Annotated in this window: 47 protein-coding genes (1 of these 47 running past the window's edge); 13 read left to right on the top strand and 34 right to left on the bottom strand. The window is 71.4% G+C overall.

Annotated elements, in window-relative coordinates; genetic code table 11:
• Positions 1-29 precede the first annotated feature (29 nt).
• From ACSQ11_RS00005 to ACSQ11_RS00015, 3 genes are read right to left on the bottom strand one after another with little or no spacing between them, the layout of a single operon-like run.
• Positions 30-1,043, bottom strand: coding sequence for a DMT family transporter (locus ACSQ11_RS00005; RefSeq protein ID WP_436001821.1), 1,014 nt, complete (start codon positions 1,041-1,043; stop codon positions 30-32).
• Positions 1,043-2,044, bottom strand: a complete 1,002-nt coding sequence (locus ACSQ11_RS00010) for a methionine synthase (RefSeq protein ID WP_436001823.1) — start codon at positions 2,042-2,044, stop codon at positions 1,043-1,045. The genes ACSQ11_RS00005 and ACSQ11_RS00010 overlap by 1 nt, the downstream gene beginning before the upstream one ends.
• The gene (locus tag ACSQ11_RS00015; protein ID WP_436001825.1) at positions 2,041-2,682 is read right to left on the bottom strand and encodes a pyridoxamine 5'-phosphate oxidase family protein; all 642 of its coding nucleotides are present in this window, start codon (positions 2,680-2,682) and stop codon (positions 2,041-2,043) included. The genes ACSQ11_RS00010 and ACSQ11_RS00015 overlap by 4 nt, the downstream gene beginning before the upstream one ends.
• Before the next feature lie 77 nt (positions 2,683-2,759).
• Between ACSQ11_RS00015 and ACSQ11_RS00020 the strand changes: the two genes are divergently transcribed.
• Positions 2,760-4,178, top strand: coding sequence for a PLP-dependent aminotransferase family protein (locus ACSQ11_RS00020; protein WP_436001827.1), 1,419 nt, complete (start codon positions 2,760-2,762; stop codon positions 4,176-4,178).
• A 94-nt stretch (positions 4,179-4,272) separates the two neighbouring features.
• On the opposite strand, the gene ACSQ11_RS00025 is transcribed toward ACSQ11_RS00020, so the two are convergent.
• The 5 genes from ACSQ11_RS00025 to ACSQ11_RS00045 all read right to left on the bottom strand — a co-directional run bounded on the left by ACSQ11_RS00025 (position 4,273) and on the right by ACSQ11_RS00045 (position 9,506).
• The gene (locus ACSQ11_RS00025) at positions 4,273-5,247 is read right to left on the bottom strand and encodes a pirin family protein (protein ID WP_436001829.1); all 975 of its coding nucleotides are present in this window, start codon (positions 5,245-5,247) and stop codon (positions 4,273-4,275) included.
• A gap of 35 nt (positions 5,248-5,282) precedes the next feature.
• Positions 5,283-6,440, bottom strand: coding sequence for a tRNA 2-thiouridine(34) synthase MnmA (gene mnmA / locus ACSQ11_RS00030; RefSeq protein ID WP_436001831.1), 1,158 nt, complete (start codon positions 6,438-6,440; stop codon positions 5,283-5,285).
• Positions 6,440-7,624 carry a cysteine desulfurase family protein gene (locus tag ACSQ11_RS00035; RefSeq protein ID WP_436001833.1) on the bottom strand — a complete coding sequence of 395 codons (1,185 nt, stop codon included), beginning with the start codon at positions 7,622-7,624 and terminating at the stop codon, positions 6,440-6,442. The genes mnmA and ACSQ11_RS00035 overlap by 1 nt, the downstream gene beginning before the upstream one ends.
• Before the next feature lie 120 nt (positions 7,625-7,744).
• The gene (locus ACSQ11_RS00040; protein WP_436001835.1) at positions 7,745-8,701 is read right to left on the bottom strand and encodes an electron transfer flavoprotein subunit alpha/FixB family protein; all 957 of its coding nucleotides are present in this window, start codon (positions 8,699-8,701) and stop codon (positions 7,745-7,747) included.
• A gap of 13 nt (positions 8,702-8,714) precedes the next feature.
• Positions 8,715-9,506: an electron transfer flavoprotein subunit beta/FixA family protein gene (locus ACSQ11_RS00045; RefSeq protein ID WP_436001837.1), complete on the bottom strand. Its 792-nt coding sequence runs from the start codon at positions 9,504-9,506 to the stop codon at positions 8,715-8,717.
• A gap of 220 nt (positions 9,507-9,726) precedes the next feature.
• Here ACSQ11_RS00045 and ACSQ11_RS00050 point away from each other — a divergent pair, with 220 nt between their 5' ends.
• Positions 9,727-10,341 carry an HAD family hydrolase gene (locus tag ACSQ11_RS00050; RefSeq protein ID WP_436001839.1) on the top strand — a complete coding sequence of 205 codons (615 nt, stop codon included), beginning with the start codon at positions 9,727-9,729 and terminating at the stop codon, positions 10,339-10,341.
• An 86-nt stretch (positions 10,342-10,427) separates the two neighbouring features.
• Here ACSQ11_RS00050 and ACSQ11_RS00055 read toward each other — a convergent pair whose 3' ends face one another.
• A complete protein-coding gene (locus ACSQ11_RS00055) occupies positions 10,428-11,228 on the bottom strand; it encodes an enoyl-CoA hydratase/isomerase family protein (protein WP_436001842.1) in 801 nt (266 codons plus the stop codon).
• A complete protein-coding gene (locus ACSQ11_RS00060) occupies positions 11,228-11,758 on the bottom strand; it encodes a T3SS (YopN, CesT) and YbjN peptide-binding chaperone 1 (protein ID WP_436001844.1) in 531 nt (176 codons plus the stop codon). Before ACSQ11_RS00060 ends, ACSQ11_RS00055 begins: the two co-directional genes overlap by 1 nt.
• 88 nt (positions 11,759-11,846) lie before the next feature.
• On the opposite strand from ACSQ11_RS00060, the gene glgX reads away from it, so the two are divergent.
• The 3 genes from glgX to ACSQ11_RS00075 all read left to right on the top strand — a co-directional run bounded on the left by glgX (position 11,847) and on the right by ACSQ11_RS00075 (position 18,794).
• Positions 11,847-14,012, top strand: coding sequence for a glycogen debranching protein GlgX (glgX, locus tag ACSQ11_RS00065; RefSeq protein WP_436001846.1), 2,166 nt, complete (start codon positions 11,847-11,849; stop codon positions 14,010-14,012).
• Positions 14,013-14,106: 94 nt separating this feature from the next.
• Positions 14,107-18,342: an FtsK/SpoIIIE domain-containing protein gene (locus tag ACSQ11_RS00070; RefSeq protein ID WP_436001848.1), complete on the top strand. Its 4,236-nt coding sequence runs from the start codon at positions 14,107-14,109 to the stop codon at positions 18,340-18,342.
• A 203-nt stretch (positions 18,343-18,545) separates the two neighbouring features.
• Positions 18,546-18,794: a WhiB family transcriptional regulator gene (locus ACSQ11_RS00075; protein WP_035938865.1), complete on the top strand. Its 249-nt coding sequence runs from the start codon at positions 18,546-18,548 to the stop codon at positions 18,792-18,794.
• Positions 18,795-18,859: 65 nt separating this feature from the next.
• Here ACSQ11_RS00075 and ACSQ11_RS00080 read toward each other — a convergent pair whose 3' ends face one another.
• Positions 18,860-20,341, bottom strand: a complete 1,482-nt coding sequence (locus tag ACSQ11_RS00080) for a sensor histidine kinase (RefSeq protein ID WP_436001850.1) — start codon at positions 20,339-20,341, stop codon at positions 18,860-18,862.
• A 25-nt stretch (positions 20,342-20,366) separates the two neighbouring features.
• Positions 20,367-25,265 carry an NAD-glutamate dehydrogenase gene (locus ACSQ11_RS00085; RefSeq protein ID WP_436001852.1) on the bottom strand — a complete coding sequence of 1,633 codons (4,899 nt, stop codon included), beginning with the start codon at positions 25,263-25,265 and terminating at the stop codon, positions 20,367-20,369.
• Between the two features lie 143 nt (positions 25,266-25,408).
• On the opposite strand from ACSQ11_RS00085, the gene ACSQ11_RS00090 reads away from it, so the two are divergent.
• From ACSQ11_RS00090 to ACSQ11_RS00100, 3 genes are read left to right on the top strand one after another with little or no spacing between them, the layout of a single operon-like run.
• Positions 25,409-25,744 (top strand): hypothetical protein, encoded by a 336-nt coding sequence (locus ACSQ11_RS00090; RefSeq protein WP_436001855.1) that lies wholly within the window; start codon positions 25,409-25,411, stop codon positions 25,742-25,744.
• 8 nt (positions 25,745-25,752) lie between these two features.
• On the top strand, positions 25,753-26,265 hold the full coding sequence (locus ACSQ11_RS00095; protein WP_436001857.1) for a hypothetical protein: 513 nt from the start codon (positions 25,753-25,755) through the stop codon (positions 26,263-26,265).
• A gap of 51 nt (positions 26,266-26,316) precedes the next feature.
• On the top strand, positions 26,317-26,805 hold the full coding sequence (locus tag ACSQ11_RS00100) for a DUF2505 domain-containing protein (protein WP_436001859.1): 489 nt from the start codon (positions 26,317-26,319) through the stop codon (positions 26,803-26,805).
• Positions 26,806-26,889: 84 nt separating this feature from the next.
• Here ACSQ11_RS00100 and pruA read toward each other — a convergent pair whose 3' ends face one another.
• The 5 genes from pruA to ACSQ11_RS00125 all read right to left on the bottom strand — a co-directional run bounded on the left by pruA (position 26,890) and on the right by ACSQ11_RS00125 (position 32,736).
• Positions 26,890-28,521, bottom strand: a complete 1,632-nt coding sequence (pruA, locus tag ACSQ11_RS00105; RefSeq protein ID WP_436001861.1) for an L-glutamate gamma-semialdehyde dehydrogenase — start codon at positions 28,519-28,521, stop codon at positions 26,890-26,892.
• 168 nt (positions 28,522-28,689) lie between these two features.
• Positions 28,690-29,109 carry a DUF6912 family protein gene (locus ACSQ11_RS00110; RefSeq protein ID WP_436001863.1) on the bottom strand — a complete coding sequence of 140 codons (420 nt, stop codon included), beginning with the start codon at positions 29,107-29,109 and terminating at the stop codon, positions 28,690-28,692.
• 11 nt (positions 29,110-29,120) lie between these two features.
• On the bottom strand, positions 29,121-30,560 hold the full coding sequence (locus ACSQ11_RS00115) for a WS/DGAT/MGAT family O-acyltransferase (protein WP_436001865.1): 1,440 nt from the start codon (positions 30,558-30,560) through the stop codon (positions 29,121-29,123).
• Positions 30,561-30,625: 65 nt separating this feature from the next.
• Entirely contained in the window at positions 30,626-32,062 is a 1,437-nt protein-coding gene (locus ACSQ11_RS00120) for an AAA family ATPase (RefSeq protein ID WP_436001867.1), read from the bottom strand.
• Positions 32,059-32,736 (bottom strand): hypothetical protein, encoded by a 678-nt coding sequence (locus ACSQ11_RS00125; protein WP_436001869.1) that lies wholly within the window; start codon positions 32,734-32,736, stop codon positions 32,059-32,061. The genes ACSQ11_RS00120 and ACSQ11_RS00125 overlap by 4 nt, the downstream gene beginning before the upstream one ends.
• 254 nt (positions 32,737-32,990) lie before the next feature.
• Here ACSQ11_RS00125 and ACSQ11_RS00130 point away from each other — a divergent pair, with 254 nt between their 5' ends.
• Positions 32,991-33,203 carry a helix-turn-helix domain-containing protein gene (locus ACSQ11_RS00130; protein ID WP_436001871.1) on the top strand — a complete coding sequence of 71 codons (213 nt, stop codon included), beginning with the start codon at positions 32,991-32,993 and terminating at the stop codon, positions 33,201-33,203.
• A 51-nt stretch (positions 33,204-33,254) separates the two neighbouring features.
• Here the strand turns inward: ACSQ11_RS00130 and ACSQ11_RS00135 are convergent, their stop codons facing one another.
• Positions 33,255-33,797 (bottom strand): hypothetical protein, encoded by a 543-nt coding sequence (locus ACSQ11_RS00135; protein WP_436001873.1) that lies wholly within the window; start codon positions 33,795-33,797, stop codon positions 33,255-33,257.
• 171 nt (positions 33,798-33,968) lie between these two features.
• Here ACSQ11_RS00135 and ACSQ11_RS00140 point away from each other — a divergent pair, with 171 nt between their 5' ends.
• Both ACSQ11_RS00140 and ACSQ11_RS00145 read left to right on the top strand, forming a co-directional pair.
• Positions 33,969-34,790: a LysM peptidoglycan-binding domain-containing protein gene (locus ACSQ11_RS00140; RefSeq protein WP_436001875.1), complete on the top strand. Its 822-nt coding sequence runs from the start codon at positions 33,969-33,971 to the stop codon at positions 34,788-34,790.
• Positions 34,787-35,332 (top strand): Rv3235 family protein, encoded by a 546-nt coding sequence (locus tag ACSQ11_RS00145; protein ID WP_436001877.1) that lies wholly within the window; start codon positions 34,787-34,789, stop codon positions 35,330-35,332. Before ACSQ11_RS00140 ends, ACSQ11_RS00145 begins: the two co-directional genes overlap by 4 nt.
• A 187-nt stretch (positions 35,333-35,519) precedes the next feature.
• Here the strand turns inward: ACSQ11_RS00145 and secA are convergent, their stop codons facing one another.
• Positions 35,520-38,423, bottom strand: coding sequence for a preprotein translocase subunit SecA (gene secA / locus ACSQ11_RS00150; RefSeq protein WP_436001879.1), 2,904 nt, complete (start codon positions 38,421-38,423; stop codon positions 35,520-35,522).
• Positions 38,424-38,606: 183 nt separating this feature from the next.
• On the opposite strand from secA, the gene ACSQ11_RS00155 reads away from it, so the two are divergent.
• On the top strand, positions 38,607-39,728 hold the full coding sequence (locus tag ACSQ11_RS00155; RefSeq protein WP_436001881.1) for a GNAT family N-acetyltransferase: 1,122 nt from the start codon (positions 38,607-38,609) through the stop codon (positions 39,726-39,728).
• 51 nt (positions 39,729-39,779) lie between these two features.
• Here ACSQ11_RS00155 and ACSQ11_RS00160 read toward each other — a convergent pair whose 3' ends face one another.
• The 7 genes from ACSQ11_RS00160 to mtrA form a co-directional block, all read right to left on the bottom strand.
• A complete protein-coding gene (locus ACSQ11_RS00160; protein WP_436001883.1) occupies positions 39,780-40,976 on the bottom strand; it encodes a winged helix-turn-helix domain-containing protein in 1,197 nt (398 codons plus the stop codon).
• A gap of 62 nt (positions 40,977-41,038) precedes the next feature.
• The gene (locus tag ACSQ11_RS00165) at positions 41,039-41,755 is read right to left on the bottom strand and encodes a response regulator (protein ID WP_436001885.1); all 717 of its coding nucleotides are present in this window, start codon (positions 41,753-41,755) and stop codon (positions 41,039-41,041) included.
• Between the two features lie 72 nt (positions 41,756-41,827).
• Positions 41,828-42,493 (bottom strand): ribosome hibernation-promoting factor, HPF/YfiA family, encoded by a 666-nt coding sequence (gene hpf / locus ACSQ11_RS00170; protein ID WP_436001887.1) that lies wholly within the window; start codon positions 42,491-42,493, stop codon positions 41,828-41,830.
• An 84-nt stretch (positions 42,494-42,577) separates the two neighbouring features.
• Positions 42,578-43,345 (bottom strand): ComF family protein, encoded by a 768-nt coding sequence (locus tag ACSQ11_RS00175; RefSeq protein WP_436001889.1) that lies wholly within the window; start codon positions 43,343-43,345, stop codon positions 42,578-42,580.
• 105 nt (positions 43,346-43,450) lie between these two features.
• Positions 43,451-45,229, bottom strand: coding sequence for a GerMN domain-containing protein (locus tag ACSQ11_RS00180; protein ID WP_436001892.1), 1,779 nt, complete (start codon positions 45,227-45,229; stop codon positions 43,451-43,453).
• Complete coding sequence (gene mtrB / locus ACSQ11_RS00185; RefSeq protein WP_436001894.1) at positions 45,226-46,839, bottom strand: MtrAB system histidine kinase MtrB; 1,614 nt, start codon at positions 46,837-46,839, stop codon at positions 45,226-45,228. The genes ACSQ11_RS00180 and mtrB overlap by 4 nt, the downstream gene beginning before the upstream one ends.
• A gap of 164 nt (positions 46,840-47,003) precedes the next feature.
• A complete protein-coding gene (mtrA, locus tag ACSQ11_RS00190) occupies positions 47,004-47,681 on the bottom strand; it encodes an MtrAB system response regulator MtrA (protein ID WP_147061772.1) in 678 nt (225 codons plus the stop codon).
• 234 nt (positions 47,682-47,915) lie between these two features.
• On the opposite strand from mtrA, the gene ACSQ11_RS00195 reads away from it, so the two are divergent.
• Positions 47,916-48,833, top strand: coding sequence for a peptidoglycan-binding protein (locus ACSQ11_RS00195; protein WP_436001896.1), 918 nt, complete (start codon positions 47,916-47,918; stop codon positions 48,831-48,833).
• Between the two features lie 121 nt (positions 48,834-48,954).
• On the opposite strand, the gene ACSQ11_RS00200 is transcribed toward ACSQ11_RS00195, so the two are convergent.
• The 8 genes in view from ACSQ11_RS00200 to ACSQ11_RS00235 are tightly spaced (at most 29 nt apart) and all read right to left on the bottom strand, a layout consistent with a single transcriptional unit that may run on beyond the window.
• Entirely contained in the window at positions 48,955-50,091 is a 1,137-nt protein-coding gene (locus tag ACSQ11_RS00200) for an acyltransferase family protein (RefSeq protein WP_436001898.1), read from the bottom strand.
• 1 nt (position 50,092) lies between these two features.
• Positions 50,093-50,992 carry a type II secretion system F family protein gene (locus ACSQ11_RS00205; RefSeq protein WP_436001900.1) on the bottom strand — a complete coding sequence of 300 codons (900 nt, stop codon included), beginning with the start codon at positions 50,990-50,992 and terminating at the stop codon, positions 50,093-50,095.
• 10 nt (positions 50,993-51,002) lie between these two features.
• Positions 51,003-52,967 (bottom strand): type II secretion system F family protein, encoded by a 1,965-nt coding sequence (locus ACSQ11_RS00210; protein ID WP_436001902.1) that lies wholly within the window; start codon positions 52,965-52,967, stop codon positions 51,003-51,005.
• Positions 52,964-54,340: a CpaF family protein gene (locus ACSQ11_RS00215; protein WP_436001904.1), complete on the bottom strand. Its 1,377-nt coding sequence runs from the start codon at positions 54,338-54,340 to the stop codon at positions 52,964-52,966. The genes ACSQ11_RS00210 and ACSQ11_RS00215 overlap by 4 nt, the downstream gene beginning before the upstream one ends.
• Positions 54,337-55,503, bottom strand: a complete 1,167-nt coding sequence (locus tag ACSQ11_RS00220) for an AAA family ATPase (RefSeq protein ID WP_436006664.1) — start codon at positions 55,501-55,503, stop codon at positions 54,337-54,339. The genes ACSQ11_RS00215 and ACSQ11_RS00220 overlap by 4 nt, the downstream gene beginning before the upstream one ends.
• A complete protein-coding gene (locus ACSQ11_RS00225) occupies positions 55,503-56,333 on the bottom strand; it encodes an RcpC/CpaB family pilus assembly protein (RefSeq protein WP_436001906.1) in 831 nt (276 codons plus the stop codon). The genes ACSQ11_RS00220 and ACSQ11_RS00225 overlap by 1 nt, the downstream gene beginning before the upstream one ends.
• A 29-nt stretch (positions 56,334-56,362) precedes the next feature.
• Positions 56,363-57,628 (bottom strand): pilus assembly protein TadG-related protein, encoded by a 1,266-nt coding sequence (locus ACSQ11_RS00230; protein WP_436001908.1) that lies wholly within the window; start codon positions 57,626-57,628, stop codon positions 56,363-56,365.
• Positions 57,625-57,671: the 3' portion of a TadE/TadG family type IV pilus assembly protein gene (locus tag ACSQ11_RS00235; RefSeq protein WP_436001910.1), read on the bottom strand. It continues 343 nt past the right edge of the window; only the last 47 of its 390 coding nucleotides appear in the window; the start codon falls outside the window, past its right edge — the gene reads right to left on this strand; the stop codon is at positions 57,625-57,627. The genes ACSQ11_RS00230 and ACSQ11_RS00235 overlap by 4 nt, the downstream gene beginning before the upstream one ends.

A 57,671-nucleotide genomic window follows, 5' to 3' on the forward strand; every position in this document is an offset into this window, starting at 1 on the left:
ACGGGCAAGAAGTCGCACCGTTGCGGCAGTCAGGCGCGCGGAGCGGCGCGTGCCACCTCCGCCTCAGGCACCGGCGTCGCCACCTTGCGGGCCGGGGCGTTGATGACCGCGGCGGCGGTGAGGACGATGGCGAACCCGACGAGCTCCCAGATCCCGAGGTTCTCCCCGAGGACGAGCACACCGAGCAGGACCGAGACGATCGGGATGAGGTAGGTGATCGTCGAGCCGACGACCGGTCCGGCGCCGCGCACGACGTCGAACTGGAGGATGTAGGCCGCACCCGTCCCGACGACGCCGAGCGCGAGGATGCAGAGCAGCGGCAGCCAGACCCAGCCCCCGCCGTCGCTCCCGGCCTCGATCGCCGAGGTCCCGAGGCGGGCTTGGTCGTAGGCCCACACCGACGAGATGCCACCGGGCTGGAGCGCACCCCACACGAGCGTCACCGGCACCATGAGCAGGCAGCCCATGAGGAGCGTCGCCGCCGGCTGGCTCAGCCCGCCGAGGTCGGCCCGCGCGAGGAAGCGCCGGTTGTAGGTCCAGCCGAGCCCGTAGCAGACGCCACCGGCCAGGGCCATGCCGAAGCCGACGAGATCGGGTCGGGCCGAGGTCCACGGCTGCATGATCGTCACGACGCCGAGGAAGCCCACGACGACCGCGACGACCTTGGACCGCGTCGCCCGGGCACCCGGCAGGAACGCCATCGTCGCGAGCACGGTGGCGATGGGCGTCGTGGCGTTGCCGATGCCCGCGAGCGCCGAGCTGACGCGCGTCTCGGAGAGCGCGAAGAGCGTGAACGGGATCGTCCCGAGCAGCAGGCCGGTGACGACGAGGTGCCCCCACACCCAGCGCTCACGGGGCAGCGAGCCGCCGCGCATCCACAGCAACGTGAGGATCGTCGCGGCGCCGGTCACGAGGCGCAGTGCAGCGATCTGCACCGCCGACAGCGACTCGAGGCCCACCTTCATGAGGAGGAAGCTCGACCCCCAGATGAGGACGAGCGCGAGGTACTTCGCCTGCCACGGGACCTTGGGCACGGGTGACATCAGTCCTGCTCCTTCTCGGTGAGCTCGCGCGCGGTGGCGATGGCCACCCGTTGAACGTCGGCGGCCCCCCGGGGTGTGAGTGACGGGAGCCCACAGGCCGGGGTCACCGTGACGTCGGCCAGGGCGGAGGCGGGCAGCCCGACGCGGTCGAAGCCCTCGGTGACCCGGCGGGTGGCGGCGCGCACGGCGTCGGCGGTCGAGGCCGGCGCGCTCGTCGGCACGACCCCGGCCCAGAGCCGCGTGCCGGACTCGACGGCTGCGGCGACGGACTCCCAGCGCTGCGGTGACGCGTCGGTGAGGTCGAGGGCCAGCGCCGTGGCACCCGTCGACGCGAGGAGGTCGACGGGGGCGCCGGGGTGGCAGGAGTGGAGGACGACGTCGCCCTCGTGCGCCTCCCGAACCTTCCGTATGCCGTCCGCCACCTCCGCGCGGTCGACCGCGCGGACCCGTCCGTAGCCGGAGGCGGTGGGCAGCTCGCCGCGGAGGACGGACAGTACGGACGGCTCGTCGAGCTGCACCGTGAGGACGGCGCCCGGCACGAGGCGCTGCACCTCGGCGACGTGCTGGCGCACGCCCTCGGCGAGCGAGGCGACGAGGTCGCGCCGGGCACCCTCGTCGGTGACCGAGCGCTCACCCCGGTTGAGCTCGATCGACGCCGCGAGCGTCCACGGCCCGGCGACCTGGATCTTGAGCGGGCCGGCATACCCTTCGTAGGCCTCCGCGAGCTCGTCGAGGTCCTGGCGCCACAGGGACCGTGCGCGGGCGAGGTCGCGCCCGGGACGGTCGGTGAAGCGCCAGCCCGACGGCTGGAGGTCGACGGCGAGGTCCGCGAGCAGGGCTGCGGACCGACCGATGATGTCGGATCCCGGTCCGCGGGAGGGCAGCTCGGGCAGATAGGGCAGGCCCAGCTCGTCGGCGTCGGTGAGGAGGTCGCGGACCGTGACGACGGCCTCGCGTGCGGACTCTCCCGGCCAGGAACCGACTCCGGATACGTGTGTCACGCGAGAACTCTCGCACCCGCGAAGTCGCGCACCGACCGTGGGACCTCGGCGGCGCCCGACGTCGGCGCGGGCTCGGGGTCGAGCGCCACGGTCCGCAGCTCGACGACGCCGTGCCAGGCGTCCGTCTCCTCGTCGGGGGCGCTCGCCGTGCCGGTGCGGGTCTTGGCCATGAACGCGCCCTCGGTGATGGGCAGCGACATGACGAGGGTCTTGGCCATCTCCTGCCGCGTCATCGGGCGGACCTCGGTGGTGCGGCCGGGCAGGATCCGCTCGGACAGGGTGTCCAGGGCGGCCCGGCGCTCGTCGTCGGGCAACGGCGTGAGGGTGCCGTGCACGACGGCCGAGCGGTAGTTGGCCGACGAGTCGAAGGTCGTGTGGCCCACGACGAGCGCATCGACGGCGACGACCGCAAGCGCGGCGGGGGCGCCGGCGGCGACGTGCCTCAGGGCACCCGCGCCCGTGCTGCCGTGGAGCAGGATGCGGTCGCCCTGCCGTGCGAAGAGCATGGGCACGACCCATGGCCGGCTGTCGACGACCGTGCTCAGGGTGCCCGCGAGGACGTCGTCGAGGATGGCGTCGAGGGTGGCGCGCTCGGTGCTGCCACGCTCCTTGTGCCGGTGCAGGGCCAGATCGGTCATGGGTCCATGGTCGCTGCCAACTGGACCTCGATCGAGAACCACTATCGGCGCAATCACAGGACCAGTATTCTGATCGCGTGCCTCGCCCTCCCCGCACGGTCAGCCTGCCGCTCACCCTCGAGGCCGGCGACCGGCCCCTGCGCCACCGGATCGCCGACGCCGTCGTCACCGAGCTGCGCGAGGGACGGCTGCGACCCGGTGACCCACTCCCCTCGACGCGGGCGCTGGCGGCCGAGCTCCAGGTGTCGCGCGGACCCGTGGTCGCGGCGTTCGACGAGCTTGCCTCGGCCGGCTTCATCGAGACCCGAGCCGGGTCAGGGGCGCTCGTCGCACGAGGCGCGGACCGCGCGGCCCGTGCGGGCGCCCTGTCGTCCGTCGAGCCGATGGCGCCGTGCCCCGCGGTGCCGGCGGCACTCAGCCGCCAGGAGGTGCGCCACGACCTGCGGCCCGGGCGCCCCGACATCGGCTTCCTCGACCAGACGGCCTGGCGACGGGCCTGGCGGCACGCGGCCTCCCTCGTGCCCACCAACGACCTCAGCTCCGGGCCGTCGCACACCCGCCTGCGACAGGTCCTCGCCGACCACATCCGGCGCAGCCGCGGCATCGCGCTCGACCCGGACGACCTGCTCATCACCCCCGGCGTGAGTGCCACCGTCCAGGCCCTCCCTGCGGCGCTCGGACTCGCCGGGCGCACCGTCGTCGTCGAGGACCCGGGCTACGTCGAGGCGTGGACCGCGTTCTCGGACAACGGTTCTCGCGTGCGACCCCTCCCGGTCGACGACGACGGGCTCGACCCCGCCCTGCTGCGGCGGACCGACGCCGCCGCCTACGTCACGCCGTCCCACCAGTACCCGCTGGGCGCCCGCATGCCCGTCGTCCGGCGCACGGCGCTGCTCGACTGGGCCCGCCGCGCGGACGCGATCGTCATCGAGGACGACTACGACGGCGAGTTCCGCTACGACGTCTCGCCGCTCCCGGCGCTGCGCTCGCTCGAGGGCGCCGACGACCACGTGCTCTACATGGGGACGGCCTCGAAGATCCTCGTGCCCACCCTGCGCGTCTCGTGGATCGCACCCCCGCGCCACCTGCTCGACCGGATCCGCGCCGAGCTCGAGCGACGCGGACTGCTCGTCAACGAGATGACGGGCGAGGCGGTGGCCGAGTTCATCGCGAACGGCTCGCTCGCGGCCCACCACGCGCGCGCCGCACGGATGTATGCCGGCCGTCGCGCCCGTCTCGTCGCCGCGCTCGCGCGTCACCTCCCCGACCACCGGCTGAGCGGGGTCGACGCCGGCCTCCACCTCGTCCTGCTCCTCGGCGACGACGTCGACGACCACGAGGTCGCGATGAGCCTGCTGCGCCACGGAGTCGCGGTCAACCCGCTCTCGGCCTACGCCGTGGAGTCCGAGCGTCGCGGGCTCGTCATCGGGTATGCCGGCCTGCCCGAGTCGCGTGCCGACGTCGCCGTCCGCGCCCTCGCCCGCGGCCTCACCTGAGGCGCAGGCACCCGGCATACCGCAACGTCCGCAAAGGTGGTCGAGAAGGTGACCACCTTTGCGGACGCAACCAGCCGGAAGCCCGACGGGTGGGTCAGAGGACGTCGTGTCCGGGGTGCGGCTGCGACGGGATGGTGCCGAGGCGTCCGGCCTGGAAGTCCTCGAACGCCTGCATGAGCTCGGCCCGGGTGTTCATGACGAACGGGCCGTAGGCCGCCACGGGCTCGCGGATGGGCCGCCCGCCCATGATGTAGAGGTCCAGGCTCGGGCTGCGACTCTCCTGGCTGTCGTCGGCGCCCACCTCGATGACGTCACCGGCGCCGAGCACGGCGAGCTGGCCCATCCGAAGTGGCCGGCGTTCGGCGCCCACGGTGCCGCGGCCGTTGAGCGCGTAGACGAGGGCGTTGTAGCCCGGGTCCCAGGGCAGCCGCACGCGGGCGCCGGGAGCGACGGTGGCGTGGACGATGCTGATCGGGGTGTGGGTGATTCCGGGGCCAGAGTGGCCATCGAGCTCGCCGGCGATGACGCGCAGGAGTGCGCCGCCGTCCGGGCTCGAGAGGAGCGCGACCTCGCCTCCGCGGATGTCCTGGTAGCGCGGCGGCGACATCTTCATCGTGCTCGGGAGGTTGACCCAGAGCTGGAGCCCGTGGAACAGGCCGCCGCTCATGACGAGCGACTCGGGTGGGGTCTCGATGTGGAGCAGGCCGGACCCGGCGGTCATCCACTGGGTGTCGCCGTCGGTGATCTGCCCGCCACCGCCGTGGGAGTCGTGGTGCACGAAGCTGCCGTCGATGATGTAGGTCACCGTCTCGAACCCGCGGTGCGGGTGCCACGGGGTCCCCTTGGGCTCACCGGGCGCGTACTCGACCTCGCCCATCTGGTCCATGTGGATGAACGGGTCGAGGGCGGCGAGGTCGACGCCGGCGAAGGCGCGGCGGACGGGGAAGCCCTCGCCCTCGAAGCCCTGCGGCGCCGTGGTGATGCCGCGCACGGGTCGGGTCACGGCGGCGGGCGCCGGCTCGTCGACGCGCGGAAGGGTGAGGACGTTCTCGACGGTCACGGCTGGCATGACGGCTCCTTCGCTCGATGACCCCGGGCTCGGGGTCAGGTCCCCCGTGTCAGCGTCATTGAATCCTCAACTATTCCGGACGAGGCTCGATGGACACGTCCGGTCGAGGCGATCGTGGCCGACCCGACGACGCGCGTGCCGTCGTAGAGCACCACCGACTGGCCCGGCGCCACGCCACGCACCCGCGAGTCGAGCCGCACGTGGACGACCTCGGGGTCGGCCTCGTCGACCCGTGCCCACGCCAGAACCTCCTCGCCGTGGGCACGCACCTGCGCACCGACCCGGACCTCGTCGACGGGCGCGGCACCGCACCAGCGGGCGTGGTCGGCGGTGAGCAGGTCCACGCCGAGCAGGTCCGAGGTGCCGATGAGCACGCGGTTGGTGGGTGCGTCGACGCCGACGACATAGCGGGGGTCGCCGTCCTGGGCCGAACGGTCGAGCCCTAGCCCGCGGCGCTGCCCGACCGTGAAGCCGTACGACCCCGAGTGCGACCCGACGACCTCCCCGCTCGCTGCGTCGACGATGTCGCCGGGCTGCTCCCCCAGCCGGGACGTCAGCCAGCCCCGGGTGTCGCCGTCGGGGATGAAGCAGATGTCGTAGGAGTCGGGCTTCTTGGCGATGGAGAACCCCCGCGCGGCGGCCTCCTCGCGGATCCGCGGCTTCGTCGTGTCGCCCAGCGGGAAGAACGCGCGCGACAGCTGCTCGGCGTCGAGGACCCCAAGGACGTACGACTGGTCCTTGTCGGGGTCGACCGCACGGTGCAGCTCACGCACGACCGCGCCGCCCGGCCCCACCCGCTCGACGACCTGCGCGTAGTGCCCCGTGGCGACCGCGTCGAACCCCAGGGCGACCGCCCGGTCGAGCAGCGCCGTGAACTTGATCGACTCGTTGCAGCGCAGGCACGGGTTCGGGGTTCGACCCGCCCGGTACTCCGCCAGGAAGTCGTCCATGACGTCACGCTGGAAGCGCTCGGCCATGTCCCAGACGTAGAACGGGATGCCGAGTCGGTCGGCCACGCGGCGGGCGTCGCCGGCGTCCTCGATCGTGCAGCACCCTCGGGCGGACTCGCGCAGGGTCGCCGCCGAGCGCGACAGCGCGAGGTGCACGCCGACGACCTCGTGGCCCGCATCGAGCATGCGCGCGGCCGCGACGGCGGAGTCCACCCCGCCGCTCATGGCGGCGACGACCCGCATCAGGCAGCCCCGCTCGCGCGCCGGGCTCGCTCGACGACCCCCGGCAGGGCGGACAGGAAGGCCTCGACGTCGGCGTCGGTCGAGGTGTGGCCGAGCGAGAGGCGCAGCGCCCCCCGGGCCTCGGTCTCGGGGTAGCCCATGGCCAACAGCACGTGGCTGGGCCGGGGCACGCCGGCCTGGCAGGCGGACCCGGTCGAGCACTCGACGTCCGCGGCGTCGAGGAGGTAGAGCAGCGAGTCGCCCTCGCAGCCCGGGACGAGGAGGTGGGCGTTGCCCGGGAGCCGGTCGGAGGAGTCCCCCGCGGTCCAGCACCCGCTCACGGTGATGCCGAGGTCGAGCGACAGGGCGCCGGTGACGAGCCGGTCGCGCAACGCCGTGAGGCGCGCAGCCGATGTCTCCCGCTCGGCGACCGCCTCGGTCAGCGCGACCGCGAACGCCCGTATGCCGGCCGCGTCCAGGGTGCCCGAGCGCACCTGCCGCTCCTGGCCGCCCCCATGGACGAGCGGGACGAGCTTGGCGTCGCGACGGGCCAGGAGCGCCCCCACACCGACTGGACCACCGACCTTGTGCGCGCTCACGGTGAGGAGGTCGGCCCCGCTCGCGGCGAAGTCCACCTCGAGCTGGCCGACCGCCTGGACGGCGTCGGTGTGGAACGGCACGCCCGCCTCGCGCGCGACGGCGGCGAGGTCGGCCACGGGCTGCACGGTGCCCACCTCGTTGTTGGCCCACATGATGCTGACGAGCGCGACGTCGGCCGCGCCGTCGGACGACAGGGCGTCACGCAGGTCGTCGACCGAGACGTGCCCGCAGCGGTCCGGCTCGAGCCAGGTGACCTCCGCGCCCTGCCGTCGCACGAGGTGCTGGACCGGGTCGAGGACGGCGTGGTGCTCGATCCCGCTCGCCACGAGACGGGAGGCGCCGACGGAACGCAGGCGGGCGGCATACGTGCCCTTGACCGCGAGGTTGTCGGCCTCGGTACCGCCGGACGTGAAGACGACCTCGGACGGACGGGCGCCCAGCGCATCGGCGATCTGCTCGCGCGACTCCTCGACCACGGCGCGGGCGGCGCGGCCGGAGGTGTGCAGCGACGAGGGGTTGCCGCCGCGACGGGTCTGCTCGGTCCACGCCTCGCGCGCCGACTCCCGCAGGGGGGTCGTCGCGGCATGGTCCAGGTACGCGCTCACCCCGCGAATTCTACGTTCCTGACCCCTGAACGACTTATTGCCCGTTCGGGCGGCTCCCAGCACCGGTTCACGGTGCCGACAACGCGCCCGAACGGGCAATAAGTCGCTGTGACGGCCGGGTCAGCCCTTGGCCTTCTTGACGGCCTCGGTCGCCTGCGGGAGGACGGTGAAGAGGTCACCGACGACACCGAAGTCGACGAGCTCGAAGATCGGGGCCTCCTCGTCCTTGTTGACGGCGACGATCGTCTTGGACGTCTGCATGCCGGCGCGGTGCTGGATGGCACCGGAGATGCCGGCGGCGACGTAGAGCTGCGGCGAGACCTGCTTGCCGGTCTGGCCCACCTGGTTGCTGTGGGGGTACCAGCCGGCGTCGACGGCAGCGCGCGAGGCACCGACGGCGGCACCGAGGCTGTCCGCGAACTGCTCGACGGGACCGAAGTCGCCACCGGTTCCGCGGCCACCGGAGACGACGATCTTGGCCTCGGTGAGCTCCGGGCGACCCGTGGACTCCTTGGGCTTGGAGTCGACGACCTTGGCAGCCTTGGCGGCGTCCGAGAGGGTGATCTCGACCTTCTCGACCTCACCGGCGGCCGGGGCCGGCTCGATCGCGACCGAGTTCGGCTTGACGGCGACGATGGCGGTGCCCTTGGTGACGGTCGACGTCACCGTGTAGGAGCCGGCGAAGACCGACTGGGTGGTCTCGACACCCTCGCCACCGGCGTTGACGTCGACGGCGTCGGTGATGACACCGGACTCGGTGCGGATCGCGAGACGGGCCGCGATCTCCTTGCCACCGGTGTTGCTCGGGATGAGCACGGCGAGCGGCGACGTCTTCTCGACGACCGCGGCGAGGATCTCGGCCTGGGGGGCGACGAGGTACTCGAGGGCGTCGGGGGCGTCGTAGACGTAGACCTTGTGCGCGCCGTACTTGGCGAGCGTGACCTGCGCGGTCTCGGCGTTGGGGCCGATGTAGACGGCGGAGGGCTCGCCGAGGCGGCGGGCGAGGGTCAGGAGCTCGGCGGTCGCCTTGCGGATCTTGCCGCCGGCGTGGTCGACGAGGACGAGAACTTCAGCCATGGGTGCGTACTCCTCAGAGGAACTTCTGGGCGGACAGGAACTCGGCGAGCTTGGTGCCACCGTCGCCCTCGTCGGTGACGAGCTGGCCCTGCTCACGCGGCGGGCGCTTGGCGAACGACGTCACCTTGGTCCACGCGGCGTCGAGGCCGACCTGACCGGCGTCGACACCGAGGTCGGCGAGCGACCACGTCTCGACCGGCTTCTTCTTGGCGGCCATGATCCCCTTGAACGAGGGGTAGCGCGGCTCGTTGATCTGGTCGGTGACCGAGACCAGCGCGGGCAGCGTCGACTCGATGGTCTCGGACGCGGCGTCTCCGTCGCGGCGGATCGAGACCTTGTCGCCGTCGATGGTGAGCTCGGAGGCGTAGGTGACCTGCGGCAGGCCCAGGCGCTCGGCGACCATCGCGGGCACGACACCCATGACGCCGTCCGTCGAGGACATGCCCATGAGGACGAGATCGGGGTTCTCGCCACCGGACGCCTTCTTCACGGCCTCGGCGAGGATGAGCGAGGTCGCCGCGGCGTCGGAGCCGTGGATGGCCTCGTCGCTCACGTGGACGCCCTTGCCCGCACCCATCTGCAGGGCCTTCTTGACGGCGTCGACCGCACGCTCGGGGCCGACCGTGACGACGGTGACCTCGCCGTCGCCGGCCTCGGCCAGCTTGAGCGCCTCCTCGACGGCGTACTCGTCGATCTCCGAGAGCAGACCCTCGACGCCGTCGCGGTCGGTCGTGTTGTCGGCCTCGTTGAAGGAGCGGTCGGACTGTGCGTCGGGCACGTACTTGACGCAGACGACGATGTTCATGCGTGCCTCGTCCTCTTCTCTGGGATGGGTTCCGTGGTGGTCAGGTCTCCGGACGAGCGTATGCCGGGTGCTCGCCTCGTGGAGAATCCTCCGGGCGTGACGGTGGGCACAGATTGCCCCGGACCCTTCGCCCACAGGCAACCCCCGGTGAGAGACGATCATGAGGTCAGGTGCTGTCAGGCACGGCCACCCACCCATCAGATGGTCCGAAGGAGAGCTGGTGATCACCGTCCTACTGCTCGACCTCGACGGTGTGCTGCGCCTCTGGGACCCCTCGCTGACCGGGTCCGTCGAGGCGAGCTACGGGCTGCCCCCGGGAGCGTTGTCCGCGGCCGTGTCCGCGTCGAGCCACCGCGACGGCGCCCTCACCGGCGCCATGGACGACCGGTCGTGGCGCGAGTCGATCGCCGAGGACATCGCCCGGGAGCACGGGGAAGGTTGCCGACCGGCGGTCGAGGACTGGATGACGCCGGCCGGCACCGTCGACACCGACGTCCTCGAGGTCGTGCGCCGGGCCCGCACGACCATGCGCGTCATGCTGCTCACCAACGCGACCAGCCGTCTCCCCGACGACCTCGAGACCCTCGGCCTCACCGACGAGGTCGACGGAGCCGTGAGCAGCTGCGATCTCGGCCTGGCCAAGCCCGACCCCGACGTCTTCAGCCTCGTGGCGCTGCGCCACCGGCTGATGTTCAGTGAGATCGCCTACGTCGACCCGTCGACGACCAACATCGCCGTCGCCGAGATCCTCGGCATCCGGTCGCACCACTACGCGGACGCCGAAGGGCTCGGCGAGTTCGTCGACGGTCTCATGGAGCCCGCCGAGAGGATCTGACCTCGCGGGTCGGTCCGACGCAGGTCGGACCTCACGGGGCGACCGACCTCACCGAGGTCGGCCAACCTCACCGATATCGGATGGGGTCAGGCGCCCTCGAAGGTCGCCTTGCCCGGACCGTTGTCGAGGAACGAGCGCATGCCCGCGTCGCGGTCCTTCGTCGCGAAGACCGACGAGAAGAGCAGCCGCTCGATCTCGAGCCCGCTCTGCAGGTCGACCTCGAGACCCGAGTCGATGGCCTCCTTCGCCGCGCGGATCGCGTAGCTCGGGCCGCCGGCATACCGGCTCATCATCTGCTTGGCAGCGGCGAGGACGCTCTCGGACCCCCGCTCACCGGGGTCGACGACCGCGTCGACGAGCCCGATCGCGAGCGCCTCGTCGGCGTCGACGAACCGGCCCGTGAAGATGAGGTCCTTCGCCTTGGCCGGGCCGATGAGGCGGGCGAGCCGCTGGGTGCCGCCGGCGCCGGGGATCACGCCGAGGAGGACCTCGGGCTGGCCGAGCTTGGCGTTGCTGGCGGCGATCCGGAAGTCGCACGCCAGCGTGACCTCGCACCCGCCGCCGAGGGCGTAGCCGGTGATCGCGGCCACGGTCGGCTTCGGGATGCGGGCCAGGGCCCGGGTGAAGTCCTGGAAGAGGTTCGAGTGGTCGACCATGTCGGTGTAGGACCAGTCAGCCATCTGCTTGATGTCGACCCCGGCGGCGAAGACCTTCTCACCGCCGTAGACGATGACAGCGAAGACGTCCTTGCGCTCGCTCGCCTCCTCGGCCGCCGCGATGATGCCCCGCTGGACGTCCGCATCGAGCGCGTTCATCGGCGGCCGGTCGATCCGGATGACGCCGATGCCGTCCTCGACCTCGAGACGCACGACCGCCGCCGACGACATCAGCTGCCCTGACCGGGCGTGGAGCCGTTGGCGTCGGGGCCGGACTCACCCTGCCCACCCTGCTCACCCTGCTCACCCTGCTGCGTCGAGCCGGGCTCGAGACCGAGGGCGCGCTCGTGCCACAGCTGCACCGCGGACAGGATGATCGACGTGCTCACCTGCACGAGCGTGGCGACGTCGGCGCCCTGGACGACGAGGTGCTCGCTGGTGACGACGAGGGTGTTGTTGGCGACGCCGGTCTTGACGCAGTTGAGCGAGAGGTTGACCTCGTTGCACGTCGCCGACACCTTGTCGGAGTCGCTCGCGACCTCGTCGGGAAGGGTCCACTGGCCGAACACGCGCATGACGGGCAGGTCGCCCTCGGTGGCCCGCACGAAGATCGTCTGCTCGTTGGCCTGGAAGGCCACGTCACCGTCGGTGTCGATGTTGGGCTGGGCGCCCGCGTCGACGAGGACGTCGAGCACGCGACCGCGCAGGGGGTGCTCGTTGGCCGGCGGCGGGAAGTTCGGGAGGGAGGTGGGATCACTCATGAGTCCACCTTGTCATGGCCCGCGGACGGCGCGCACGCGAGGAGGTCGCGGTGTGCCGCGCCCGCGCCGGCTTCTCTAGGCTGCCCGCATGACGCCCGTGACGTCCGCCGCCACCGCCCGCTCGCTCCGCGTCGCGCCGGACCTGCCACCCGCGCCCGGTGTGACCGTCGTGGACGGCGGCATCGAGGTGAGCGTCTACGCCGGGCACGCCAGCTCGGTCGAGCTCTGCCTCTTCGACGCGGGCGACGACGCGGGGACGAGCGAGCGTCGGGTGCCGCTGGTCGACCACGCCTACGGCTGGTGGTTCGGGTTCGTGCCCGACGTCGGGGTGGGTCAGCGCTACGGGTTCCGCGTCGGCGGCGAGTGGGACCCCGAGCAGGGCATGCGGCACAACCCCGCCCAGCTCCTCATGGACCCCTACGCCCGCGCCATCGAGGGCGAGGTCACTTGGGGGGCACCGGTGTTCGGCCACGTCGTCGACGACAGCACCTGGCGTGGCGACGGCCTCACGCCCTCCGGCACCGACTCGGCGCCGTACGTGCCGCGCAGCGTCGTCATCGACCCGGCGTTCGACTGGGGGGACGACGCTCCCCCTGCCGTGACCCGCAGCGAGTCCGTGATCTACGAGACGCACGTCGTCAACCTCACCAAGACCCTGCCGGAGGTGCCGGAGGAGCTGCGAGGCACCTACGCCGGCATGGCGCACCCCGCCACCGTCGAGCACCTCACCGCCCTCGGCGTCACCGCCGTCGAGCTGCTGCCGATCCACTCGTTCGCCTCCGAGCCCTTCCTGATCCAGAAGGGCCTCGCCAACCACTGGGGCTACAACACGCTCGGCTTCTTCGCGCCGCACGCGTCGTACGCCGCGGCGAAGGACCCTCAGGGCGTGGTCGACGAGTTCAAGGGCATGGTCAAGCTGCTCCACGCGGCCGGGCTCGAGGTCCTCCTCGACGTCGTCTACAACCACACGGCCGAGGCCGACGGCACCGGTGCGACCCTGTCGTTCCGCGGCCTGGACAACCGGGCCTACTACCGGCTCGACGAGCGCGGCCGCGACATCGACGTCACCGGGACGGGCAACACCCTCGACCTCCGGCACCCGGTGATGTGCCGGCTGGCGCTGGACTCCCTGCGCTACTGGGTCAACGAGTGCCACGTCGACGGGTTCCGCTTCGACCTCGCGGTGGCTCTGGGCCGTGGCCGCACCGACGAGTTCGACCCCGACCACCCCTTCCTCGTCGGGATGCGCACCGACCCGGTCCTCTCGCGCACCAAGCTCATCGTCGAGCCGTGGGACGTCGGCCTCCACGGGTGGCGCACCGGCCAGTTCCCGCCGCCGTTCTCGGAGTGGAACGACCGTTTCCGCGACTCCGTGAGGGACTTCTGGCTCGGCGACCACCGGCCCTCGGTCCCCGGACACGTCCCCCACGGCGTGCAGGACCTCGCCACCCGGCTCGCCGGCTCGCGCGACCTCTTCGGCACCCGCGACCGGGGCCCGACGGCATCCGTGAACTTCGTCGCGGCGCACGACGGGTTCACGCTCGCCGACCTCACGGCATACGACGAGAAGCACAACGAGGACAACGGCGAGGACAACAACGACGGCTCCAACGGCAACCGGTCGTGGAACCACGGCGTCGAGGGCCCGACCGACGACGGGGAGCTGCTCGCGCTGCGACGGCGCTCGATGCGCAACCTGCTCGGGACGCTGCTGCTCTCGTCGGGCATCCCTATGATCAACGCCGGCGACGAGCTCGGCCGCAGCCAGGGCGGCAACAACAACCCCTACAACCAGGACAACGCCACGACGTGGTTCGACTGGGACCTCGAGCCGTGGCAGGAGGACCTGCTCGCGACGACCCGTCACCTCACCGCGATCCGCCGCGAGCACCCCGCCCTGCGCCAGCGCACCTGGGCCGAGGGCAAGGAGGTCCACGAGGACGGCTCGATCGACCTCGCCTGGTACGCCGCCGACGGGTGCCCCATGCACGACTGGTCGGCACCGGACCAGCGCACGCTCCAGATGCTCGTCAACGGCGCGTGGCTCGGGCACGAGTCGGTGCTCGTCGTCCTGCACGGGGGTCGGTCCGAGCAGCAGGTGACCCTCCCCGACGCGCCGGGGCTGTCGGCCTACCGCCTGCTCTGGGACAGCGTCTGGGAGCGGCCGGAGCACACCGGGGCCACGCGGGCCGGGGAGACGGTCTCCCTGGCACCGCTGAGCATGCGCGCGTATGCCGTGACCGACCCGACCTGAGCCGGCTCGCCTGCCGTTGCGGTTCGGTTCGGTCTGCCTGAGGGCTGTGGACAACCCCACGGGCGGCTGAGCCGTTCTCCCTAGCCTGCTCGGCATGGGGAACTCGACCGTGCTGGACCTCACCGTCCTTCTGCCGTCGCGACGTCACGCGGGTGTGGACGTGCGCGTGACGGCACCCCCGGGCACGACGTTCAAGGACGTTCGGCCCGTCCTCGGCGAGGTGGTCGGGGCGAGGTCGGCCCACGTGTCCTGCCAGGGACGCATCGTCGGCGACGAGGCCGTCGTCGGGGTGCCGCCCCTCGTCCACGGCGCGACGCTCGTGCTCGGCGAGCCCGTCCGGTCCGCCGGTCCGGCCGCGGGACCGATCGACCTCGTCGTCGTGGCGGGACCCGACGCGGGCCGTCGCTGTCCGGTGCCTCCGGAAGGGGTCGTCGTCGGACGGTCCGCGGGCCTCGGGCTGAGCCTCGACGACGAACGGCTGAGCCGGCGGCACGTGCGGATCGCCCCCGACGACAGCGGTTTTCGCGTCACCGACCTGTCGTCGACCAACGGCACCCGGTGCGGCACCACGCTGCTCGCCGGGGACTCGTGCGTCGTGGCCGGCGGTGAGCTCGTCGCCATCGGATCGAGCCTGCTGCGGCTCCAGCGCTCCGGCGACACGGTGACCCCCACCCACGCACCTGGGGACGGCCGGGTCACGGTCAACCGCGCGCCTCGCCCGCTCCCACCGCAGCTCACCGTGACGGTGGTCGCGCCGACGCCTCCCACTCCGCCTCGCCGCACCCGTGTCCCGTGGCTTGCCGCCGCCCTCCCCCTCCCGTTCGCCGCGCTCCTCGCCCTCGTCTTCGGGGTGCAGATGCTCGCGTTCGCCCTGCTCTCACCGCTCATGCTCGTGGGCAACGTGCTCGCCGACCGCGTCGGCGGACGGCGCGAGCACGCCCGCGAGGTCGCCGCCCACGAGGCCGAGCTGGCCGTCCGGCGCGAGGAGCTCGACGCCGTCCGCACCCTCGAGCGCGACCAGCGCTGGCGCGCCCTCCCCGACGCCGCCACCCTCCTCGCGATCGCGACCGGTCCGGGTCCGCGGTTGTGGGAGCGACGGCGCGCCGCCCCGGACTTCGGTCGGGTGCGGGTGGGCGTCGGCGAGCTGCCGTCGCGATCCGGCTGGGCACCGGCGGGCGGTGGCGCCGGCGAGCACCCTCTGCTCGCGGACCTGCCCGTCGAGGTCGACCTGACGTCGGTCGGCGGTCTCGGGGTCGCCGGGCCGAGGGCGGATGTCGCGGGCGTCGTCTGCCACGTGCTCGGGCAGCTCGTGACGCTGCACTCACCGCGCGACCTACGAGTCGTGGTCGACTCCGAGGACGCGGCCGACACCCTGTCGTGGGCGAGATGGCTGCCCCACACGACGGCATACGCAGATCTCCCGACGTGTCTGGACGTGCTCCGCGAGGTCGTCACGAGTCGGGAGGACGAGCGCGAGCGCGGGACGCCGTCGCCGCACCCGTTCGTCGTCGTGGTGCTCACCGAGTGCGACAGCGCCACGGCGGGCGAGCTGCTCGACCTCCTCGACCGTGGTCGTGGTCTGGGTGTCGTCTGCCTCGTCGGCGCTGCGTCCGCGAGCTCGCTGCCGGGGTCCTGCCACGCCGTCGTCGGGCTGGGTCAGGGCGTCGGAGACGGCACCGCCCGGCTGGACGTCGACGGGCGTGAGCCGGTCCCGGCGTTCACCGTCGACCTCGTCGGGTGGTGGTGGGGGGAGCGGATGGGCCGCGCGCTCGCACCGCTGGTCGACGCGACGACAGGCGGCGAGGTGGTGCCCCACTCCGTGGACCTGCTCGACCTCGTGACCTGGCTCGGACCGGCGGCAGCCGACGACGCCTCGTGCCTGACGTCCGTCGTCGAGCACTGGCGGACCGGCGACGGCAGGCCGGTGGCGCGGCTGGGCAGCCTCGCCGGACAGCCGTGGACGGTCGACCTCACCACCGACGGCCCGCACGTGCTCGTCGGTGGCACCACGGGCTCGGGCAAGTCCGAGCTCCTGCGCACGCTCGTGGCGTCGCTGGCCCTCGAGTGCTCGCCGCGGGACGTGTCGTTCGTCCTCGTCGACTACAAGGGCGGCTCGGCCTTCGGCGAATGCGCCGACCTCCCCCACACGGTCGGCCTCGTCACCAACCTCGACGACGGCCTCGCCCGGCGCGCGCTCGTGAGTCTGGGAGCCGAGGTGGACCGTCGTGAATCGCTGCTGGCCGCGTCCGGCGCGCGCGACTTCGAGGACCACCGGAGGCGCGGCGGCTCCTTGCCCCGGCTCGTCATCGTCATCGACGAGTTCCGCATGCTCGCCGAAGAGCTGCCGGACTTCGTCGACGGGATGGTGGCACTCGCGGCGGTCGGTCGTTCGCTCGGACTCCACCTCGTCCTGGCCACGCAGCGTCCGGCTGGCGCGGTCACGACCGACATCGCGGCCAACGTCAACCTCCGCATCGCGATGCGCGTGCGCGACGTCGCCGACTCCACCGACGTCATCGGCGCCCCCGACGCCGCCCGTGTCTCCCCGGACCGTCCGGGACGCGGGTTCGCCCGCGGCGGTGACGGTGACCTCGTCGAGTTCCAGGCCGCACGCGTCGGTGGTCCCGCGACCTCGACCGAGCTGCGCGTCGACGTCCTCGACCCTGCCGGACGGGTGTCCACGTCGACGGGTGCGCTGCGGGCAGTGCGCCCGTCGGCACCGGGCGGCGACGCGCCGGAGGGCCTCGCCGCGCTGGCGTCCCTGCTGCGCGGGGCCGCACTGACCGGCGCCGTAGGCGTTCCCCACCGCCCGTGGCTCGAACCGCTGGCCGAGGAGCTGGGCGTGGCGGAGGTCGGCGTCGGGGGCGTCGGGCTGATCGACCTCCCAGCGGCCCAGCGGCAGGTCGTCCTCGCTCACGAGGGCGACGGGCACTGGTTGGTGGCGGGCGGTCCGCGCTCCGGACGGACCACGGCCGCGCGCTCCATCGTCGCCGCGCACGTCGCCCCACCCGGGTCGGCCACCCACGTCCACGTCATCGACACGAGTGGTCAGCTCGCCGACCTCGAGGCGTTGCCGCATGTGGGCACCGTGGTGGACGCCGGCGACGTGTCCCGCGTACGCCGGCTCCTTCAGCGCCTCCGCGCCGACGTCGACGCCGTCGGCCAGCCGACTCACCCGGTGCTGCTCGTCGTCGACGGCTGGGAGCGGCTCGACACCGAGGGTGACCTCTCCCTGGGCGGTCTGCGCGACGACGTGCTCGCCCTCCTCCAGGCCGGCGACACCTCGTTGCGTGCCGTCGTGACGGGTGACCGCTCCGTCCTGTCGAGCCGGCTGGGGTCGGTCGCCGCCGAGACCTTCGTCCTGCCGCTCGCCGACCCCTCCGACGCGACGTATGCCGGTCTCTCCCGTCGCGACCTCCCATCGAGCACGGCGCCCGGACGTGCCGTGCGGCTGCGTGACCGAGCCGAGGTCCAGCTCGCCCGGCGCGACCCGCTCGCCGAGGCCGCTCCTCGTGATCCAGCCGCCCCGCTCCCCCTCGAGGTGCCCAGGCTGCCCTCACGGGTGGACATCGTGGACGTGCTCGCGGCATCGGGCGCGCAGCTTTCGGGCGAGCGGTTCGCGCTGGGCCTCTCGGCCGAGTCCGGGTCGACGGCGTTCCTCGAGCCGGCACGTCACGGCCGGCGCGTGCTCTTTGCGGGGCACCCCGGCTCCGGCCGCTCCACCGCTCTCGCCGTGGTCGGTGCGTCCGCCGTGCTCGCCGGACGCACGGTCGCCGTCGTCGAGGGACCGGACGGGCCGGTGGCGCGTTCCCTGCGCCGGGCGGTCGCCGACGTCACGGACAGGTGGGCGCCCGGCGAGGTGGTCCGAGTCGGCGAGGCGTTCCGGGTCGACCCATGGGGCGCAGACGTGCTCGTCGACGCCAAGCGGCGTTGCCCCGACCTCGTGGTCCTCGTCGACGACGCCGACCGCCTGGACAGCACACCCGTCGAGGCCGCTGTCGTCGAGCTCACCGCCGTCGCCGAGCGCGATCGGGGCCTCGTCGTCGCGGCCTCGACCGTGGCCGCGGCCACGGCACAGTTCCGTGGCCTCGTGCCCGCGGTCGCCCGGGCCCAGGCGGGACTGCTCCTCTCCCCCCGCGTCCCCGGAGACGGTGAAGGGTTCGGCGTCCGGGTCCCGCGCGGGGTCTTGCCGGTGCCGGGGCGGGCCCTGCTCATCAGCGGCCGGGTCTGCGAGGAGGTCCAGGTGGCGACGGTCCGGGACGCGGCCCACCGGGGGTCGAGGGGACCCGGCCCGTCGGAACGTCTGCGTCCGACCGTTCGTTGCGTGTGATGGACGCCGCGGAAGCGGTGGAGCGATCGAGATTCTCGCCCGTTGGCACTGTTCCGAATTGGGTTGGTGGGTCTAGACTGACACTTCGGACGTCTGCGTGTTGACGTCCTTCAGGTTTGCAAGGGCGCAACCTCATGTTGGCCCCTGCTCCACCCCTGCTAGCGGCCAGCCCCATTGATCTCCACGGACAAGGAGCACCACCCATGGATTGGCGCGACCGCGCTGCCTGCCTCGATGAGGATCCCGAGCTGTTCTTCCCGATCGGGAACACCGGCCCGGCGATCATGCAGATCGAGGAAGCCAAGGCAGTCTGCCGCCGGTGCGACGTCGTCGACACCTGCCTCAAGTGGGCGCTGGAGTCCGGACAGGACGCCGGCGTCTGGGGCGGGCTCTCGGAGGACGAGCGCCGCGCTCTCAAGCGTCGCAACGCCCGCGCCCGCCGCGCCGGCTGACCCACAGACTCGGAATCGACGGCCCCGCCCGACACGGCGGGGCCGTTCTCGTTGTCCGGGGCGCATCAGCGCGTGAGTGGCCGGAGCCGGGCGGTGAACTCGACCCGGGTGCCGTGGGGCGTCGCCGGCTCCCAGCGGATCCGGCCCTGCAGGTCCTGGACGAGCGAGGTCACGATGCGCGTGCCCAGACCGGCGAGCACCGGGCGGAACCCGGCGGGCAGGCCCGTGCCGTCGTCGGTGATGGTCACGGTCAGGCCGTCGACACCGGGCTCCACCTCGGTGCGGTCGACGTGCAGCCGGATGACCCCGCCCCGCGACGCAAGGCCGTGCTCGACAGCATTCTGGACGAGCTCGGAGACGATCATCGCGAGCGAGGTCGCGTCCTCGGCCCGCATCCGGCCGAACGAACCGGTGAGGGTCGACTCCACCCGGTGCTCCGTGACGGCCACGTCGACAACGGCCCGCAAGCCCTGAAGGGCGATCTCGTCGAAGTTCACCGTCTCGTCGATGCCCTGGCTCAGGGTCTCGTGCACGAGGGCGATCGTCCCGACCCGCCGCACGGCCTCGTCGAGGGCGTTGCGCGCGCCCTCGTCGGGGACACGGCGCGACTGCAGCCGCAGCAGGGCCGCGACGGTCTGCAGGTTGTTCTTGACCCGGTGGTGGATCTCGCGGATCGTCGCGTCCTTGGTGATGAGCTCCTGTTCGCGCCGGCGCAGCTCGGAGACGTCACGCAGCAGCAGCATCGCGCTCGTGCGCGTGCCGTGGTCGGTGAGCGGGATGGCCCGCAGGCTCACGCTGGCCGACTGGGTCGACACCTCGGTCCACCACGGGGCACGGCCGGTGATGACCACGGCGAGCGACTCGTCCACCGTCGAGCCCGACGCCTGGAGCAGGTCGGCGACCACGGTGGCGAGCACCTCCCCCACGACGTCACCACGGTGCCCGAGGCGGTGGATCGCACTGATCGCGTTGGGGCTCGCATAGAGGACGCTGCCTTCGACGTCGAGGTGGACCACACCGTCGCCGACGCGGGGCGCTCCGCGACGGGCCCCTGTCGGCGCCGCCGTGCTCGGGAACTCCCCCGCGGCGATCATCGTCGTCATCGACTCGGCCAGCAGCCGGTAGGTCAGCTCGAGCCGGCTCGGTGTGCGCCCGGTGATGACGTTGCTGTGGCGGGTGATGACCGCGAGAGCCCGCCCGTTGCGCACCACCGGGATGGCCTGCTCGCGCACCGCCGTCTCGCCGTGGCCCTCGGGCTCACGGCCGTTGACGATCCGCCGGTGGCGGTAGGCCTCGGACAGGATCGGTTCGCGCCACCGCCCGGACGTGCGCCCGACGACATCGTCGTAGAACACCATGGGGCCGGTGTTGGGCCGCACGTGGGCGACCGCTCTCCACCCGTCGAGACCGGTCGGGACCCAGAGCACGAGGTCGGCGAACGAGAGGTCGGCGATGAGCTGCCAGTCGCCGACGACCAGGTGGACCCATTCGATGTCGTGGTCCTCGAGGGTCGTCGACGCCCTGAGCGATTCGGCGAGTGTGCTCACGCGGCGAGCCTAGGACGTCTCGCCGTCAGCTCCCCTGCCGGACCACGGACCGGAGCGTGCGCAGCGCGACCGAGAGGGCCGCGATGTTCGGCTTCTCGAGCGAACGTATGCCGGCCAGCTGGTTGCCGACCCGCTCCGCGGCGCCGTCGCTGGCCTCGTCCCAGGCGAGGATGCGCTCCTCGGCCGTGACGACGCCGTCGTCATCGAGGTCGTTGTCGAACTCGAAGGCGTTGCGGGTGAACGACTCCAGCACCGAGTAGAGGTCGTCGCGCAGGGCTCCACGGGCGAGAGCGTCCCAGCGGTCGTCGCGCGGCAGGCTTGCGACCCGGGTGAGCATCCCGTCGATCCCGAAACGCTCCGACATCCTGAAGTAGACCTCGGCGACGTCGCCCGCCGTGTGGCCGACGTCCGACGCGATCTCGACCACGTCGAGCAGCGAATAGCTGTCGAGCAGTGACGCGCTGCGCGCGGCGAGCTCGGAGGGCACGCCCTCGTCCTCCCAGTGCTTGGTCTGGGCCAGAACGCGCTCCCTCTCGCCGCCCTGAAGCATGTCGGGGATGCGCGGCACGAGGTCCGCGACGACCGGTGCGAACCGCTCCACCTCGGTGGTGATGTCCAGACCGGAGGGCCGAGCCGCGAGCAGCCATCGCACCGCACGGTCGAGCAGGCGCCGGAACTCGAGATAGAGCTCGGTCTGGACCGTGGTCGGCAGGACGTTGTCGAGCGCCTCGACCGACTCGACGAACCCACGTAGGTCGAAGACCTCGCGGCACACGATGTAGGCGCGGGCCACCTGGTCGGGGGTGCCCGTGACCTCCTCCTGCGCGCGGAACGCGAAGGTGATGCCACCCCGGTTGACCATCGAGTTCACGACGGAGTTCGTGATGATCTCGCGGCGCAGGGGGTGCTCACCCAGCTCTGCGGCATACGGTTCGCGCAGCGCCTTCGGGAAGTAGTGCGAGAGGGTCGCCGCGAAGTACGGGTCGTCGGGCAGGTCGCTCGCGAGGATGTCCTTCTTGAGCGCGAGCTTGGAGTAGGCGACGAGCACCGAGAACTCCGGCGACTTCAGGCCAAGGCCCTCGGAGGCCCGCTTCTCGATCTCGGCGTCGGTCGGGAGGAACTCCAGCGACCGGTCGAGCTCGCCGCGCTCCTCGAGCCAGTTCATGAGCCGCACGTGCACCGGCACCATGGACAAATCCTGGGCGCGGGCGTTGCCGAGGAGGACGTTCTGCTCGTAGTTGTCGCGCAGGACGTGCGCGGCGACGTCGTCGGTCATCGAGGCGAGCAGGGTGTTGCGCTCCTCGGTGGTGAGGTCGCCGCGGCGGACGACGTCGCCGAGGGCGATCTTGATGTTGACCTCGTGGTCGGAGGTGTCGACACCGGCGCTGTTGTCGATCGCGTCGGTGTTGACGCGGACGCCGGACAGCGAGGCCTCGATGCGCCCGAGCTGCGAGAGGCCCAGGTTGCCGCCCTCACCGACGACCTTGACGCGCAGCTCGCTGCCGTTGACGCGGATCGTGTCGTTGGCTCGGTCGCCGATTGCGAGGTGGTCCTCGCTGGTCGCCTTGACGTAGGTGCCGATGCCGCCGTTCCAGAGCAGGTCGACCGGCGCGAGCAGGATGGCGTGGATCAGCTCGGTCGGCGTCAACGTCCGGACGTCGTCGGCGAGGCCGAGCGCGTCGCGCATCTCGGCGGTCACGCTGATCGACTTGAGCGACCGCGGGAAGACGCCGCCGCCGGGCGAGATGAGGGAGCGGTCGTAGTCGTCCCACGACGAGCGCGGCAGGTCGAAGAGCCGCTTGCGCTCGTGGAACGACTGTGCCGCAACGGGGTTCGGGTCGACGAACACATGGCGGTGGTCGAAGGCTGCGACGAGACGGATGTGCTCGGAGAGCAGCATGCCGTTGCCGAACACGTCACCGCTCATGTCGCCGACGCCGACCGCGGTGAAGTCCTCGGTCTGGGTGTCGATCCCCATCTCGCGGAAGTGGCGCTTGACCGACTCCCACGCGCCGCGGGCGGTGATCCCCATCGCCTTGTGGTCGTAGCCGGCCGAGCCGCCGGAGGCGAACGCGTCGTCGAGCCAGAACCCGTAGGACTGGGCGACACCGTTGGCGATGTCGGAGAACGTCGCCGTGCCCTTGTCGGCGGCGACGACGAGGTAGGGGTCGTCGCCGTCGTGGCGCACCACGCGCTCCGGCGGGACGATGTCGGCCCCGACGCGGTTGTCGGTGACGTCGAGCAGGCCCGAGATGAAGGTGCGGTAGGCCGACTGACCCTCCTCGAGCCACGCTTCGCGCGACACCGCGGGGTCGGGCAGCTTCTTGGCGTAGAAGCCACCCTTGGAGCCGGTCGGCACGATGACGGCGTTCTTGACCATCTGCGCCTTGACGAGCCCGAGGATCTCGGTGCGGAAGTCCTCGCGGCGGTCGCTCCACCGCAGCCCGCCACGCGCGACCGAGCCGAAGCGCAGGTGCACGCCCTCGACCTGGGGGCTGTAGACCCAGATCTCGTAGGCCGGGCGCGGCGCCGGGAGATCCGGGATCGCCGTGGGGTCGAGCTTGAGGGAGACGTAGGCCTTGGGCTCGCCGTCGGCACCCGGCTGGAAGAAGTTGGTGCGCAGTGCAGCCTTCATCACCGAGAGGAACGCGCGGATGATGCGGTCCTCGTCGAGCGAGCTGACGTCGTCGAGCGCGGCGGTGATGCGGTCCGCGATCTCCTGCTCCCGGGCTGCGCGCTGCTCGACCTCGTCGCCACCGAAGGACTCGGGGTCGAATCGTGCCTCGAAGAAGGCGACGAGGTCGACCGCGATCGAGGGGTTGCCGACGAGCGCGTCCTCGAAGTACGACTGGCTGAACGTCGCCTGCGTCTGGCGGAGGTACTTGGCCACCGTGCGCAGGACGACGACCTGGCGCCACGTGAGCCGGGCGGCGAGGACGAGCTGGTTGAACCCGTCGGACTCGGCGCGGCCGTCCCACACGGCGAGCACCGCACCCTCGAAGAGGTCACGCAGGTCCTCGTGCGCGATCCCGGCCCAGATCTGGTCGTCCTGGACCCGAAGGCCGAAGTCGTAGACGTGCAGCTGGACGCCGTCGGAACGGCTCACCTCGTAGGGCTGCTCGTCGACGACCTCGACACCCATGTCCGTGAAGATCGGCAGGATGTCGGTGAGCGACAAGGGATCCGCGCGGAAGAGCTTGAAGCGGCGGATGCTCTCGGGCGAGTCTGCGGGGCGGTAGAGCGCGACGCTCGTGCGCCGCTCGTCGCTCAGCCCGTCGAGGTGGTGCAGGTCCGCGACACCCTGAACGACCGAGAAGGTCTCCTCGTATGCCGTGGGGAACCCACGCCCGAACCGGTCGAGCAGGCGATCCCCCTCGACCTCACCGAGCCGGTCGCGCAGCCCGTCGCCGAGGCGGTCGGCCCAGTTGCGGCTGACCTCGACGAGACGGCGCTCGAGGTCGGCGCGCTCGGCCTCATCGAGGTGCCGGACCCGCTCGCCGACGGGAACGCGCACGACGAACTGGAGCCGGGAGAGGGCTCGTTCACTCACCCGGGCGGTGAACTCGACGCTCTCGCCGCCGAACGTGTCCTTGAGGATCGCCGCCATGCGCGTGCGCACGCCGGTGTTGTAGCGGTCGCGCGGGATGTAGACCTGGCACGAGACGAAGCGCCCGAAGTCGTCCTCGCGCAGGAAGAGCTTGGTGCGACGCCGCTCCTGGAGCTGGGTCACCGCCATCGCCGTCTCGTAGAGCTCCTCGGGGGTGCCCTGGATGAGCTCGTCGCGCGGGTAGGTCTCGAGCACCTCGAGCAGGTCCTTGCCCGTGTGCGAGTCGGCGGCGAGCCCGGACTTCTCGAGGACGGCCTGCACCTTCTCGGCCACGACGGGCAGCCGCAGCACCGACTCGGTGTAGGCGGTCGACGCGTAGAGGCCGAGGAAGCGCTTCTCGCCCGCGGTGCTCCCGTCCGCCGCGTAGGTCCGGATGCCGACGTAGTCGAGGTATGCCGGCCGGTGCACCGTCGAGCGCGAGTTCGCCTTGGTGAGGACGAGCACCCCACGCTCGCGGGCCTTGCGGCTCGACTGGGGCGAGAGAGGGGTGAGCTTCTTGTCGGCCGGCGGGTCCTGCTTGAGCATGCCGAGCCCGGTCCCCGGGAGGGGCCGGATGACGTCGCCCTCGGAGGTCTCCTCGAGGGAGTACTCGCGGTAGCCGAGGAAGGTGAAGTGGTTGTCGGCCATCCACCTCAGGAACGCGCTGGCCTGCGAGACCTCGCTCGCGTCGACACCCTGCGGCGGGGCGCCCTCGAGCTCGGCGGCGATGACGAGGCAGCGGGTGCGCATCGTCGGCCAGTCGGTGACGGCCTCGCGCACGTCGACGAGGACGTTGTCGAGGACGGCGGCGAGCTGGTCGCGGTCGGCCTGGTCGCCCTCACGGTCGATCGTCAGGAGGATCCAGGACTCGTTGTGGACGTCGGGGTCCTCGTGGCTCGGGCCGGAGCCGTCGTCGTCGCAGGTCTCGACCAGATGTCCCGCGTCGTCACGTCGGACCTTGAACTGGGGGTGGATGACGAGGTGGATGTCGATGTCGCGCTGCACGAGCGCGCTGGTCACCGAGTCGACGAGGAAGGGCATGTCGTCGGTGACGACCTGGATGACGCTGCGCGCGCTGGACCAGCCGTCGGACTCGGTCGTCGGGTTGAAGACCCGGACCGCCGCGGTGCCGGGTGTGCGGGTCTCGGCGAGGTCGAGGTGGGACTTCACCGCGCCGGCGAGGGTGCGTGCGGGGCGCGCGCTCAGCTCCTCGTCGGGCACGTGCCGGAAGTAGTGGCCGACGATGGCCGCCCCGTCCGGTCTCGGGTCGAGGCCGGCGAAAGCCGTGACGATGGCGTCCAGTGTGGTCGATCGGGGGTGGACCGATGACTCAGTCATGGTGCGCTGTCAATCCTTTGCGTTGCGGCTTCACCGATGGTCTCGGCGGGACACGGCACTGTGTCCGACACCGAGACTACTCAGGTCCGCAGGGCTGTGGACGAGGGCCCGGACGTGGGGCGTGTGAGCACTAGAGTGACGGAGTGCGCAGGCCCTCCGAACCCCCGGCACTTCCCGCGGTGAGCGACGTCCTGCACAGCCTGTCCGATGCCGTCAGCCGCGCCGAGGACGACCTCCTCGCGAGCCTCGTCGTCCTCGGTGAGCCCGACGCGCAGCGGACCGTCGACGGGTGGGTCGACCACGTGGTCGACCTGCTCCGGGCGGTCGACGAGGTGGCCGGGCAGCACCGCGCGACGCTGGCCCGAGCGCAGGCCCGTCAGGCCCCGGACGACGATCCGGTCGTGGTCGCACCCGCCGACGACTCGACGCACGTCGCGAGCAACGCCTCGCCCCTCGACGCCTCCGTGGACCAACCGTGAGGGGCGTCGTGCCCGGCGACCCCGGGTCCCTCTCCGCGATCGGTGCGGCCACGAGGCGCGCTGCGCGCGACCTGGCGGCCGCCGGCGCACGCAGCGAGACGGCATACGCCTCGCTCAAGGGGACGTGGGCGACGTCGACGTCCGTGCGCACGCGCAAGGAGGGGCAGCGCGCGCTCGCGAGCCTCGCCGAGGGCATGCGACACGCCGAGACGGTCGGGGCGGCACTCCAGGCGTATGCCGTCGAGCTGAGCGGGCTCCAGGCTCGCGCCCGCGCCGTCGTCGACGAGGCCACGGGCACGGGGATCACGGTCGAGGCCGGTCAGGTCTCGCTGGCCTGGGGCGTCACCGGTGAGGCCGACGCCGAGACGACCCGGCAGCGCAGCGAGGCGGTCCGCCAGGTCCAGTCCGAGCTCGACGCCATCGCGGCCCACCACCGCCGTCGCCGCGACCGGCTGCTCGCCGAGGTCGCCTCCTCCTCGACGGACCTCGAGGAGCTCGCGCGGACCCTGCGCCTGGCCTGACCACCCGTGCCGGGTGAGAGGATCGCCGGGCCGTCCTTGTGAGGAGAACCCATGAAGTTCACGCACCGCGCCGAGTACCCCGCGGCACCCGACGTCGTGTTCGCGCAGATGTGCGACCAGGAGTTCCAGGACGCCAAGTGCGACGCGACGACGACCGGCACCTGGACGGCCGACGTGTCGACCACCGGCGACCGCGCCGTCGTCTCGACCGAGCGCGTCCTGCCCACCGACGGGCTGCCCGACATCGCGCGCTCTTTCGTCGGTGAGTCGCTGACCATCGTCGAGGTGCAGACGTGGGGACCCCCTGCGCCCGACGGCTCGCGGACGGCCGACCTCAACCTCCACGTCAAGGGGGCGCCGATGACCCTCAAGGGGACGATCCGCCTGTCCCCCACCGCGTCCGGCTCGCTGCACGTGCTCGACGGCGAGCTCAGGGCCGGCGTCCCGCTCATCGGCGGCAAGCTCGAGAAGGCCGCGGCGGATCCGCTCATGTTCGCGGCGAGGACCGAGACGGACCTGCTCCGCCAGCGGGTCGGCTGACCCTCCCCGAGGCGGGTCAACTGATTGCCCCACCCCGAGGCCCTGAGGCCTCGACGTGGGGCAATCAGTGGTGGGTGAGGCGGGTCAGACGCCCATGTGCGGGTAGGCGTGGCTCGTCGGCGGGACGAACGTCTCCTTGATCGAGCGCGGGCTCGTCCAGCGCAGCAGGTTCTGCGCCGAGCCGGCCTTGTCGTTCGTGCCGGACGCGCGCCCACCACCGAACGGCTGCTGGCCGACGACGGCGCCGGTCGGTTTGTCGTTGACGTAGAAGTTGCCGGCGGCGAAGCGCAGGCGGTGGCTCGCCTCGGCGACGGCCGCACGGTCCTGGGCGATGATCGACCCGGTGAGGGCGTAGGCCGAGGCCGAGTCGATGACGTCCATGACCTTGCCGAACTGGCGGTCCGGGTAGACGTGGACCGAGAGCAGCGGACCGAAGTACTCGGTCGTGAAGATCTCGTCGTGCGGGTCCTCGCCGACCATGATCGTCGGGCGCACGAAGTAGCCCTCGGAGTCGTCGTAGGTGCCACCGGCGACGATGTCGATGCCCGCGGTGGCCTTGGCGCGGTCGATCGCGGCCTTGTGCTTGGCGAACGCGCGGTCGTCGATGACGGCGCCCATGAAGTTCGACAGGTCGGTGACGTTGCCCATCGTCAGGCCCTCGGTGAGCTCGACGAGGTCCTTCTTGATGACCTTCCAGATGCTGCGCGGGATGAACGCACGCGAGGCGGCCGAGCACTTCTGGCCCTGATACTCGAACGCGCCACGGATCATCGCGGTGCGGACGACGTCGGGGTCGGCGCTCGGGTGGGCGAGGATGAAGTCCTTGCCACCGGTCTCGCCGACGATGCGCGGGTAGTGGCGGTAGGTCGTGAGGTTGGACCCGATCTCCTGCCACAGGTGCTGGAAGACGCGCGTCGAGCCGGTGAAGTGCAGGCCGGCGAACTCGGGGTGCTTGAGGACGACGTCGGAGACCTCGGTGCCGTGGCCGGTGACGAGGTTGATGACGCCCGGCGGCATGCCGGCCTCCTCGAGGATCTCGAGGACGAACTGGGCCGCGAGCGCCTGCGTGTGCGAGGCCTTCCAGACCACCGTGTTGCCCATGAGCGCGGGCGCGGTCGGCAGGTTGCCGGCGATGGCGGTGAAGTTGAAGGGCGTGATCGCGTAGACGAAGCCTTCGAGCGAGCGGTAGTCGGTGCGGTTCCAGATGCCGGGCGAGTTGGCCGGAGGCTGCTCCTCGAGGATCTGGCGGGCGAAGTGCACGTTGAAGCGCCAGAAGTCGATGAGCTCGCAGGCGCTGTCGATCTCGGCCTGGTACGCCGTCTTGCTCTGTCCGAGCATCGTCGCCGCGTTGACCTTGGCGCGGTAGGGACCGGCGAGGAGGTCGGCGGCCTTGAGCAGGATCGCGGCGCGGTCGTCGAAGGACATGTCGCGCCACGCCGGTGCGGCGGCGTTGGCCGCGTCGACGGCGGCGCGGGCGTCGGTCTTGGTGGCGTCACGGATGGTGCCGAGCACCGAGCGGTGCGCGTGCGGCTGGCGGACGTCGATCTTGGCGCCGCGCCCCTCGACGCGCTCGCCGTTGATCGTGTGCGGCAGGTCCCACTTCGTGCTGCCGACCTCGGCGAGTGCGACCTCGAGGGCCGCCCGCTCGGGGCTACCGGGGGCGTAGTCGCGGACCGGCTCGTTGATCGGGGCAGGGACGTGGGTCACAGCGTCCATCGGTGTCTTCCTCGATTCGTGGGGTGCTGGGGGTCCGCCCATCGTCCCACGGTGGCGGGGGTGGCTGCGTCCGCCCCCGGCCGGCCTGCGTCCGCAACCCTGGTCACCTTCGCGACCACCCCTGCGGACGCTGTCGTATGCCGTCCCGCCGGCGGCTGTGGTCGGGCGTCAGTCGCCGCGGACGAGAGTGATGACGTCGTCGATCTCGGTGACGTCGTACCAGAGGAGGTCGGCCACCTCGCCGCCCGGCTGCTCGTCGACGTGGAAGGACGCGATCCTGGGCAGTGCCACGACGGCGTCGACCTCGACGCCGCTCTCGCCGTCGACGAGCGGTTGCACGACGGCGGCGTCGACGTCCGCGGAGGCGACCACGCGGCGCTCCCCCGTCGCCGCGCGTTCGGCGGCGTCGGCAGCGGCGGCCGACCACGCGGCATACTCACGTTCCTCGTCGTCGTTGCCGAGGGCGAGGCCCGAGCCCGACGGCAGGGCGGCGTGACCCGAGACCGGGGCCGGACCGATCTCGCCGGTGCGGCGCAGGGCGTCGAGGGCGGAGGAGTCGAGCGGGAGGTAGACGCGGACCATCGGCATGCGGGGACCTTTCAGCGGGCGCGAGCGCGGGGAGCCTCGAGGAGCTCCTGGAGCGCGTCGACGATGGACTGGCCGAGGACGTCGGCGTCCGGCAGGGCGTCGCGGTCGGCGTAGAGGCCGTAGTAGACGCCACCGTCGTAGGACGTCAGCCCGATGGACAGCGCCTTGTTGGGGCCCAGCGGCATGACGGGGTAGGTCGAGGCCATCTGCGCACCCGCGACGTAGAGGGGGTGCTGCGGACCGGGGACGTTGGTGATCGCCACGTTGAACAGGCGCCGGGAGACAGCGCCCCCGAGACGGGCGGCCAGGGTGTGCATCGTCGGCGGCGCGAAGCCGCCGAGCCCCGAGAGGGTGTCGGCGCCGACGGCCCGGCCCGCCTCCATCTGCTGCCGCATCGCGAACGCGATCTGGTGCAGCCGCATCGAGGCGCCGGGCTCCCCTACGGGAAGGTCGACGAAGCAGGCGGTGAGGTTGCGGCCGGCGGGGAGCTCGCTGTCGTCGTCGTGCGTGCTCACCGGGACCATCGCGCGAATCGTCGTCGCGGCGTGCACGCTCTCGCCCCGCGTCATGAGCCACGTGCGGAACGCGCCGGTGACCGTGGCGAGGATGACGTCGTTGATGCTCACGTCGTCGGCGAACGCGCCCTTGGTGAGGCGGGACCTGACCTTCTTGTAGTCCTCGAGGTCGGTCCCCACCATGACGAACCGGCGAGCGCGTCCGACGCGCGCGTTGAGCGGCGACTCGGGCGCCGGGCTTGTCGACGCGCGGGCGACCGCCGAGACGACCTCGCCCGCGGCACCGAGGAGGCGACCGGCTGTCTCCTTGATGTCGGTGATGCCGGACTGGACGGTGTCGATGACCTGGCTGGGGGCGCGGACCGTGTCGGCGAGTGCGCTGACGACGAGCTCGGTCTGCGACGGCTCACGGCTCGGGCGCCACGTGTCGTCGACGCTTTCCGAGCTCGGGGTCTCGGAGTCCTCGAGGATGAGGTGCGCGATGTCGACGGCATTGACCCCGTCGACGAGCGCCTGGTGGGTCTTGGTGATGATGGCGAACCGGTCGTCGGCCAGCCCCTCGACGAGGTAGACCTCCCACAGAGGCCGGTTGCGGTCCAGCTGCCGCGGCTGGATCCGGGCGATGAGCTCCTCGAGCTGCTCGTCGTCACCCGGGCGCGGCAGCGCCGACCGCCTCACGTGGTAGGTGACGTCGAACCGCTCGTCGTCGATCCACACCGGGTTCGCGAGCCGCCCGGGGACGAAGCGCACCCGCTGCCGGTAGCGCGGGATGTAGGCGATCCGTCGCGAGATGATGCCGACGAGGCGGTCGTAGTCGAACCCCCCGTCGGGGGCGTCGAAGACCATGACCGACCCCACGTGCATGGGCGTCGACGAGTTCTCCAGCGTGAGGAAGCTGCTGTCGAGGGTGCTCATGCGGTCGGACACGAGGCCCATGGTGTCAGATCGTCGCGGTCGCCACGCCCGCCGAAGGTCCCGGGCGAGCGCGGGCGCGGGCGAGCTCAGGCCGAGCGGTGCGACCCTCGGCGCATCCGGACCCCTGACCTGCGGCGAGACCGCGTCTCGGTCACGGCGAGCTCGGGGCGCACCGCCTCGACGACGCGGGCGACCGCGCGACACACCGGCGCGTCGGGGGCGTGCTCGACGAGGCTGCGACCGGCGAGGAGCGCGGCGTCGCACTCGTCGGGTGCCCACGGCACGAAGATCGGCTGCTCCAGCCCGGCGAACCTGCCGAGCACGTCGGCGATGGCCTGCTCCGGCCTGGGGCCCGCGGCCGACGCCCGCACCTTGTTGACGACGATGACCGGCTCCGGGGACGGGACGACGCCCACGTCCTGGACGGCGCGCACGAGCCGTTGGAGTCCGATCGGGTCGGCGGCTCCGACGACGACGAGGCTGTCGGCGCGCTCGAGGGCGGTCAGGGTGGTGGCGTTGCGTCGGGGTGCCGCGGTGTCGTAGCTCAGCTCCTCGTCGTCCTCGATCGAGAACCCGCAGTCGACGACGACGTGCTGCGCGATGGTGCGGGACTTGTCGAGGACGTCCTCGACCGCGGCCGCCCTGAGCTCGGGCCACCTCTCGGCCTTCGGTATGCCGGTGAGCACCCTCAGTCCCGGCGTCACCTCGGGTGCCACGCGCGAGAGCGAGGCCGTGTCGAGGGTGCCTTGCTCGGAGGCGCGTGCTGCCGCGGCCACCCCGGGCGCCTCGTCGATGAGCGCGAGGGCCTGGGCGACGCTCGCGCCGTAGGTGTCGAGGTCGACGAGCAGCGTGCTCACCCCACGGCCGGCCAGGGACGCGGCCAACGTGACGGCGAGCGTGGTCCGGCCCGGGGCACCGGTCGGTCCCCACACGACCGTGACCCGTGTGCGGCCGCCTCCCTCGCCACCCTCCCCGTCGCCCGCGCCGCCGAGATGACGAAGAGGGTTCGCGCCGGCTCCTTCGGACGAGCGGGCATCCTCGGCGTGCACGGAGCCGTCGAGCCAACGGGTGAGCTCGTCCGCGGTCAGCGTCGCCGTGTCGGCGGGTCCACCCGAGCCCGGCCCGGCACCGGACAGCTCGGCCGACGGGGCGGGCCCCGACGTGTTCCCCCGCTCGACGAGGCCGACGAGGATGCGTGCGACGTCGTCGGGCTCGGCATCGGGGCGCACGAGCGTGCTCACCCCGAGCTGCCGCAGGCGTGCCTCACCGGCGTCGTCGCCCACCGCCACGAGTCCCGCGACGCGGACCCCGTGCCCGGCGAGGTGGCGTAGCGCGTCACGGTCGAGACCGCGGAAGTCGGCCGAGACGACGGCGAGGTCAGCGATACCGGACGCACCGGTCGACAGCAGCTCCGCGACGTCGGCGCAGCGCCGCACCACCGCGAGCCCGTCCGAGGACTCGAGCGCCGAGACGAGCTGCTGCTCGTGGTGGTGCGAGACCCCGGTGATGACGCCGGTCGTCATGACGCCTTCGGCGCGACGGCGCCGGGGACGGCGACGAGGGTGATCCTCGCGCCGAGGTCGACGTCACCGACGAGCGACTGGACCTTGTCCTTGGGCACCATGACCTGGACCGGCCTCGTGTCACCCGCGCTGCCCATGACGCCACCGTCCTCGGACAGCGCCACGACGCTCACGGCCTCGAGCGCGAGCTCCGGGCCCTCGAACGACTCCGTCCCGATGCTCCCCTTGGCCGGGGCCGACGGCCGGTTGACGTAGACGTCGACGATGGCGCCCCTGACGAGCGTCGATGCCGAGGTGGCGTCGACCTGCAGCGCCACCGGCTGGCTCGTCGCTCGGGCGCGCGGTCCGATGGCCGAGGTCGGGATGAGCTCGCCGGCCCGGACCTCCCGCAGGACGAACGTGTCGGCCGGCACTCCCCCGCCGGCGTCGACGTAGTCGCTCGCCGCACCGCCGAGCTGCACGTCGACCCGCACGAGGTCCTCGGCCGTGAGTGGCTGCCCCGGGAGGAGCCCGGTCTTCGCGGCATACATCGGGACGCGGTCGTCGGCACGGCTCATGACGTAGGCGCCGATCGCCGTCGAGGCGAGGACGAGCAGCACGCCGACCAGGAGCCGGCTGTCGCGCCAGGACGGCCTGCGCAGCCGCCGGGCGGTGGGTGTGGTCAGGTCGCTCATCTCGAAAGGCTCCGGATCGTCTCGAACACGGCGGTCGGCAGGCTGCGAGGGGTCACCGCGTCCATCCCCCCGAGACAGATTGTGGCCCACACGGGGGGAGCACGCGCGACGAGAACCCGTGGCCTGTGGACGACCGCGGCGCCTGCTCCGCGCCTGGGGACGCACGCCCCTGCCGTCTCGGCCCGTCGTGGCAGACTTGGTTGCGACGCCTGCCCGGCGTCGCACCGACCCCGTCACCCACCCGAGGAGCGCCCGTGGCCAAGCGGTTCATCCCGCTCACCGAGGTGTCCGAGATCCTCGACATCTCCTCGGCCCAGGCCTACGCCCTCGTGCGCTCCGGCGACCTGCCGGCGATCAAGGTCGGCGGGCGTGGTCAGTGGCGCGTCGAGACCACCGTGCTCGAGGACTACATCCAGCGGATGTACTCGCAGACCCGCGACTTCGTCCGCACACACGGCGAGGACTGAGGCCGCTCCCGTTCGAGGTCCGCCCGAGGTCCACCCGGGCCACTGGCTCGATCAGCGGGCCTCGACGAGCACCACGGCCGCGAACGGGACCGTCTGGCGACCGCGGACGTTCTCCTCGCGCCGGCTCTCGCCCAGGGCGTGCTCGGCCAGGTCGAGGAAGTCGGCGCCCACGACGTCGATCGTCCCGGTGACGACCCGACCGCTCGCGTCGGTGAGCGCCACCGACGCCCGGTCACGGGCCAGTCCGCGCAACGCGTAGCCGAGGGCGAAGCGCCGCGCCGTCCGCTGCGCCGACGCCCGAGGTGCCAGCCCGGTCACCACCGTCACCGCGGCGACCGGGACGACGGCGTCGCGCCCGTTCTCGAGGCGCAGCAGGAGCCAGTCCTCGCCGAGGTCGAGGAGCTCGCCGGTGAGCGTGGCACCGGTGACGAGGCGCAGGCGGAGGACGGCGCCGACGGCGGCGGCGAACCGCGCGCCGAGCTCGACGCGTGCCCGTTCGCGACGGGTCCGGTCGGCCACCTCGGAGTCGCGGTCACGACGCTCCTCGGCGCCGAGCTGTGCCTCGAGGTCGTCGAAGAGCCGGTCCCACCGCATGCCGGGAGCCTAGGCGGGACCCCACCGGCCTTCGTGTTGCGACACCAGCCGTCATCCAATATCGTCCAAAACATGCAAAGCGCATCAAACGGCATCAAACGACACCAAGGTGCTCACCAAGGCCCCAAGCGGGAAGTAGTCGTCGCCGCGCTACGCACACTCCTCGCCTGCATGCTCGTCCTCGGCGTCCTGTGGCTCCTCACTTCGGCGTGGACGTCCGCCCACGCACGCGTCGACGCGCCCGGCCCTGCCTCCGGTGACGAGGTCCTGGCCCTGGTCGCCGCGACCGTCGCGCTGGGACTCGCCGCCTGGCTCTGCCTCGGTGCTGCGCTCGAGGTCCTGGCCCACGCTCCGGGCCGGGTGGGGCGGGTGGCCCGCCGGTGCTCGGACCGGCTCACCCCGGCTCTTGCGCGCCGGGTCGCCGCCTTCGTCCTCGGGGTCGGGGTCGGTGTCGCGGGCGGCCCGTCGCAGGCCGTGGCCGGCGGCCGCTTCCCCGTGAGCTCGGCGGCCGGCTCCTCCACGGCAGCAGGATCTCCGACCGTGGCGGACCCGGCGTTCCTCCCAGCACCCGCCGTCGCCAGCATCCGTGCTGCCGCCGCTCCCGCGGACCCTGCCTTTGGTGCGCTGGCGGCTCCGCCTCCACCGACTGCCACTGGCGTCGGGGCACCCCACCCGGGCTTCGCGCCCACGCCGGTCGCTCCGGGCTTCACCCCCACGGCTCCCAGGGTCCGACCCCAGGCTGACGCCGGGCTGCTCGGCGCCCGCTCGCACCGGGCCACGGAGAGAGAGGTCGTCGTCCACCGCGGCGACAGCCTGTGGTCGATCGCCGCCCGGCACCTGGGCCCCGACGCCGGGGACGCCGAGGTCGCCCGCGCGTGGCCGCAGTGGTACGCCGCCAACCGTGACGTCATCGGCGACGACCCCGACCTCGTCCTTCCCGGCCAGATCCTCCGCATCCCCACCCCGGACCAGACAGGACGCGTGACCCGATGAGCACCTCCGTGACCTCCCACCTCCGGCCGGTCCGCGTCCAGGGACCCACGACCCGCCGCCCACCGGCCATCCCCCTCGTCGAGGCGATGCGGCGCTCGGCCGACGCGATGGGCCACCCGGGCTACATCCAGGACGCCCTCGCCGTCGACCTCGCGGCTGCGAGCGACGAGCAGATGTTCGGGCCGCAGAGCACCGCGCGCGCCGACCTCCCCGAACCCGGGCCGTGGTCCACCCAGATCGCCCAGGCGATCGTCGAGGTGATGTCCGGACTGCGGCCTGCCGCCCAGGTCGTCCGGTGGACGACCCCGCAGGTGTATGCCGTCGTCGCCCGTCGCGGCGCCCTCGCCGCACGTCGGCGCGCCACCGGTGGTCGAACCCGGGCGCAGCGCGCCATCGTCCGCTCGGTCCACGTCTGCGAGCCCGCCGACGGGGTCGCCGAGTGCAGCGTCGTCGTCAGCGAGGGACCACGGGTGCGGGCGATGGCCCTGCGGCTCAGCGGTCAGGACGGCCGCTGGCGGGTCGAGGCCCTCCAGATCGGCTGAGAGCACCACCACACGCGGCACCCCGCGACGCAGCAGACGGCATCGGGGCGATGCGGGGCCCATCGCGCGAGAGACGCGAGGCCTCGACGGACGGCATACGAGAACGAGATCGGGTGACGCGTGCAGGTCCGTGAGGAACCCGCGCGTGTCACCCGATCTCGTCAGGCGGAGACACTCTGGCCGGAGGTCAGGCGTCCTTGCCGTGGCACATCTTGAACTTCTTGCCCGACCCGCAGGGGCACTGCGCGTTCTTGGGCGTGGACGCGAGCTGCTCGGCGGTGAGGCCGGCGACGCCACTGCTGCCGTTGCTCCGCGCACCCGGCGCGACGTCGCGCTCGACGACCTCGCCCGTCTCGGACGGTGCGGTGTAGTGCAGCTGGGCGGGCTGGCGCGGACGCTCGACGCCGACACCGGCGACCTCGACGTGCGGCGCCGCCAGGGCGTCCTGCGTCTCGGGTGCCTGCGTGCCGTCGCCACCCTCCCCACCGCCGGACGCGAGGCCGCCGAACATGTCGGAGAACTGCTGCGGTGCCGTGCCGACCTCGGGCGTCGTCGGCTGGTCGACCTGCACGTCGACGTGGAAGACGAGACCGACGGCCTCCTCCTTGACCGACTCGTTCATCGCCTGCCAGAGCTGGAAGCCCTCACGCTGGTACTCGACGAGCGGGTCGCGCTGGGCCATGGCGCGCAGGCCGATGCCCTCCTGGAGGTAGTCCATCTCGTAGAGGTGCTCACGCCACTTGCGGTCGAGGACCGAGAGCATGACGCGCCGCTCCACCTCGCGCATGACCTCGCTGCCGAGCGCGGCCTCGCGAGCGTCGTAGGCGTGGTGGGCGTCGGAGAGGATCTCCTCCTTGAGCGTCTCGGACCGCAGGCCGCTGCGGCCACCGGCCGCCTCGATGACCTGCTCCTGCGTGATCGAGATCGGGTACAGCGCCTTGACCGCGGTCCAGAGCCGGTCGAGGTCCCAGTCCTCGGCGAAGCCCTCGGCGGTCTCGGCGTCGACGTATCCCGCGACGACGTCGTTGACGAAGAAACGCATCTGCTCGTGCAGGTCCTCGCCCTCGAGGACGCGGCGACGCTCGTCGTAGATGACGGTGCGCTGGCGGTTGAGGACGTCGTCGTACTTGAGGACGTTCTTGCGGATCTCGAAGTTCTGCGCCTCGACCTGGCTCTGCGCCGAGGCGATGGAGCGCGAGACCATCTTGGACTCGATGGGCTGGTCGTCCTCCATGCCCGTCGAGCTCATGACCCGGTCGACCATGCCGGCGTTGAACAGCCGCATGAGGTGGTCCTGGAGCGAGAGGTAGAAGCGCGACTCACCCGGGTCACCCTGACGACCGGAGCGACCACGCAGCTGGTTGTCGATGCGGCGCGACTCGTGGCGCTCGGTGCCAAGGACGTAGAGACCACCGAGCTCGGTGACCTCCTCGTGCTCGGTCTTAACGCGGGCCTCGGCGGTCTCGAGCGCCGCGTCCCACGCCGCTTCGTACTCCTCCGGCGTCTCGACGGGGTCGAGACCGCGGTCCTTGAGCGCCGCGACGGCCATGAACTCGGGGTTGCCACCGAGCATGATGTCGGTGCCTCGACCGGCCATGTTGGTGGCGACGGTGACGGCGGCCTTGAGGCCGGCGTCGGCGACGATCGCGGCCTCGCGCTCGTGGTGCTTGGCGTTGAGCACGGCGTGCTTGATGCCCCGGCGACGCAGCTGCTCGGAGAGGTACTCGCTCTTCTCGACGCTCACGGTGCCGACGAGGACCGGCTGGCCCTTCTCGTGGCGCTCGGCGATGTCGTCGACGACCGCCTTGTACTTGGCCTCCTCGGTCCGGTAGACGAGGTCGGCCTGGTCCTTACGGACCATCGGGCGGTTGGTGCGGATCGGGACGACGCCGAGCTTGTAGATCGAGTTGAGCTCGGCGGCCTCGGTCATGGCCGTACCGGTCATGCCCGAAAGCTTGTCGTACATGCGGAAGTAGTTCTGCAGGGTGATCGTCGCGAGCGTCTGGTTCTCGTTCTGGATCGTCACCCCCTCCTTGGCCTCGATGGCCTGGTGCATGCCCTCGTTGTAGCGGCGGCCCTTGAGGATGCGACCGGTGTGCTCGTCGACGATGAGCACCTCGCCGTCCATGACGACGTAGTCCTTGTCGCGGGTGAAGAGCTCCTTGGCCTTGATCGCGTTGTTGAGGTAGCCGATGAGCGGCGTGTTGGAGGACTCGTAGAGGTTGTCGATGCCGAGGTAGTCCTCGATCTTCTCGATGCCCGGCTCGAGGACGCCGACGGTCTTCTTCTTCTCGTCGACCTCGTAGTCGCCCCGGCTCGGGATGCCACGCATCTGGTCGCCGCCCTCTCCGCGCTCGAGGTGCTGCACGGCCTTGGCGAACTCGCTGTACCACTTGGTCGGCTGGTCGGCCGGCCCCGAGATGATGAGCGGCGTGCGGGCCTCGTCGATGAGGATCGAGTCGACCTCGTCGACGATGGCGAAGTTGTGGCCACGCTGGACGAGCTCGTCGGTCGACCACGCCATGTTGTCGCGCAGGTAGTCGAAGCCGAACTCGTTGTTGGTGCCGTAGGTGATGTCCTTGGCGTACTGCTCGCGACGCTGGTCCGGCGTCATGTTCGCGAGGATGCAGCCGGTCTCGAGGCCGAGGGCGCGGTGGACGCGACCCATGAGCTCGGCTTGGTACTCGGCGAGGTAGTCGTTCACGGTGATGACGTGGACGCCCTTGCCCTCGATGGCGTTGAGGTAGGAGGGCAGCGTGGCGACGAGGGTCTTGCCCTCACCGGTCTTCATCTCGGCGACGTTGCCCATGTGGAGGGCGGCGCCACCCATGAGCTGGACGTCGAAGTGCCGCTTGCCCAGCGTGCGCCGTCCGGCCTCGCGGACCGCCGCGAAGGCCTCGGGGAGGATGTCGTCGAGCGTCTCCCCGTCGGCGAGGCGCGACCGGAACTCGTCGGTCATGCCGCGGAGCTCGTCGTCGCTCATCGCGACGAAGTCGTCCTCGATGGCGTTGACCTGGTCGGCGATGTTCTCGAGTTTCTTGACGATCCGGCCTTCACCGGCGCGCAGCAGCTTCTCGACGATCTTCACCACGGGTAGGACTCCTCGTTGAACAACAGTGGTCACGCTCGGCCGCCCGTCGACAGTCCACGGGACCTGCCAAGGGTAGTCGAGCCGCAGGCTCGGGCCGCACCTGAGGCGGCACTCCACCAGACTCCAACGCCGGGGCCGGGTTAATCGGTTCCGGCTCGCCGTGGCTGCGTGGTGGAATCCCGTATGCCGTTCCCCGACTCCGTGCCGATCCTCACCGACGACGTCGTGCGCCTCCGCCCCCACTCCGAGAACGACGCCGAGCGGATAGTCGAGCAGTGCACCGACCCCGAGAGCCTGCGCTGGACCCAGGTGCCGCGTGGCTACACGCTCGAGATGGCGCACGAGTGGGTCACCGACATCGCCAAGGGCTGGGACGAGGACGGTGACCGCCTCTGGGCGATCGAGGAGGTGGCGGACGGGGAGCACCGCTTCCTGGGCTCGATCGACCTGCGACCGCGCGCCGCGGGTCGCGCCGAGATCGGCTACGGCCTCCACCCCGAGGGCCGCGGCCGGGGCCTCATGGCCCGCGCGCTCAAGCTCGTCTGCCAGTACTGGTTCGACGCCGGCGGGCAGCGGGTCGACTGGTACGCCGAGCGCGGCAACATCGCCTCGTGGGGTCCGGCCCGGGCCGCGGGCTTCGAGTTCATCACGACCCTCCCCCAGCACGTCGCCCACGGCGAGGGCGGCCTCGTCGACGCGTGGTTCGGCAGCCTCGGGCGCGATGACGCGATGGAGCCGCGCACCGAGTGGGTCTCACCACCCGTCCTCGAGGCCGACGGCATCCGGCTGCGTCCGTGGCGCGACAGCGACGGCGAGAGCACCGAGGAGCCGAACCACCCGCCACACCACGTCCCCGCCGGTGCGATCCCGACACCGCAGACCTGGGACGACTGGTTCCTGAGGCGTCGCCTGGTCATGGCTCGCGGCCAGAGCTACAACTGGTGCATCGCCGACGCCGAGAGCGACCTGGCGTTGGGCGAGGTCCTCGTCTTCGTCCACGGCGGCGCCCTCGCCGACTCCGACACCGCGGAGCTGGGCTACTACCTGTTCCCGCGGGCACGCGGACGCGGCGCAGCCAGGACGGCGAGCCGACTGGCTGTGGGCCACGCCTTCCGCAGCAAGGACACGGGAGGGATGGGACTGCGGCGGCTGGTCGCCGAGACGGCCGCCGACAACGCCGCGAGCAACGCCATCCTCACGGCCGTCGGCTTCACCCGCTGGGGGCACGAGGAGGCCGCGACGGCTCCCGACGGTTCGGTGGGCCCGGCCGACCACTGGGACCTGATCAACCCATCCCACGACTGATTGCCCCACGACGAGCCGACGAGCGAAGCGAGGAGCCTCGTCGTGGGGCAATCAGTCGTGAGGAGCGACCTCGAAGTCGGCGAGCCCGAGCCACTGCGCCATGAGGGCCAGCTCCTCGTGCAGCTCACGGGTGTCGTCGGCTCCGCCGCGCCCGGCCTCCCACGTGACCCGGCGGGCGAGCAGCCGGCCCCCGGCGCGGTCGGCCTTGAGGTCGACCCGGCCGACGAGGTCCTCACCGAGGAGGAAGGGCAGCACGTAGTAGCCGTGAACCCGCTTGTCCTCGGGCACGTAGATCTCGAGCCGGTAGTCGAACCCGAAGAGCGCGCTCGTCCGGTCGCGCTGCCAGATGAGCGAGTCGAACGGCGAGAGCAGGGCCCGCGTCGCGATCCGTCGTGGTCGCCTCGCCGTCGGGTCGAGGTATGCCGGCCGCTTCCACCCGTCGATCGTCACCGGCACGAGGTCGCCGGCCTCGACGAGCGTGGCGATCGCCGGTCTGGCCTGCTCGGGCTTGAGCCGGAAGTAGTCGCGAAGGCACTGCTCGGTGCCGACACCGTGGGCCCGGGCCGCGATCCGGATGAGCTCGACGAACGCCTCGTCGTCACCCGGCCGCAGCTCGGGCGACTCGGCCACGTCGCGAAGGTGAGGGGGAAGGACGCGGGAGGGGACGGCATACCGGCGTTCGAACTGGCTCGTGCGCCCGGCCGAGCTGACCTCACCGGACCAGAAGAGGTGCTCGAGGGCGGCCTTGACGAGCGACCAGTTCCAGCCCCACTGCTCGCGGTCGCGCGGCAGGTCGTGCGCGAGGGCAACCTCGAGCTGACGGCTCGTCAGCGGACCGCGCGCACGGACCTCGGCGAGGACGGCGTCGACGAGCTCGGGGTGGTCGCGCTTGACCCGCTGCATGCCGCCCCACGACTCGTCGTGCGCGCGACGCATGCGGAAGTCGAGCAGCGGCCAGGTCGACGGCGGGATGAGCGAGGCCTCGTGCGCCCAGTACTCGACGAGCCGCCGCGGCGCCCGGTCACGCGCCCGGTCGACGAGGGCGTGGTCATAGGGACCGAGCCGCGAGAAGAAGGGGAGGTAGTGGCTGCGCGAGACGACGTTGACGCTGTCGATCTGCACGATGCCGACGGTGTCGATGACCCGCTGCACCTGGCGCGACGTCGCCGACCACGGCGGCAGCCGTGGGCTGCCGAAACCCTGTGCGGCGAGCGCGATCCGGCGCGCGGCGGTCGTGCTGAGTCGCATGGCCCCCATTGTGGTGGCCGCCCCCGACAGCCGTTCCCCACCCCCGCGGTGATCGCGCGGGCTCAGGCCTCGGGCTCGATGAGGTTGCGCCTCATGGCGTAGAGGGCCGCCTCCACGCGCGAGTGGAGCTGGAGCTTCTCGAGGATGTTGCGGACGTGGTTCTTGACCGTGTTCTCGCTGATGAACAGCTGGGTCGCGATCTCCTTGTTGGCCTTGCCCCGTGCCACGAGCGAGAGCACCTCGAGTTCACGGTCGGTGAGCCGGGGCCCGCTCGTCTCCTCCTTGGGCGGCTCGTTGCTCAGCCGCGAGAACTCCGCGATGAGCTGGCTGGCCATGTGGGGAGGGATCATCGACTGGCCCGCATGGGCCATGCGCACCGACTGGGCGATCTGCTCGGTGGGCAGGTCCTTGAGGAGGTAGCCGCTCGCGCCGGCCTTGATGGCCGAGAAGAGGTCCGACTCGTCGTCGGAGGCCGTGAGGATGAGGATCTTGGTGTCCGGCGCCTTCTCCTTGATCGCCGTGCACGCCTCGATGCCGCTGTTGCCGGGCATGCGCACGTCGAGCAGGACGACGTCGGGCTCGAACTCGAAGACCTTCTCGACGGCCTCGATCCCGGAGGAGGCCTCGGCGACGATCTCGAGGTCGGGTTCCAGGCCGATGACAGCCTGCATGCCACGACGGTAGAGGTCGTGGTCATCGACGATGACGATGCGGATGCGTTCGCCGGTCTGCCCGTTGGACGAGGCCCGCGAACCCGGCTCAGAAAGGGGCGGACTCACGTGGTCATAGTGACACGGTGAGTCCGCCCCCGTCCGCCTAATGCACAACTCCCCCAAGGGAAGGTGCGCACGTCAGGACGCTGCAGCCCGCTCTGACTGGCCCGCAGTGGCCTCCAGGGAGTCGGACGCGACATGGGTCGCGCTGCCGTTGAGGTCGAGGTGCAGGACGCCGTAGGACCAGCCACGCCGCCGATAGACGACGCTGGCCTTGTCGGTGTCGAGGTCGTGGAAGAGGTAGAAGTCGTGGCCCACGAGCTCCATCTCGCGCAGGGCCTGGTCGAGCGTCATCGGTGCGGAGGTGTGGACCTTCTCGCGGACCTCGATCGGCGAGTCGCCGAAGGCACCACCCTCGTCGTCGGAGGAGGTTGCGCCCTCGTCCTGCGGTTCGGGCGGCACGAACGCCGTCGCGGCGGCGACCGACTCGCTGTGGCGCCCGCGGCGGACCGTGCGGTCGTGCTTGCGGCGGAGACGTTCCAGCAGCTTCTCGAGGGCGACGTCGAGCGCTGCGTACTTGTCCTCCTGGCACGCTTCGGCGCGCACCACGGGGCCCTTGATGTGACACGTGATCTCCACGCGGTCACAGGCCTTGGACTGTCGGCGGTTCGCTTCGTGACTGACGACGACCTCGATGCGGCGAGTGCGAGGAGCGAGCTGCTGGACCTTCTCGAGCTTCTCTGCGATGTGCTGCCGGAATCGGTCCGAGACGGTCGTGTGACGTCCGGTGACGACGATGTCCACTTGTCCTCCTTGAGTCGGGGGGCGTGCCTGTGGTGCCTGACGAGGGCTAGGGGCGGCGGCACCACCTCCGAGGGAGGATCGGTCTCATGCACCGACGTTAGACCTGTCACCGACCCCTTTCAAGGGAGGGTCGCAGGGCAATCCCGGATGGTGGTCGGACCGCCGCCGGGTGGCCCCGATCGCCGCCGCGAGGACCAGCCCGGCGCCCGCCTCGCGCAGGGCTCGGGCGGCCTCGGCGAGTGTCGCACCGGTCGTCACGAGGTCGTCGACGACGACGCAGACGCTGCCGTCGACAGCCCCGACGTGCCGTGGGCGCACCGCCATGGCGCCGGCGAGGTTGCTGGCGCGACCGGCCGCGTCGAGCGTCGACTGGTCCCGCGTGACGCGGGTCGCGACGAGCACGTCGGCGACCGTGACCCGACCGGCGAGCGAGGCGGAGGCGGTCGTCACGAGCGGTCTGAGCGGCACGTCCCCCCGGTGCCTGCGCGCGCGGGGGGATCCGGGGACGGGCACGACGAGGAGTCCCCTGCCTCGCCGGGACGCACGCGCCGCCGGATCCGCGGCAGCAGCGGCACGCAGCGCCGGGGCGAGCCATGCCGACAGGGTCCGATGCAGGTCACGGCGTCCCTCGTCCTTGTATGCCGTGACGACGGCTCGCAGCGCCCCGCTCGCCTCACCGCGGACCCAGCAGGACGGCATACCGTCCGGTGGGGGCGACGGGACCGCGACGCGAGGTGAGGGGTGGAGGCAGTCGAGCACCGCGTCGCGGCAGCGCTGGCAGAGCGGACCGCCCGGGCGGTGGCACAGGGCGCACGTGGCGGGCAGCACGAGGTCGAGGAGGTCCGACAGCACCTCGTGACCCTGTGCCAAGGAGTGGTCCCGGCGCGAGGCCCGGCTTCCGTTCCTGTGGACGGCCGGGAGCGCCGACCCGGCCTGTGGACGGGCGGGGCGAGCGCCTCAGCGCGTCGGCACGAGCACGTCGGTGCCCTGGCCGAGCGATATCCACTGCTGGCCCGCCCGGCTGATCACGGTGTCGTCGGAGTTGGTGACGAGGATGTCGCGCTCGCCGCCTGCGGACGTGATCGAGATGCCCTTGGGGGTCTCACCGAGTGCCTGCTCCGCGCCGTCGATCGACAGGACGTAGGGGCGCCGCTTCTCCGCCGTCCCGGCCCTCCGGGCGAGCGTGGCCACGGACGTGTTGGACAGCCAGACGAGCCCGGTCGGGCCGACGAGGGTCGACCCGAGCCGCAGGGGCTCGGCGAGGCGGACCGGTCGCCCGCCCACGTCGCGGACCACCCCGGTGACCGCGACCTGGGCGTCGGTGCCGTCGTCGGCGGTGTGCAGGATCGCGACGCGGTCACCGGACGGCGAGGGTTTGGACTCGACCACGCGGCGCTTCGCGAGCCAGTCGGCAGCCACCGCCACCCCCGCGACCGGCCGTTGCTCCGCGGGGTCCCCCGCGACCGAGAAGGTCCACAGCCGCTTGCCGGAGTCCTCGTCGAGGCCCACCCCACCGACCCACAGGAAGTTGCGCGTGTCGTAGGCCGGGTGCCCCACCCTCGTGCCGAAGAAGGTCAGGGCGTAGCGGGTCGTGCCGTGGAACCGCGACAGGCCCGAGCCGTCCGGGTCGACCGCGGCGATGTCGGTGCCGTCGGCCGAGAGCGCGAGCGAGGAGTAGTCCTCGGGCACGTCGACGTTGCCCGACTTGCGGGGGTCGCGGTCGACGAAGCTCGTGCTCGGCAGGAGGTAGATCGACTCGCCCCGCCGAATCATCGGGCGGCCGAGCGGGACGACCGGCGGCGCCGGGAACCCGACCTGCTCGACGGTGCGCACCGGGAGGTCGACGTCGGGCAGCTCGAGGGTGACGTCGCGCACCCGGATGGTCACGCCCTGCACCATCGGGTCCTGGAGGAGCGTCGAGACGAGCTGGGCCCAGACGTTCTCGCGCTGGGTCTTGTCGGTCGGGACCTGGCCGGTGATGTCGACGCGGGCCACGCCGTCGGTGACCGAGACGGAGTCTGCGGTGAGCCGGGCGCCACGCGGGATGTCGTTGCGGACCGCGCCCCCGAGGTATGCCGGCGGGTCATCGAGCTGGGCGGCGGCCAGTCGCGTCGCGAGGTGGTCCGGGGGGAACCAGCGCCGGTCGGGCACGATCGCACGCCGGTCGTTGGCGATGTAGTGCAGCGAGTAGGGCTGGAGCAGCCGACCGAGGTCGGAGGTGGTGATCCACCTGCCGAAACCCTTGGGGACGTTGCTGATCCGCCATTCCCCGTCGATCCGCGCGAACTGGAACTCGACCCTGCGGGTCGCTCCGCTCCCGGCCTGGATGTAGCGCCCGTCGGTGCCGATCTTCGCCTCGACCGGTCCGGAGAGGACCGCGACGTCGGGCGTCCTGTTCGTCACCGACAGCGGAGTCGTGGCGGAGTACAGGACGACCTCGCCCTCGGGCACCCACCCCTTGTCCGCGTCCTCGGTGAGGAAGCTGCGGGCCGTGTCGAAGTTGCCGTCGCTCGCCGCACCGGCCCGCACGAAGCCGAGCACGATGTCTCGCTGGGACGCCCCCTTGGCCGGAGGCGGGAAGAACGCGCGCACCGGCTGGACGTCGCCACCGCGGACCTCGAGGCCCGGCTGGACGGGGGTGCTCGTGCCGATCCCACCGCAGGCCGCGAGGAGGCTGGCCACCACGACGAGGGCAGCACCGACGGCCAGCCGGCGGGGACGGCGGTGCGAGGTCACGTCCGCTCCCCCGGCGAGAGCGCGAGCGGTGACGAGGTCAGCGAGTGGCCCGACCGCTGGGGCAGGGTGAGTCGGAAGCGTGAGCCCACGCCGGGTTCGCCCCACGCCTGGAGCCATCCGTTGTGGAGCCGGGCGTCCTCGAGCGCGATCGCGAGCCCCAGGCCGGTCCCTCCGGTGGTGCGCGCACGAGCCGGGTCGGCGCGCCAGAACCGGTTGAAGACCATCGAGGCCTCGCCCTGCCGGAGCCCGACACCGTGGTCCTCGACGACGACGGCGACCGCGCCGTCACCCTCGCGCAGGTGGATCGTCACCGGCTTGCCCTCACCGTGCTCGACGGCGTTGACGACGAGGTTGCGCAGGATGCGTTCGACCCGGCGGCCGTCGACCTCGGCCTCGACCGGACCGGTCTCGACCACCGAGATCGTCGAGCCCCGCCTCTCGGCGAGCGGCTTGGCCGCGTCGACGACGTCCTCGACGATGTCGCGCAGGTCGATCGGCTCCAGCTCGAGCGCAGCGGCCCCGGCGTCGAACCGGCTGATCTCGAGCAGGTCGGCGAGGAGCGACTCGAAGCGGTCGAGCTCACCCTGGAGCAGCTCGGCCGAGCGCCCCACGACGGGGTCGAAGTCGGAGCGCGAGTCGTAGAGCAGGTCACCGGCCATGCGGATCGTCGTGAGCGGGGTGCGCAGCTCGTGGGACACGTCGGAGACGAACCGCTGTTGGACGCGACTCAGCCCCTCGAGCTGGCGGATCTGCGACTGGAGGCTGTCGGCCATCGCGTTGAAGGACGTGCCGAGGAGGGCGAGGTCGTCCTCGCCGCGCGACGGCATACGTTCGTTGAGCTTGCCCGAGGCGAGACGCTCGGAGACCTCGGCCGCGCGACGCACGGGCGAGACGACCTGCTTGGTGACCACCCAGGCGACCGCGCCGACGAGGGCCGTGAGGATGAGGCCGGCTATGCTGAACGCCGTCGAGATCAGACTCATCGTCTGGATCTCCTGCGTCATCGGATAGATGTAGTAGAGGTCGTAGCGACCGGCCCGGGGCACCTCGACCCCCGTGCCCACGAACACCGCCGGCACCTGCCGGCCGTCGATGAGGACGTCGCTCACCATCGTGTGCTGGCGGGTGGGGTCGTCGGCGACGGCCCGCCGGATCGACTGGGTCACCGCCGAGAGACCGACGCCACCGGACTCGAGCGAGTCGAGGACCGTGGGGTTGGTGTTCTTGACGCCGCGGAGCATGACGACGTAGCGCGAGGGCTCGGGACCGACCGGCGTGAGCGTCGACTTCATGATGTCGAGCGCGGCGAGGTTGAGCTCCTGGGCAGTCGTGCGGGTCGTGTTGTCCCACTGGGTCTGCACGGCCTGGGTCAGGGTGCGCGCTTCGTACTCGCTCGTGCTGACCTTGTCGTCACGCAGCCCGCTCGCGATCTCGTTGTAGAGGTAGGAGCCGAGCAGCGAGACGACGACGATGCCGAGGACCACCGTCGTCGACACGACCCGGAACTGGAGCGAACGGCGCCAGGTGCGCACGAGCGCACGGGCCAGGGCCACGATGCCCCGCGCGACCATCCGCAGGACGTCCATGACGCGGCCGCTGATGTGGCGCACGTGCCCGGAGAACGTCGGCGCAGGCGCAGGCGCGGACGGGGTGGGCGTGGATGCCGTCGACGACGACACCGTGGACGACGGCGTAGGTGGCGAGGGGTGCGACGACGTGGCTGACGGCGACGCTCCGGCGCCAGGTGCTTTGGCGATCGGCGTCCCCGACATGGTCAGGCCGGCCCGGCCCGGTAGCCCACGCCACGCACGGTGACGACGATCTCGGGGCGCTCGGGGTCCTTCTCGATCTTGGAGCGGAGGCGCTGGACGTGGACGTTGACCAGCCGGGTGTCACCGGCGTGGCGGTAGCCCCAGACCTGCTCGAGGAGCACCTCGCGGGTGAAGACCTGCCACGGCTTGCGCGCGAGCGCGACGAGGAGGTCGAACTCGAGCGGCGTGAGGCTGAGCGACTCGCCACCGCGCTTGACCGAGTGGCCGGCGACGTCGATCGTCAGGTCGCCGATGGTGAGGCGCTCGGGCTCGGCGTCGTTGTCACGGCGCAGGCGGGCCCGGACGCGGGCGATGAGCTCCTGCGGCTTGAAGGGCTTGACGACGTAGTCGTCGGCACCCGACTCCAGACCGACGACGACGTCGATGGTGTCGGTGCGCGCGGTGAGCATGACGATCGGGACACCGGACTCGGCGCGGATCCGACGGCACACCTCGAGCCCGTCGATGCCCGGGAGCATGACGTCGAGGAGCACGAGGTCGGGGCGGGCCTCGCGGAAGGCAGCGAGCGCGCCGGAACCGTCGGCGACGTGGCTGACCTCGAGACCCTCGTTGCGCAGGACGATGCCGAGCATCTCCGCGAGAGCGAGGTCGTCGTCGACGACGAGCACGCGACCCTTCACGGTCAGTCCCTTCCCTCTGGCCGACACGCCGCAGCACGACGTGTGCCGACGCAGTGACCGCGTCGGTGCTCCATGTTCGCACAGCGAACTGTGCTCGCCGGTCAGCCCGGCCGTGCGGGGAGTCCTCCCCATGTCCAACACTGCGGACCGGCCCTACGTTCGGACCGGGGTCGCCGTCCGGCGTCGGTCCCGGTCCGGCCGGGGCAGCCCGCAACCGTATGGAGGGGAAATCTCATGAAGCGCAGTTCCATGGGCCGCAGGTCGGCCCTCGCCGCACCGCTGGCCGTCGCCGCGGTCGGCGCTCTCGCGTTCGGCAGCGCCGCCGCCGCGCCCACCGAGGCACCCACCGCCGCGCCCGTCGCTGCCCCCGCCGTGGCGTCCGCGACGACCGCCCTGCCGAGCGTCGACATGGCCCGAGTCCTCGCCGCCGCCCAGGTCGAGCCGCGCTGTGGCGACAAGGCCGGGCTGGCCGACAACGCGTCGACGAAGCTCGTGCAGTCGGCCCTCACGTCCAAGAGCATCAGCACCTCCGTCGACGGGTGGTACGGCAACGGCACGACGAGCGCCTACGCCACCTGGCAGCGGCGACAGGGCTACTCGGGCATCGACGCCAACGGCCTGCCCGGCGTCTCGTCGCTCACCACGCTCGGCACCAACCGCTTCACCGTCGCCCACAAGGTGAGCACCGGCAGCCGCTCCTCGTCGTACGGCGGCAAGCGCGTCAACGACCGCACCCGCCAGATGCTCCAGGCCGCGGACAACCTCCTCCCCCGCTGGAACTTCAGCCTCACCCAGGGCAGCTACAACCCCGGTGGTGTCTCCGCCTCGGCCGGCACCCACGACGGTGGCGGCGTCGTCGACATCTCGGTGGGCGGCCTCTCCGACGCGCAGCGCTGGCAGCAGGTCAAGGCGCTGCGCACCGTCGGCTTTGCTGCCTGGCTGCGGACGCCGGCGCAGGGCTTCAGCTACCACATCCACGCCGTCGCGATCGGCGACCCGGACATCTGGCAGAAGGACGGCGGCCACGTCGCCCGCGACCAGGTCTGCGACTACTACATCGGCAAGAACGGCCTCGCGAGCCACGCGGCCGACAACACCCCGTCGTCCTACCGGGTCCCCTTCACGTGGTGGGAGCGCTACAAGGGTCTCTGACCTTCGCGTCGGGTCCTGACGACGACGGCCGGGTATGCCGGGAGCCCACCTCCCGGCATACCCGGCCGTGTCGTCCACTCCCCTGCGCGAGGTGGCGGATTCGCCTGTCCCGCGGCGCTGCTCAGACCTCGGCGCGCTCGGTCGCCGCGCGGGCAGCCACCTGGTCGCGCGGACCGGAGCGGCCGGCATACGGGCTGGGTCTGAGGACGGGCTTCTCGAGCAGGGTGTAGCTGAGCCACACGACGGGGACGAGCGCGACGGTGGCGACACCGACGCGCGCGGCGACGGGCAGGTCGGGCAGCCCCCAGAAGGCCGACCACAGGAGCGGGAGGTGCCACAGGTAGAGGCTGTAGCTCGCCTGCCCGACGGCGACCATCGGACGCGACTCGAGCAGGCGGCGGGCCAGACCGGACGTCCCCGGCCGCTGGTCGATGAGGACGAGGGCGACACCGACGGCAACGGGGACGTAGCTCACGCGGTAGAACCAGGAGCCGGACGCGCCCGTGCTCGGCAGCAGCACGGCGACGACGAACGCGAGGAAGGCAAGGTCGGCGATGCCGGCGTCGCGTCCACCCGTGCGTCGCGGCGATCGCGCGTGGGCGAGCGCGAGCGCCGCACCCACGAGCATGACGGCGAGGTTGCCGACCGGGAGGTAGTAGAAGGCCTTGGGAGACAACGGCATCGACGCCAGGTAGAGCACTGCGGCCAGCCCGAGGGCCACGCGCATGGCGGTGGTCGTCGACATCCCGCGCCGGCGCATCACGAGGAGCACGAGCGGCCAGGCGAGGTAGAACACCCACTCCACCGTGAGGCTCCAGGCCGGCAGCCACGCCTCCACGGGGAAGCTGCCGAAGACGTGCCAGAGCCCCGTGGTCTGCGTGAGGACGATGAGTCCGCCGACGACGGCCGCGCGGGCATCGCCCGGGCCGGCCACGGTGACGAGGACGCCCGCGACGACGACGAGGCCGAGGAGCGCCGGCGCGAGACGGCGCACCCGCCGCTTGACGAAGTCCGCGTAGGTGGTGGGGGCACGTCCGTCGGCGCGCCACAGGATGCCGGTGATGAGGTAGCCGGACAGCACGAAGAAGACGAGCACGCCGATGAGCCCGGCGCCCGGCTCCGAGCTGAGTCCCGACAGGAGCAGGAAGTGGTACTGCACCACGGCGAGTGCAGCCGCCCCCCGCAACCCGTCGAGCATGCGGGAACGGGCGTGCGGGCCCTCGCCGGTGACGGCCCGGCGACTGAGGCCGATGGTCATGTCAGCGCTTGATGAGGACGTCGTAGATGTTGATCGCCGCCGGTCCGAGGATGACGACGAAGATCACCGGGAAGATGCACACGAGCACCGGGAAGATGACTTTGACCGCGACCTTCTGCGCCTTCTCCTCGGCGAGCTGGCGACGGATGATGCGCATCTCCTTGGTCTGCTCGCGCAGTACGCCACCGATCGGCACACCGAGACGGTCGGCCTGGACGAGCGCGGAGACGAAGTTCTTCACCTCGGGTGCGGTGTTGCGCTCGCCGAGCGCCTGGAACGCCTGGGCCCGGGTCTTGCCGATCTGGATCTCGGAGAGCACACGGGCGAACTCGCCGCCGATCGGGCCGGTCACCGTGCGCGCCACCTGGGTCAGCGCGGCGTCGAAGCCCTGACCCGCCTCGACACAGACCGTGAGCATGTCGAGGGCGTCGGCGAAGCCCTTGCGCAGACTCTCCTGACGGCGCAGCCCCGAGTTGTAGACGAGGATGTCGGGCACGAAGAACAGCGCGACCGCCAGGCCGACGGATACGAGCAGGGCCTTGAGGGTGAGCCCGTCGTAGAGCGGGCCGAGCATGCCGCCCACGACCATGCCGATGCCCTTAACGCCGAAGATGCGCTCGACGGGCCACGCGGGCGGGTTGCCCGCCTTGTCGAGGTTGGTCGCCAGCCGCTCGGCGGTGCCGGACGGCGAGAGGCGGCGGGCGATGCCCTTGAGGCCCTCCTCGAAGGGCACCACGAGACGGTCCTTGGCGGCGAGCTCGGACTTCGCCACGCTCCGGCTGTCCAGCTGGTAGTTGACCAGCTCCAGGGAGCGGGCCACGCCCGTGGTCCCGGTCCCCATCGTGCCGATGAGCACGACGACGACGGCGAGCGCGAGCCCGACCAGAGCGACTCCGATCATGAGCACCATGTCAGACCTCGATCTTCACGAGCTTGCGCATCCACAGCGCGCCGACGACCATGCCGAGGCAGCTGCCGACGAGCAGGACGATGCCGGGGAGCGTGGTCCACAGCAGGCTGATGTACTCCGGGTTGACCCAGAGCATGTAGAGGAAGATGCCCACGGGAAGGGCGATGAGCACGTATGCCGTGAGCTTGCCCTCCGCCGACAGCGCCGCGACCTGACGCTTGAGCGACTCCCGCTCGCGCAGCGTGTGGGCGGTCGTCCGGAGCGTCTCGGCGAGGTTGCCACCGACCTCGCGCTGGATGCGGATCGCCATGGTCGTCCACGTGAGGCTGTCGCTGTCCATGCGGGTGGCGAGGTGGTCCAGCGCGTCCGAGATGTCGGTGCCGATCCGGTTCTCCGCCAGGGCTCGTGAGAACTCCTTGGCCCCGGGCTCGGCCGCGTCGCGGGCGACGGCGTCGAGGGCCTGGGTCAGGCTGAAGCCACTCGCGAGGGTGGTGGCGACGAGGAGCATGATGTCGGGCAGCTGGGCCTCGAACTTGCGCGACCGCTTGCTGGCCAGGACCCGCAGGGTGACGGCGGGCAGGACGACGCCGAGCACGATGCCGAGCGGCAGGCTGATCCACCAGGGGACCGGCACGAGGAACGGGACGAGGAAGGCGCCGAGGACGACCGCGACGACGCGCAGGACGAACCACTCCCCTGCACGCAGCGGCAGGTCGGCGCGCTGGATGAGCTCCATCGTCCGGCTCGTCGACTCGCGCTTGTCCATGACCTTCTCGCCGAGGCGGACGGCCGACTGGGTGACGGCGGACGGCGCCGCCTCCTGGTGGCGAGAGGCCCGGGTCGCACCGGCGAGGGTGTACATCTCGACCTCGGCCACGCGCTCGTGGCGCTCGGACTTGAACGGCTGGATGACGGCGAGGACGAGGATGAGGGCACCGACGAAGACGGCTCCGAGGGCTGCCAGAAGCGAGGTGCTCACCCCGGTGTCGACCCGGACGAGGGCGGCCGGTGCGGCGTCGAGCTCGGGCAGCACGGTGGGGCTCGCGGAGGGCGAGGCCTCGACCGGGGTCCGGACCCCGAGGTTGATCGTCGACTGCACGAGGAACGGGCGCCCCGACGCGCTGCCGCGCAGGACGACCGGGGCTTTGCCCGAGACTCCGGCGGGCTTGGTGATGTCGAACTCCACCTGCGAGTCGAGCACCTTGGCGGCGTTGCCGAAGGCGGCGCGCACGCCGGCAGTGTCGGTCGCCTGGGCCACCGAGCCGCCGCCGGCCTTGGCGAACGCGGCGAGAGCCTCGGGGTCGTTCTCGCTCGTCGTGAACCGCACGACCTCGACCCGCACCTGGGAGGTGGTGAGCGCCTTGACCGAGGCGGCGAGCCCGGGAGCGCGGTCACCGACGGTGTTGGCGCCGTCACTGAGCAGGACGATGCTGCGGTCGCCCGAGGCACCGAGCATCTTCACGGCCTCGGTCACACCACCGAACAGGGCGGTGTTGCCGTCGGCACGCAGGACGTCGACGACGCGCTGTACCGCGGACCGGTCGGCCGTGGGGGCCAGCTCGGGCCCGGCGGTGTTGCCGAAGGAGACGACGCCGATCTTGACGTCCTTCGGGGCCGAGGCGAGGAACGTCTTGACTGCGCTGCGGACCGTCTCCATCCCCGAACGGCCCATCGAGCCACTGGTGTCGATGAGCAGGACCGTCGTGCGCTGCGCTCCCTTGGCGGACTTCGACGACACGGGTGCCGTCTTGCCACCGACCGTCGCGGTCATCCCCGGGTCCAGCGAGACGGACTCGCCACCTGGACGCAGGGTAAGGACGCCGATCACGTGGTCGGCGGTCACGCGGACGCCACCGATGCTCGCCGGGAGGGGCTCGGCCGCCGTCGCCGAGGTCGCGGGCCCAAGAAGCGCCGCGCCGGCGGCGAGCGTCACGAACGCGCGAGCGAGCCCTGAGGAGAGGTTCATCGCTGCCCGGGAATGAACAGGTGGTGCGGGAGCGTGATGCCGAGATCGGCGAGGTCCTCGGTGAACTTCGGCCGGATGCCCGTGCTGCGCAGCTCGCCGAGGAACTTCCCCTCGGCGTCGCGGCCGGCGGAGTAGTCGAAGGTGAAGAGGTCCTGGAGGGTGATGATGTCGCCCTCCATGCCGATCACCTCGGTGATCTGGGTGATGCGGCGGGTGCCGTCCTTGAGCCTGGCCTGCTGGATGATGAGGTCGACGGCGCCGGCCACCTGCTCACGGATGGCGCGAACCGGGAGGTCGACACCGGCCATGAGCACCATCGTCTCGAGGCGGGCGAGCGAGTCGCGCGAGCTGTTGGCGTGGACGGTCGTGATCGACCCGTCGTGACCGGTGTTCATGGCCTGGAGCATGTCGAGCGCCGCACCGTCACGGACCTCACCGACGACGATGCGGTCGGGGCGCATACGCAGCGAGTTGCGGACGAGGTCGCGGATCGTGATCGCTCCCGAGCCCTCGACGTTGGCGGGGCGGGACTCGAGACGCAGGACGTGGGCCTGGTGGAGCTGGAGCTCGGCCGCGTCCTCGATGGTGACGATGCGCTCGTCGTCGGGGAGGTAGGACGAGACGACGTTGAGTGTCGTCGTCTTCCCCGAGCCGGTACCGCCGGAGATGATGATGTTGCGGCGTCCGCGGACACACGACCACAGGAAGTCGCGCACCGGCTGGGTGAACGTCCCGAACGCGATGAGGTCCTTGTCGGTGAAGGGATCCGCGGAGAACTTGCGGATCGTGAGCACCGCGCCGTCGAGGGCGATCGGCGCGACGACGGCGTTGACACGGGACCCGTCGGGGAGGCGGGCGTCGACGAGCGGGCTGGCCTCGTCGACGCGACGACCGATGCGGCCGACGATCTTGTCGATGATGCGGCGAAGGTGGGTCTCGTCGGTGAAACGGGCGTCGGTGGGGTGGATCTTGCCGGAGCGCTCGACGAAGATGCGGTGAGCCCCGTTGACCATGATCTCGCTGATGTCCGGGTCGCGCAGCAGGGGCTCGAGCGGGCCGTGGCCGAGGATCTCGTCGGAGACCTCCTGCGCGAGCCGGGTGCGGTCGGCGAGCGACAGCGGCTTCTGCTCCGCGTCGATGACCTCCTGCAGGGTCTGGCGCACCTGGTTGGCGAGCTCGGACTCCTGGAGGTGGGGGTCGTAGAGGCGCGGGCCGAGCGAGTCGATGAGTCCTTGGTGCACCCGGTTCTTGACCTCGGTGAAGGGGTCGACGCGGTGGCCGTCCGGGATGACGGCACCGATCGGGCCGCGGGCGACGGGCACCGGCTCCTGGGCGCGGCGGGCGGTGTCGAGGCGGTCGGCGAGGCTGCTCATCGTGATCTCCTGCTGAAGAGGCTGCGGCGTTGGGGCTCCTCCACGGGCGCACCGAAGCGGGCGCGGATGTGGGTGTCGACGATCTCCCGGAGCGCTCCGCTCACGGGGTCCTTCGGGGACTCCAGGACGAGCGGGACCCCCCGGTTCACGGACGCGGGCACGGTGTTGCTCGCGGGCACACTCACCGCGATGGGCACACCGAGGGCCTGGACCACGTCGTCGGGGTTGAGGCCGACCTTGACGTCTGCACGGTTGAGGACGATGACGCGCGAGTCCCTCGGGCTGCCCAGCGCGTCGAGCGTCTCGAGGGCGAGCCGAAGGTTCTTGACCGCCGGGATGTCGAGCGTGGCGATGAGGACGAGGAGGCTGCTGACGTCGCAGGCCGCGAGGACGTGCTCGGTGAACGACGGAGGGGTGTCGACGATGACGTACTCGTAGTTCGCCGCTGCGACGCGCAGCAGCTCGGTGACGATCTGGGCGCTGACCCGGTCAGCGAGCGAGGGGTCGGTCGGAGCCGCGATGATGTCGAGGCCGCTCGCCTGGTGGTGTGTCACCAGCTGCGACAGGCCCTCGGCGTCCAGGTGCCCGCTCATGGCCACGGCGTCGTGGACCGAGCTGCTCGGCATGAGCTGCATGCTGATGCCGACGTCGCCGAACGAGAGGTCGAGGTCGATGAGGACGGTCCGCACGCCGCTCATCGCGAGGTGCGTGGCGATGTTGGTCGACAGCGTGGTCTTGCCGACGCCACCCTTGGCCGAGAAGACCGTGACGATCCGTCCCTGCGGTGCGGCAGTACCGCCTTGGTGGCCGGAGATCTTGGCGGTGAGGTCACGACTGCGCCGGACCGCGTCCGAGAGGGAGGTGCTGTCGTCCGAGGCGACGACCTCGCGGAAGCCGCTGCGCAGCGCCTGTCCGAGAGTGGTGACGTCGAGGCGGTGGCGCAGGAGGATGAAGCCGACCTCGGGACGATCCGCGCGGACGGACTCGACGAGCAGCGAGGCCTCGTCGATGTTGACCACGGGTCCGATGACGACGAGGTCGGCGTGGGGGTCCTCGTCGAGGGCACGGTGGACCAGGGCTGCCGAACCGAGCAGGTCCACGGCACCGAGGGCGAAGTGGTAGCGCTCGGCGGCTCCTGGCTCGTTGTCCCAGAGGATGGTCATCACGGTGTCCCGTGATACTTGAAGTCGTCGGTGGAGAGGTTGCGGGGAACCGTCGTGTCGGCGCCCTCGAGGCCGAAGTAGATGTGCTTGGCCGGGTTGTTCTGGAAGTTCGCCGTGTGCTGGATCGCGTGCACGAGTTTGACCGAGTCTTCCGGCGACACCTCGACGGTGACGAGGTAGTTCTGGACCGGGGTGGCGGTGGTAGCGGCCACACCTTCGGACTTCTCAGCGTCGCTAGAGGACGTCGGGGAGGCTCCACTGAGGCTGGTCGTGCCGATGCCGATGACCTGAACCTTCGAGAGCAGAACGCTTGTGCCCTTGATGCCGAGCTCGTTGTACTGCTCGGTTGCCTTGTCGGTGCCGAGCTTCTTGATGTCGTGGGTGTCGTAGATCGTGATGAGGCTGCCAGGCGTGACGAAGGCACCCACGCGGTTGGGGTCCTCGAGGGTCACTGAGATGGCGACCTTGCCGGGCGAGACGCCGATGGCCTTCTGGCCCAGGCGCTCCGTGCCGAACGCGGTGTCGAGGACGACCTGCCCGGGGGCGATGTCGGAGAGGACGACGAGGCTGCTGTTCTCAGCGTCGATCGCCTTGAGCGCACCTGCCGGGACGGCCCGCGCCGCGACCTGGGTCCGCTTGATGAGGCCGCCACGCTCGGCGTCCTTGAGCGTCGTGCCGGAGCCGACGAGCTTCTCGGACACCCAGATGGTGGTGGGTTGCTGGCCGGCCAGGGCACGTTGGTCCGCGCTGCGGGCATACAGCAGGACGAGGACTCCACCGACCAGGGCGAGAACGACGGCGGCGGCGAGAGCGATGATGCGACGACCCATGGTGGAGGCCTTTCGAGATAGCGACAAACTCAACCGGCGGGCAGAACCGCGGTGAGGCCGAACCCGTTGCCGGGGGTGGGCGGAGTAATGGAGGTGGACGGAAGGTTGAGGACTCCCTGCACGAACCAGCCGGAGACGCAGCGGTCATTCCCCGAACATGGAACCGTGCCCGTTACCCGACTGGGCCTTTCGTCACTTCCACCAATCTTGTAGCCACTGACGTAGAAGCGCGCTACACCCGCAAGGTGATACTTGCCGTTGGACCCGTGCCCGTCATCGCAGTTGGTTGCCGGGGTAATGGGGTTGACCGGGACGTCTCGGATGCAGTTGTAGATCGGAAGGTCGATGAGCGGACCAGAGTCGCGCGCGGCCGCAATTTTGGCGCTGCAGCCACTCGGGGGGCTAGATCCAGGGTCGAACGGCGCCCAGAAGTCCGTGCCGTTGGTCGTGGTCGCGGTCGCGATGCATCCGGGTCCGGACAACCACCCGAAGCCACCCGGAGCATCTGCGCCGCTCGGACCGGCGGCGCATTTTGAATCACCGTTGCCATGCAGACGAATGACAATTTCGCGCGGAACAGCCGTGCTGCTGAAGCCGGCCGGCCACGCCGGCTGTCCGGGGCCCCCGTAGCCAGGCCAATTCCCTACCGGCGGGGGCGCATAGTTGACACCGTGATTCGTGAACCGATCCCACTCGCAAAGGGAAATGGTGAACGGCGCCAAGAAGGCCGCTGAGCTTGGGGTACCCCAAGCAGCCCTGGCGCAGGAAACAACATGCGCGTCGTCCGGCCCTGTGTCGTTAACGCGTGTGAAGGGGTTTGGAATCAGGCCCTTCGCCGTCCCATTTGCTCGTACCCGAACCTCGACATACGGCAGCCCACTGGACATTGCAGGAGGGAGGACAGGGCACTGGGCAAGGTCAGACACGCTCCCGGTGCCAACACACAGCGGAAGCGTCGTCACCAGGCCTGTAGGGGGGTTGGCTATGCACTGTCCGGAAGCCCCCGGCAGGGTGTCATGAGTCCGGTTGGCATTGTTGACCGTATTGGCATTGATGAGGTCCGGTAGGCCGTCCGCATTAACCTTGCAGTTGTTCTTCGCGCAGCTCTGTGCGAGAGCCAAAGCCGCGGCGTCGGCGGCGTTCTGAGTCTGCCGTCGTTCCCAGAAGATCTGACCGGCATCGGCCGACCAGGCAAGCAAACCCGTAACGACGAACCCACCGAAGAGCAGCGCGACGAGCGCCGCGGTCGCGCCGCGCTCGTTCCGCGCGAGCAGGTGAGCGTTCTGCCGGTTCATCCGAGGCACCTCATCGATGACGTCGCGGACGGGTTAGGTGCAG

The sequence above is a fragment of the Knoellia sp. LjRoot47 genome (genome assembly GCF_964253435.1).
GTDB lineage: Bacteria > Actinomycetota > Actinomycetes > Actinomycetales > Dermatophilaceae > Knoellia.

Excerpts from the sequence above, each read along its gene's own strand:
- ACSQ11_RS00060 (WP_436001844.1), bottom strand. The coding sequence starts at position 11,758 with ATGAGTGATCCCACCTCCCTCCCGAACTTCCCGCCGCCGGCCAACGAG.
- ACSQ11_RS00040 (WP_436001835.1), bottom strand. The coding sequence starts at position 8,701 with ATGGCTGAAGTTCTCGTCCTCGTCGACCACGCCGGCGGCAAGATCCGC.
- ACSQ11_RS00160 (WP_436001883.1), bottom strand. The coding sequence starts at position 40,976 with ATGCGACTCAGCACGACCGCCGCGCGCCGGATCGCGCTCGCCGCACAG.
- ACSQ11_RS00230 (WP_436001908.1), bottom strand. The coding sequence starts at position 57,628 with ATGAACCGGCAGAACGCTCACCTGCTCGCGCGGAACGAGCGCGGCGCG.
- ACSQ11_RS00070 (WP_436001848.1), top strand. The coding sequence starts at position 14,107 with ATGGGGAACTCGACCGTGCTGGACCTCACCGTCCTTCTGCCGTCGCGA.
- glgX (WP_436001846.1), top strand. The coding sequence starts at position 11,847 with ATGACGCCCGTGACGTCCGCCGCCACCGCCCGCTCGCTCCGCGTCGCG.
- ACSQ11_RS00140 (WP_436001875.1), top strand. The coding sequence starts at position 33,969 with ATGCTCGTCCTCGGCGTCCTGTGGCTCCTCACTTCGGCGTGGACGTCC.
- ACSQ11_RS00045 (WP_436001837.1), bottom strand. The coding sequence starts at position 9,506 with ATGAACATCGTCGTCTGCGTCAAGTACGTGCCCGACGCACAGTCCGAC.
- ACSQ11_RS00200 (WP_436001898.1), bottom strand. The coding sequence starts at position 50,091 with ATGACCATCGGCCTCAGTCGCCGGGCCGTCACCGGCGAGGGCCCGCAC.
- ACSQ11_RS00015 (WP_436001825.1), bottom strand. The coding sequence starts at position 2,682 with ATGACCGATCTGGCCCTGCACCGGCACAAGGAGCGTGGCAGCACCGAG.
- ACSQ11_RS00220 (WP_436006664.1), bottom strand. The coding sequence starts at position 55,503 with ATGACCATCCTCTGGGACAACGAGCCAGGAGCCGCCGAGCGCTACCAC.
- ACSQ11_RS00225 (WP_436001906.1), bottom strand. The coding sequence starts at position 56,333 with ATGGGTCGTCGCATCATCGCTCTCGCCGCCGCCGTCGTTCTCGCCCTG.
- ACSQ11_RS00120 (WP_436001867.1), bottom strand. The coding sequence starts at position 32,062 with ATGACGACCGGCGTCATCACCGGGGTCTCGCACCACCACGAGCAGCAG.
- ACSQ11_RS00100 (WP_436001859.1), top strand. The coding sequence starts at position 26,317 with ATGAAGTTCACGCACCGCGCCGAGTACCCCGCGGCACCCGACGTCGTG.
- ACSQ11_RS00215 (WP_436001904.1), bottom strand. The coding sequence starts at position 54,340 with ATGAGCAGCCTCGCCGACCGCCTCGACACCGCCCGCCGCGCCCAGGAG.
- mnmA (WP_436001831.1), bottom strand. The coding sequence starts at position 6,440 with ATGCGGGTCGTCGCCGCCATGAGCGGCGGGGTGGACTCCGCCGTCGCG.
- ACSQ11_RS00205 (WP_436001900.1), bottom strand. The coding sequence starts at position 50,992 with ATGATCGGAGTCGCTCTGGTCGGGCTCGCGCTCGCCGTCGTCGTCGTG.
- ACSQ11_RS00005 (WP_436001821.1), bottom strand. The coding sequence starts at position 1,043 with ATGTCACCCGTGCCCAAGGTCCCGTGGCAGGCGAAGTACCTCGCGCTC.
- ACSQ11_RS00135 (WP_436001873.1), bottom strand. The coding sequence starts at position 33,797 with ATGCGGTGGGACCGGCTCTTCGACGACCTCGAGGCACAGCTCGGCGCC.
- ACSQ11_RS00125 (WP_436001869.1), bottom strand. The coding sequence starts at position 32,736 with ATGAGCGACCTGACCACACCCACCGCCCGGCGGCTGCGCAGGCCGTCC.
- ACSQ11_RS00115 (WP_436001865.1), bottom strand. The coding sequence starts at position 30,560 with ATGGGCCTCGTGTCCGACCGCATGAGCACCCTCGACAGCAGCTTCCTC.
- ACSQ11_RS00110 (WP_436001863.1), bottom strand. The coding sequence starts at position 29,109 with ATGCCGATGGTCCGCGTCTACCTCCCGCTCGACTCCTCCGCCCTCGAC.
- ACSQ11_RS00210 (WP_436001902.1), bottom strand. The coding sequence starts at position 52,967 with ATGAACCTCTCCTCAGGGCTCGCTCGCGCGTTCGTGACGCTCGCCGCC.
- pruA (WP_436001861.1), bottom strand. The coding sequence starts at position 28,521 with ATGGACGCTGTGACCCACGTCCCTGCCCCGATCAACGAGCCGGTCCGC.
- ACSQ11_RS00025 (WP_436001829.1), bottom strand. The coding sequence starts at position 5,247 with ATGCCAGCCGTGACCGTCGAGAACGTCCTCACCCTTCCGCGCGTCGAC.
- ACSQ11_RS00055 (WP_436001842.1), bottom strand. The coding sequence starts at position 11,228 with ATGTCGTCGGCGGCGGTCGTGCGTCTCGAGGTCGAGGACGGCATCGGC.
- ACSQ11_RS00085 (WP_436001852.1), bottom strand. The coding sequence starts at position 25,265 with ATGACTGAGTCATCGGTCCACCCCCGATCGACCACACTGGACGCCATC.
- ACSQ11_RS00195 (WP_436001896.1), top strand. The coding sequence starts at position 47,916 with ATGAAGCGCAGTTCCATGGGCCGCAGGTCGGCCCTCGCCGCACCGCTG.
- ACSQ11_RS00075 (WP_035938865.1), top strand. The coding sequence starts at position 18,546 with ATGGATTGGCGCGACCGCGCTGCCTGCCTCGATGAGGATCCCGAGCTG.
- ACSQ11_RS00155 (WP_436001881.1), top strand. The coding sequence starts at position 38,607 with ATGCCGTTCCCCGACTCCGTGCCGATCCTCACCGACGACGTCGTGCGC.
- ACSQ11_RS00145 (WP_436001877.1), top strand. The coding sequence starts at position 34,787 with ATGAGCACCTCCGTGACCTCCCACCTCCGGCCGGTCCGCGTCCAGGGA.